Here is a 48,469-nt window from a genome sequence, read left to right as displayed (position 1 = left end):
TGCTGGTATCGCCATCGGCGTCGGTGAGGGTGTAGGTGAACGTTTCCGTGCCGTTGCCGCCGCCGTGCAAGGCTTTGAAATCGGCGTCGCTGGTGTTCAGCGTGTAGGTGTAAGTGCCGTTGGCGTTAAGCACCAGCGTGCCGTAAGTGCCGGTGAACGTACCGGCAGTGATCGGCCCGGCATCAGGGCCGGTCGGCACGCGGTCGGCGCCCTGCACGTCGTTGGTCAGGACGTTGCCGGTCAGGGTCAGCAGGCTTTCCGAGGCGGTGCCGTTGCTGTCGTTCACCGCTCTGGGCACGTCGTCGGTGATATTGACGTCGACGGTCCCGGTCGCGGTGTCGCCGTTGGTGTCACTGGCAATCACGGTGAACTGTTCACCGAGGCTGTTCGTGCCGTCACCCGCCGCATGGGTTTCGTTACCGTTGAGCGTGTAGCTGTAGCTGACCACACCGGTCGTCGGGTTGTAGCCAGTGATGGTCAGCGTATTGCCCAGTTGCGTGGTGATCGACTGCGGGAACCCGACGGCGACGCCGGCATTGATCAGATTGATACCGCCGATACTCAGGCTGGTCAGGCCGTCCGGCGCGGACACCGTGAAGGTGCCGCTCTGGGTCAGCGCGCCGTTGTTGCTGGCAGAACCGCTCGACAGGTTGGCCTCGTTGACCGTCAGCTCACCGCCCTGAACGTCAAGGCCCGTGAGGGTGACCGGATTGTTCACGGGTGGCGGTACCACCACGGGCGGAACCGTGCCATCGCCGTTGTCGATCACGGCGTTACGGCGCTCTTCGGGAAACTCGGGGATGCCGTTGAACCCGGCGGTGGGGAAACCGATGATCGGATCAACCCGGCCGCCGACTTCCGTCAGCAACACGAAACTATGGCCGCCGCCCGCCTCGCCAGGCGCACCGCCCGGTGCATTCGGGCCGGCGGCGGTGGCTTCAGCGGTCTTGCTCGGGTCATCGCCGGCGGCGATGGCTTTCTGGATTTGCTCGACGTCGGTCAGTTGCGCTTCGCTGGGGGTCAACGCTTCGGGCGCGTTCACATGGGCGGCTTGAGCGGCCAGTAACTGCCCGGTCATGGTCAGGCTGCTGTCGCGGCCGAGGGTCAGCTCCTGGCCGTTTTGCAGATGAACGGCAACGGCGCCCTCGGCCCCGGTGATCAGTTGATCGCCGGCAAACAGGCGATCCCCCTCAACCAAGGCGCGACGGCTGCCGTCAGCGCCCTGCGCAAACACCTGACCGATGACTTTAGTGACGATACCAATGAGCGTTGCCATGTGAATTCCTCCGCTGCCGACCACCGTCGGCACAGGTTCGCGAAGCAGCCCATGGCTCAATCGGGTTGTCGGGGCAACGCTCGCACCCTCGACAGTTCGTTTCGCAGGAGCCGGCCTGAGCGGAAAACTTCAGTGCTTTCAAGCACTTTCCAGCCCTGATCAATGCAGCCTTCCCACTCACGCTACGTAACGGCGGTGAATCACCCGAGTGACAAAAAAATGTCGCTCATTTGCCGCTACGCGTCCCTCCCCTTCAGCAGTACTTCGCCGTATGTCGCAAAGTGAATGGAACTTTCCTCAAGCCTTCCTGTGCTCCCTAAAGCGCATAAAACAAAGGCTTTCATGCTGAACAATGTGCTGGTTTTTACAAAGCTCATAAGTTTTTTTCGGAATAACCCTTATGAAAATTTTTTCTTAGCTACGCTCTAGGATGTTCTTAGCTCTGTTGTTACAAGAGTGAAACGCTTAGACCTAAAAATATCGTCAAATAATTGGCGACAGTAACACACCATCAGGACTCAGGGAGATGCACCCATGCGCGTTCTAACCCCCCTCTGCAGCGCGGTTTTGCTGGCCATGGCTTGCACTTCTCAAGCCCAGGCCATGAACCTCACCGAGGCCATTCAAAGCACCATCGCCACCCATCCCGAACTGGCCTCGCGCGTGGACGCGCGCCTGTCGGCTGATGAACAGGTCAAAGTCGCCAAGGGCGGCTTCTATCCGTCCGTCGATCTGAACGCCGCCTACGGCCGTGGCTACAGCGACAACACCAACACCCGGGCCTTCGGTAATCACAACACCGAAATCCTCAACTACACCCAGTCCGAGCTGCGGCTGCGGCAAATGCTGTTCGACGGTTTCAACACCGCCAACGAGGTCGAGCGCACCAAAGGCGTGTCCAATTCGCGCGCTTACTACGCGCAAGGCACCGCACAGGATCTGGCCCTGCGCACCATCGAGGTCTATCTCGAAGTGCTCAAGCGTCGCGAACTGGTGACCCTGGCACGCAACAACCTGCAAGCGCACTTGCGGGTCAACGATCAGATCGGCCTGCGCACCGAGCGCGGCGTCGGCAGCACGGCTGACTCGGATCAATCGGTCGCCCGTAAAGCACTGGCGCAGAACAACCTCGACACCGCCGAAGTCGATCTGTCTGACGCCGAAGCCAACTTCTACAGCGTCGTCGGACGCATGCCCGACGAGCTCGAAACCCCGGCTTCGACCCGTGGCGAAATGCCGACCGAGTTGCGCGAAGCCCAGCAGAGCATGGTCGACAACAACCCCTATCTGAAATCCGCCCAGGCTGACGTGCAATCGGCCGAGAGCCAGTACGAAGTCGCCAAATCGCCGTTCTACCCACGTTTCGATGCCGAAGCGGCCGTCGGCGCGAACAACAACGTGCAGGGCGACGAGGGCCACGACAACGAATGGCGCGTGGGTGTGGTGATGAACTACAACCTGTTCCGCGGTGGCAGCGACAAGGCCCGACTGGCCGCCAATGCCCACGACATCAATCAGGCGATGGACATCCGCAACAACGCCCTGCGCCAACTCAACGAGAACATTCGCCTGGCCTGGAACGCCATGGAAAACGCGAAGAAGCAGACCCCGACCGCCCGCGAATACGCTGAGACCACCAAGCGTGTGCGCGCCGCGTATCAGGACCAATTCGGCCTCGGCCAACGCACCCTGCTCGACTTGCTCGACAGTGAAAACGAGCTCTACAACGCCAATCGCCGCTACACCGAAATCCGCTACACCGAGGAATATTCGATGTACCGCGTGCTGGCGAACATGGGCCAGTTGCTGAGCAAACAACGGGTGGTGCTGCCCGCCGATGCGATTGCCGCGACCGAAGTCAAAAACGAAGCGCGCTTGCCTGAACTCAAGTAAACGGTGCAGGGGCTGACTTTGTCCTGACCTTTCCTACGCTCAGCGTGGGAATGCAGGCCGTGAGGCTCCGGGTCACCGGACGCGGAGCGTCCCCTGGAGTCATTTGCGCGCAGAGCGCGGGAACGATCATTGAAGCGGCAACAGAGGCGATCAATATGACCAGCATGGAACCCGGCAACATCGGGATTGATCCGCGGCTGAGCTTCGATGATCCGTTACTCGACGGTCTGTTGATCCTCTGCAAACTCCATGGTGCGACGGTCAGCCGTGCCAGCCTGAGTGCCGGGCTGCCGCTCGACAAACAACGCCTGAGTCTCGATCTGCTGCCTCGCGCCGCCGCTCGGGCCGGGTTGCAGGCGCGTATTCTGCGCCGCGAACTGAAAGATATTTCACCCCTCAATCTGCCAGTCTTATTGCTGCTCAACGACGGTCGCACCGCCGTGCTGCGACGCTTCGGTGACGACGGCAAAGCGCTGATCCTGCCCAGCGAAGCCGAGGGCGGCGAGCAATGGGTCAGCCGCGAAGAACTCACCGAACACTACAGCGGCCAGGCTCTGTTCGCCCGTCCGCGCCACGAACTCGAAGACCTGCGCTCACCGCTGGTACCGCGTGTGCACGCCTGGTTTCGCGACACCCTGAAGCTGTCGAAATGGCTTTATAGCGATGCCATTCTCGCCAGTTTTCTGATCAATCTTTTAGGCCTGATGGTGCCGCTGTTCGTCATGCAAACGTATGACCGTGTCGTGCCGAATCAGGCCACGTCGACCCTGTGGGTGCTGTCGATCGGCCTGCTGATCGGCACTGGTTTCGAACTGGTGTTGCGGGTGGTGCGCGCGCACTTGCTCGACACCGCCGGGAAGAAAACCGACGTGATCCTTTCCGCGACTTTGTTCGAGCGCATCACCGGCATGGCGATGAAAGCCAGGCCGGCGACCATCGGCGGTTTCGCCCAGAGCATTCACGACTTCCAGGGCCTGCGCGAATTCCTCACGGCGGTGACCCTGACCAGCCTGATCGACCTGCCCTTCGTCGTGCTGATGCTGGTGGTGATCGGCCTGCTCGGCGGCTGGCTGGTCGTGATTCCGCTGCTGGCGTTTCCGGTCACCATCGTCTTCGCCATGATCATTCAAGTGCGCCTGCGCGACACCGTGCAGAAAAGCCTGAGCCTCGGCGCCGAACGCCAGGCCGTGCTGATCGAAACCCTCGGCGGCCTGGAAACCCTCAAGGCCTGCAGCGCCGAAAGCGAACGCCAGCACAAGTGGGAAACCACCCACGGCGCCCTCACCCGCCTCGACAGTCACGCACGCAATCTGTCGGCGCTGGCCACCAACGGCACCTTGTTCATCCAGCAATTTTCGGGGATGGCGACAATTGTCGCCGGGGTCTACAGCATCATCGCCGGCAACCTCAGCGTCGGTGCGCTGGTCGCCAGTTACATGCTCGGCAGCCGTGTGCTCGCGCCGCTCGGGCAAATTGCCGGGCTGATCACCCGCTATCAACAAGCACAACTGACCATGAAAAGCACCGATGCCCTCATGGCCTTGCCGCAGGAACGCGACGGCAAACAGCGGCCGCTGGAACGCACGCAACTGCAAGGTGCGCTGGACGTCAGTGGCGTGACTTTCCACTACAACGGCCAGAACAGCCCGGCCCTGAGCAACGTCACGTTCAGCCTCAAACCCGGTGAGCGGGTCGGCATCATCGGCCGCAGCGGTTCGGGCAAAAGTACTCTGGCGCGATTGGTCATGGGCTTCTATGAACCCGAAGAAGGCCAGTTGCTGCTCGACGGCCTAGACCTGCGCCAACTCGATGTCGCCGACCTGCGCCAACAGATCGGCTATGTCGCTCACGACCTGCCGCTGCTGGCCGGCAGTCTGCGCGACAACCTCACGCTCGGCGCGCGCTACATCAGTGATTCGCGGATGCTCGAAGTCGCCGAACTGACCGGCGTCACCGAACTCGCCCGCCAGCATCCACAAGGTTTCGACCGGCCCGTCGGCGAGCGCGGGCAACTGCTCTCGGGCGGGCAACGTCAGGCCGTTTTGCTGGCGCGTTCGCTATTGCTTGATCCGCCGATCATGCTGCTCGACGAACCCACCAGCGCCATGGACAACAGCAGTGAAGACTTGCTGCGGCAGAAACTGCATGGCTGGGTGCAAGGCAAAACCTTACTGCTGGTGACCCACCGCACTTCGATGCTGAGCCTGGTGGACCGGTTGCTGGTGCTGGACAACGGCCGGGTCGTCGCCGACGGTCCGAAAGAAGCGGTCATCGATGCACTGCGCAAGGGCCGTGTCGGCTCGGCGGCGGTCTAGGAGTTGCCCCATGTCTGCTTCCTCCGATAGCAAATCGCGTGGCTACTTCGACAGCTTCGGCAAAAGCGCCGAAGCCGAGTTCATGCCGGAAACCGCCGGTGCGTCCTTGCAGGACTCACCGCGCTGGTCGCGGATCACCGTGTGGCTGACGGCAGCGTTGCTGATCACTGCAGTGGTCTGGGCCAGGTTCGCCGTGCTCGAAGAAGTGACCATGGGCGAAGGCAAGGCGATTCCGTCGAGCAAAGTGCAGGTGATCCAGAACCTTGAGGGCGGGATCGTCACCGAGATTTTTGTCCGCGAAGGCCAGATGGTGAACAAGGGCGACACCCTGTTGCGTCTGGATGACACGCGCTTTCGTTCGAACAAGGGCGAGAGCGAGGCTGACCGCTATGCGCTGACGGCGCAGGTCGAACGGCTATCGGCAGAGGCCGATGGCCGGCCGTTAAAGCTTTCCGATGAAGTGATCGCCAAGGCGCCGCAAGTCGCCGAAGACGAGCGCTCGCTGTATGAACAACGCCAGCGCCGCCTGGCCAGCGAACAACGCACGCTGAGCGAACAGTTGCGCCAGAAAACGCAGGAACTCGCCGAGTTTCGCTCCAAGCAGGGCCAGTTCAGTTCCAGCCTGGCGCTGTTGCAGCAAGAGATGAACATGTCCGAACCGCTGGTGAAAACCGGTGCGGTTTCGCCGGTTGAAATCCTGCGTTTGAAACGCAGTGCGGTGGAAATCCGAGGTTCGTTGAACGCGACAACACTGGCAATCCCTCGCGCCGAATCGGCCATTGCCGAGATTCGCAGCAAGATCGACGAGTCGGAGCAAACCTTCCGTTCCGAGGCGGCCAAGGAGCTCAACGAGAAGCGCACCGACCTGTCGAAAATCACGGCCACCAGCATTGCCATCGACGACCGCGTCACCCGCACCACCGTGACGTCGCCGGTGCACGGGGTGATCAAGCAATTGAAGGTCAACACCATTGGCGGCGTGGTGCAACCGGGCAGCGACATGGTCGAAATCGTCCCGCTGGAAGACAACCTGCTGATCGAAGCCAAGGTGCGGCCGCAGGATGTGGCGTTCCTGCATCCGGGGCAGAAAGCGATGGTCAAGTTCAGCGCCTACGACTACACGATCTACGGCGGGCTGAGTGCCAGGCTTGAGTTGATCGGTGCGGACACGATTACCGATGACAAGGGCAACAGCTTCTACCTGATCCAGGTGCGCACCGATAAAAACCATCTGGGCGGGGATCTGAAACCGCTGCTGATCATTCCGGGGATGGTAGCCACGGTGGACATTATTACCGGGGAGAAAAGTGTCCTGGATTACTTGCTCAAACCCGTGCTCAAAGCGCGGACCGAGGCGATGCGCGAGCGCTAGAGATATCCGGATTTTGTGGTGAATTGACTGGCCCCATCGCTGGCAAGCCAGCTCCCACAGTGTCCGTGTCGGCTACAAAATCTGTGAATACCTCAGAACCTGTGGGAGCGGGCTTGCTCGCGAAGACGCCCGCACAAACACCCATCATTTCGAATGATTACGCTGAAAGGTCTCCTCCCCCATCGCCGCAATCTGCCCCTCGATCAACGCCTCGAACGGCTTGAGCAACGGCTCGAATGACGCCGACGGCTCCAGCGTCTGCAACGCCTGCACAATCGCCTCAATCGTCGACAACGCCCCCGGCCCCGGTGCCTTGCGCAAGCGATAGCGCGACACGCCGCCCTCTGCCAGCGTCACCCGTGGCAACGCCGCCAGCAGCGGATTGAGGTGCAGCATCTTGCGCGCCTTGCGCCAGGTGCCGTCCGGCACCACCAGCAGCAACGGCTCATCAGACTCACCGTAAGCCTGCATCGGTTGGGCATCATCCGCCGGAAACAACAACCGCGCCTGATACCCCGGGCGATTCAACAGCGTCGGCAAATCCTCGAACACTTCACCGACAATCAGCTCGGCATTGCTCAACCCCAGCACGGCAAGACGCGCAGTGTTCAACGCGTGATTGACCTCGCTCGGATGCTGCAACAGCAGCACCCGGGTGCGGCTGTCGAGGTTCGGGATCAGCGGGCACAGGCAATGGGTCTGGGGGCGCAGGCAGCGCGGGCATTGGGGTCTGGACATACTTTTTTCCTGCAAGCTAAGCCTGATTGAGCTGGGCTTTGAGCAAATCACGGAAGGTCTGGATCAGTGGCTCGCGGCTGCGGCCACGGCGCATGATCATCGAAAACGGCGCCTGATAACCGAACGTCGCTGGCAGCAACACGCGCAAATCGCCCTTGTCGGCCCACGCCTGAGCATAGTGCTCCGGCAAGTAACCGATGTAGGCGCCGGACAGCACCAGAATCAGCTGCGCCTCCATACTTTCCACAGTCGCGGCGCTGTGCTTGAAACCGTGCCGGGCCAGTTCCGCCTGGCTCCAGTAACCGCGCCCGACCATCCGTTGCTGCGTGATGACCTGCTCGGGGATGCGCCGCTCGTTGAACAGCGGATGGCGGCTGCTGCAATACAACCAGTGCTGTTCACGGTACAGCGGCATGTAGACCAGACCGCTCATGCGTGTGGAAAACGCGCCAATGGCCAGATCGAGACGGTTGTCCTGCACGCCGAGTTGCAGTTCATAGGGGCTCATGACCGAGAGATGCAAATGCACCGCCGGGTGTTCCTGGCTGTAGGCGCCGATGGCTTCGGCGAATGGTAACGCCTTGTCACTGACGGTGGAGTCGATCACGCCGAGGTTGAGCGTGCCGCGCAGTTCGCCCTTGAGCGCGGCGGCGTACTGCTCGAAACCTTCGAGTTCGGCGAGCAGGCGCAGGGTTTCCTGGTGGAACAACTCGCCCTTGCTGGTCAGGCTGAACCCGCCGCGTCCGCGATGGCACAGCACCAGGCCGAGCGCGGCTTCGAGCTGGCTCATGTAGGTGCTGATCGCCGAGGTCGACAGATTGAGTTCCTGCTGCGCGTTGGCGAACCCCTGGTGCCGCACGACGCTGACGAAGATGCGCAACAGTTTCAGGTCGGGTAAAGCGTTGGCCATGCCTACTCCGGGCTTTAGAGATGTGTTGCCTGATAGAACCTTCCCTCACCCCAGCCCTCTCCCGGAGGGAGAGGGAGCCTACCGAGCTGTTATGAGGATTTACGCCGACCTGCGATATCGAGTCGAACTCAGGATTCGAAAGCAATAGAGATCAGCTCCCTCTCCTGGGGGAGAGGGCTGGGGTGAGGGCAACGATCTCCTGCCGATCACACGACCCGAACCCGACAAAGTCTAATCGCCCGTCGCCCATTAGTTTAGAAAAATCTGAACTAAGTTTTTGCCCGTAGCGATTCTTCCGTCGCACTACATTTCGCATCATCGGCCCCACAGCGGCGTCCGAACCCGTGCTCAACGGCGCGCCGACATAAATAAAACAAAGACGATGAGGCCCTACCCGTGGACAAGATTCTTCACCAACCACTGGGCGGCAACGAAATGCCGCGCTTCGGCGGCATCGCCACCATGCTCCGACTCCCCCATGTACCGACCGCTGCCGGCCTGGACGCTGCCTTCGTAGGCGTGCCACTGGACATCGGCACGTCGCTGCGCCCCGGCACCCGCTTCGGGCCACGCGACATCCGCACCGAATCGGTGATGATCCGCCCGTACAACATGGCCACCGGCGCGGCGCCGTTCGACTCGCTGTCGGTCGCCGACATCGGTGATGTGGCAATCAACACCTTCAACCTGCTCGACGCCGTGCGCATCATCGAAGAAGCCTACGACAACATCCTTGAGCACAACGTGATCCCGATGACCCTGGGTGGCGACCACACCATCACCCTGCCGATCCTGCGTGCGATCCATAAAAAGCACGGCAAGGTCGGTCTGGTGCACATCGATGCCCACGCTGACGTCAACGATCACATGTTTGGCGAAAAGATCGCCCACGGCACCACTTTCCGCCGCGCTGTCGAAGAAGGTCTGCTGGATTGCGACCGTGTCGTGCAGATTGGTCTGCGCGCTCAGGGTTACACCGCTGACGACTTCAACTGGAGCCGCGATCAGGGCTTCCGCGTGGTTCAGGCCGAAGAATGCTGGCACAAGTCGCTGGCACCGCTGATGGCCGAAGTGCGCGAGAAAGTCGGTGGCGGTCCGGTGTACCTCAGCTTCGACATCGACGGCATCGACCCGGCCTGGGCGCCAGGCACCGGCACCCCGGAAATCGGTGGTCTGACGACCATTCAGGCGATTGAAATCGTTCGTGGCTGCCAAGGCCTCGACCTGATCGGTTGCGATCTGGTAGAAGTCTCGCCCGCTTATGACACCACCGGCAACACCTCGCTGCTGGCCGCCAACCTGCTGTACGAAATGCTCTGCGTACTGCCTGGCGTGGTCCATCGTTGAGGATCGGGTCATGAACGAACGTGATCAGGTTTTGCAAGCGGCCGCCGAACTGGTGTCCGCCTTTGCCCGTAACGATCGCGAAGCTTACTTCGGCGCGTTCAGCGCCGATGCGAGTTTCGTCTTCTACACCCTCGACCAGCCGTTGCTGTCGCGCGATGCCTATCAGGCCTTGTGGGACAGCTGGCGCGCCGAGGATGGCTTCGAAGTGCTGTCGTGCACGTCGAGCAACGCCTTCGTCAGCCTGCAGGGTGACGTGGCGATTTTCATCCATGACGTGGCCACCGAGCTGCGCATGCAAGGGGAGCAACACTTCAGCCAGGAGCGCGAGACGATTGTTTTCAAGAAACAAGCGTCGAGCCTAGAACAACAAGGCCATTGGCTGGCCTGTCACGAACATTTGTCCGCAATGCCGGAAGGGCTGCCATCCCCTTAGCCAAGACAGGTGACGCTCACGCACGATGAGCGCGCCTTTATGATCGGAGCAGATCATGAATAACAACAACAACGACAAAAGCCTTACGCACATTGAAACCCACGGGGTCGAACAGATCCCGGACCACGAACGCACCGCAGGCCCGACGGACTTGTTCCGGATGATCTTCGGTGGTTCCAATACCTTTGCCACCGCCGTGCTCGGCAGTTTCCCGGTGCTGTTCGGTCTGTCTTTTCAGGCCGGCGTCTGGGCGATTGTGTCGGGCGTGCTGCTCGGCTCGCTGATCCTCGCACCGATGGGCCTGTTCGGCCCGCTCAACGGTACCAACAATGCCGTGTCGTCCGGTGCGCACTTCGGCGTGCACGGGCGGATCGTCGGTTCGTTCCTGTCGCTGTTGACCGCCATCGCATTTTTCTCGCTCTCGGTGTGGAGTTCAGGGGATGCGCTGATCGGTGGTGCGAAACGCCTGATCGGTCTGCCGGAAACCGACCTGACCCTGGGCCTGGCCTACGGTCTGTTCGCGATTCTGGTGCTGACCGTGTGCATCTACGGCTTCCGCTTTCTGCTGTGGGTGAACAAGATCGCGGTGTGGAGCGCCAGCCTGTTGTTCCTGCTGGGCATCTTCGCCTTCGCCGGTCCGTTCGATGTGAACTACGCCGGTACGGTGAACCTCGGTCAGCCGGGTTTCTGGGCCGCGTTCATCGGCGCCGCGCTGGTGGCGATGAGCAACCCGATTTCCTTCGGCGCGTTTCTCGGCGACTGGTCGCGCTACATCCCGCGTGAAACCTCCAAGCAACGCATCATGGCCGCCGTGGTGCTGTCGCAGATCGCCACGTTCATCCCGTTCCTGTTCGGCCTGGCCACCGCGACCATCGTCGCGATCAAAGCGCCGGACTACATCGCGGCAAACAACTATGTGGGCGGTTTGCTGGCGGTGTCGCCGAGCTGGTTCTTCCTGCCGGTGTGCCTGATTGCGGTGATCGGCGGCATGTCCACCGGCACCACCTCGCTCTATGGCACCGGGCTGGACATGTCCAGCGTGTTCCCACGGGTTCTCTCGCGGGTGAAAGCGACGCTGCTGATTGGCGTGCTGTCGATTGCCTTCATCTTCATCGGGCGCTTTGCCGCGAACCTGGTGCAGAGCGTGTCGACCTTCGCCGTGCTGATCATTACCTGCACCACGCCATGGATGGTGATCATGATCATCGGTCTGCTGGTGCGTCGCGGCTTCTACTGCCCGGATGACCTGCAAGTGTTCACTCGCGGCGAACAAGGCGGACGCTACTGGTTCAGCCACGGCTGGAACTGGCGCGGCCTCGGTGCATGGATTCCGAGCGCGGCGGTTGGCCTGTGCTTCGTGAACTTGCCGGGGCAGTTCGTCGGCCCGCTGGGTGAAATCGCCGGTGGCATCGACATCAGTTTGCCGGTGACCCTCGGCCTGGCTTCGGTGGTTTACCTGACGCTGCTGAGCCTGTTCCCGGAACCGCGCGAAGTGTTCGGCCCGAAGGATGTGCGCAGCCAGGTCATGGAAAAACCTGAACTGCGTCAGGCCGCCTGACGCAGATCCCCTGTGGGAGCGGGCTTGCTCGCGAAAGCGGTCTATCAGTCACATCACTTTTGAATGTGCCGCCGCCTTCGCGAACAAGCCCGCTCCCACACAGGGCCGCCATACAGAACCACATTTGTTTCACCATAAAAAAGACAATCGGAGACACGCCATCATGGCTTTGGATTTATTCGTCGTCCTCATCTACGCCGCAGCGATGCTGATACTCGGCTACTACGGCATGCGCAAGGCCAAAACCCACGAAGACTACCTGGTCGCGGGCCGCAACCTCGGCCCGTCGCTGTACATGGGCACCATGGCGGCAACCGTGCTCGGTGGTGCGTCCACCGTCGGCACAGTACGACTGGGCTATGTACACGGCATCTCCGGTTTCTGGCTGTGCGCGGCACTGGGTTGCGGCATCGTTGCGCTGAACCTGTTTCTCGCCAAGCCTTTACTGAAACTGAAGGTCTTCACCGTCACCCAGGTGCTCGAAAAACGCTACAACCCGATGGCGAGAACCGCGAGTGCGACCATCATGCTCGCCTATGCCCTGATGATCGGCGTGACCTCGGTTTTGGCGATCGGTACCGTTCTGCAAGTGCTGTTCGGCCTGCCGTTCTGGATTTCCGTGCTGCTGGGCGGCGGTATTGTGGTGATCTATTCGACCATCGGGGGCATGTGGTCGCTGACACTGACGGATATCGTGCAGTTCGGTATCCAGACCGTCGGACTGATGTTTCTGTTGCTGCCGATCTGCCTGTACCGCGTGGGTGGCTGGGATCAACTGGTGGCGCAGTTGCCGGCGGCCAGCTTCAACTTCACCAGCATCGGCTGGGACACGATCATCACCTACTTCATGATCTACTTCTTCGGCATCCTGATCGGTCAGGACATCTGGCAGCGCGTATTCACCGCCAAAAGCGAAAAAGTCGCGAAATACGCCGGCACCTCGGCCGGTATCTATTGCATCATCTACGGCCTGGTCTGCGCATTGATCGGGATGGCGGCACATGTGCTGATTCCGGATCTGGACAACGTCAACAACGCCTTCGCCGCCATCGTCAAAGTCTCTCTGCCGGACGGCATCCGTGGCCTGGTGATCGCCGCAGCGCTGGCGGCCATGATGTCCACCGCCAGTGCCGGCCTGCTGGCCGCGTCCACCACCCTGACCGAAGACCTGCTGCCGAAACTGCGAGGCGGAAAGCAGTCCAACGTTGCCGTCAGCCGTTTGTTTACGCTGCTCACCGGCATCGCGGTGCTGGGTATCGCCTTGGTGGTAAATGATGTGATCAGCGCCCTGACGCTGGCCTACAACCTGTTAGTGGGCGGCATGCTGGTCCCACTGATCGGGGCGATCTTCTGGAAACGCGCGACCACCGCCGGCGCCATCGCCAGCATGGGCCTGGGCTTCGCGACCGCACTGTTGTTCATGTTCAAGGACGGTCTGGATGCGAACACGCCGATCTACTACAGCCTGGCAGTGGGTCTGGTGAGTTTTGTGGTGGTCAGCCTGGCCTCCCCGCGCCCGGCCACCGTGGCGAGCGCGATCTAAGCTTGATGTAACGACTTGATGCTTTCTTCGACGGGTGTGGCGTCGGTTGCCACACCCGTTTTTTTCGTCTGGAGAAAATGGCTGATGAAGATTGTTTCGCGCGATCAATGGTTTGAAGTGCAGCACCTGAGCGATGGCATTCGGTTGATCCATGAGCCGTATATCCGCCCGTTCTACCGCTGCAACCTGTGGCACGTGCAGGGCCGCGACAAAGACCTGTTGCTGGACAGCGGTTCGGGATTGGTCAGCTTGCGTGAGCAGTTGCCGTGGCTGACTGAACGCCCGTTAGTGGCGGTGGCCAGTCATTGCCACTTCGACCACATTGCCGGCCATCATGAGTTTGCGGAACGCCTGGTGCACCCGGCCGAGGCTGACATCCTTGCGGCGCCGGATGGGGAGAATGATCTGAGCCGCGCGTTCGTCGGCGATGACATGTTCGAAGCGCACCCGGATTGCCCGTTGTGCTACGCCGAATACCGGGTCAAAGCGGCGCCGGCGACAGGTTTTGTCGAGGACGGCGACGTGCTGGATCTGGGTAATCGCACGCTGCAAGTGCTGCACACACCGGGGCATTCGCCGGGCGGTATCAGCCTGTATGAGGCGGCGACGCAAACCCTGTTCAGCGGCGACATCATTTACGACGGGCCGCTGATCGAAGACGCCTACCACTCCAATCTGGAGGATTACGCCACCAGCCTGCGGCGTTTGCAGGCGTTGCCGATCCGTACTGTGCATGGCGGTCACTTCGGCAGTTTTTCCGGTGAGCATTTACGTTCGATGATTGACGAGTGGTTGCGCGGGCACGTCTGAGGGCTGCTTCACTCAAGAGCACAACCATCGAAAAGACTGCCATGAGAAGAGCTGCCGTGCGTGCCGCCGTGCACCGGTTCATCCGCCGCTTGCTGGAAAATCGTGAATTCAACGACCACACCAGCCTGGGGCAACTGGGTCTGGAGAAAGCCGATATCGAAGATCTGATCTTCCATCTGGAAGATGAATTCGGACTGACGGCGTTCACCGCCGAGGAAGACCGCATGCTCAAGACCGCGAAGACCGCGAATGACTTGAGCCGGTTTTTGCTGGAGATCAGCCGGCATTGAAAGCAAAAGTTCGCAGACTTCGGCTGCTGCTGCACCGTTTCAGGTAGAAGCTGCCGAACGCTGCGATATTTTGATCTTTATCCGTTGATCTTCAGATCAGGGGCATTACCGGCGCCGTTGTTGACGGCGGCGTTGCTCGTCATCGGTGCGGATCGGTACAGGTTGCATGGGCGGTTCGATCAAGCCGAGGGCAACACCCAGGTCGTGCAGCCAGTTTTGAATTTTCTCTTTCATCGTCATGCCCCCTTCAGGGTGGTGCTGAGCGGCCGGAATTCTGAGGCCGCTTCGCACTGATAATAGTCCGAAGTCCTGCGCAATGCTCGGCCAAATCCGCAATGATCTGTTACTGAATTGAACAGAGCTCGCCGGCATGGGTTCAGGCTGTTTCTCGGGTTTCGATCTGAGCCGCAGGATAGACCGCTTGCTGGACCTCAACCCAGGCGTTCAGGTTCGCGCCAACCATGCCTTTGCGCCACATGAGCCACGTTGTCGCACCCGCGAACGGATCGGCCAGCGGATGCGCGGCGACGCTTTCGCGGCCCGGCAGGCTGGCGAGCATCGACTCCGCCATCAACGCCACGCCACTGCCGGCAATGACGCAGGCGAGCATGCCCTGATACGACTCGATCTCCATCGCCCGGCCCATCGCCGCGTGGTAATGCGCGTACCACGCCTCCAGGCGCATGCGGTACGAACAGCCCTGACGGAAGGTGAACACCGAACGCCCTTCGACATCCCTGGCACTGCGCACGGGCGGATGATCGGTTTCGGTAATCAGCACCAGCCGCTCTTCGCACAACGGCACACCATCCAGCCCGGCCAGTTCCAGTGGGCCATCGACCAGCGCCGCATCGAGCCGACCGGTGAGCAGACCTTCGAGCAACTCGCCGCTCGGCGCCGACTGCACTTGCAGGTTCACCGCCGGGTATTGCTTGTGATAACGCGCCAGCAACGCCGGCAGATGAATCGCCGCCGTGCTGTACATCGTCCCCAGGACAAAATCCCCCGCCGGTTGCCCGCCCATCACCGCCGCGCTGGCCTGATCACGCAATGCGAACAACTTGTCGGTGTAGTCCAACAGGACTTTTCCCGCAGGCGACAGTTGCAAACGCTGACGCTCACGGACGAATAGCTCTACGCCCAGTTGCTCTTCCAGTTGCTTGAGCCGGGTCGACAGGTTCGACGGCACGCGGTGCAAGCGCTCGGCGGCGCGGGTGATGGACCCTTCTTCGGCGACGGCCTGAAAGATCCGCAATTGGCTGAACTCCACAAGCATTCTCCACAACAGAACAAGTTACTCACTATTATTCAATTTTAAAGAAAGTCAATCAGTCCTAGCCTGACGGTCATTGATCCTTCGAAGGAATCCCGACCATGTCGCCCCTGATTCGCTTATCCGCCTGCTTCGTCGCCCTGATGATGGCCATGGGCATCGGACGTTTCGCCCTCACGCCACAAATGCCGCACCTGCTCAGCGAAGGTCAGTTCGACCTCACGGCCGCCGGTCTGATTGCGGCGGCCAACTACCTGGGCTACCTGCTCGGCGCGGTGGACGCGATGTTCGCGCACCGCCCGCAGCAGGTTCAGCGGCGCCTGCACGGTGGCTTGTGGCTGTGCGTGTTGCTGACGCTGGCGTCGTTCTGGGCCACTGGTTTCTGGTCGCACTGGGTGCTGCGCTTCGGCACCGGGGTGGCGAGCGCCTGGGTGCTGGTGATGATCACGTCTCTAAGCCAGCCACTGGCAGCGGCAGCGGGTCGTCCGCGCTTGGGCGCACTGGTCTTCGCCGGGCCCGGGTTGGGAATTTTTCTGACAGGGTCGCTGGCGCTGGTCTCACATCTGCTCAATCAGACCTCGGCGACGCTGTGGCTGATCTACGCCGCCGCAGCGCTGGTGATGATGCTCGGGATCTGGCGCATTCTGCCGCCACCGGTCAGCGGCTTACCGGTGGCGATGACTGACGCCGGCCTATCGAATCGAGGCATCGGTCGTCTGGCGATCATTTATGCCCTTTACGGAATCGGCTACATCATTCCCGCAACGTTTCTCTCGCAAATGGCCAACGCGCAGTTCCACGGTCAATGGCAGGCGGACATGTTCTGGCCGAGCTTCGGTCTGGCCGCCGCGCTCGGCGTGTTGCTGGTGAGCCTGCGTCGCCACGACCCCGCGACGACCCGGCACTGGTTGATGGCGACGTTATGGCTGCAAGCAGCCGGGGTGTTCGCCTGCCTGATAAGCAGCGGCCTCGGTCTGGCATTGGGGGTGATCCTCTGTGGCACGCCGTTCCTCGCCTGCATGCAATTGGTCATGCAACGCTCGCGGGACATCGCACCCCACGCCACACAGCGCAATGCCGGGATGCTGACCGCGTGCTTTGCCGTCGGCCAGCTCAGCGGCCCGTTGCTGGCAGCGCTGAGCAGCCATTTCAGCGGTGGCCTGCAACCGGCATTGGTGATCGCCGGCAGCGGTTTGCTGATCGCCGGTGGGCTGGCGATGCAATCGACTAGCGCTGGCCCAGCGCTTGGCGCAAACGTCTGCGCAGCCACTGCTCGGCGCTGACAAAGGTGATGCCGAGCAGCACCAGCACGGCGCCAATGACGAAGTTCACGCTCAGTGGTTCGCCCAACAGAATCACGCCAAAGGTGACGCCGAACAGCGGCGTCATGAACGAGAAGACTGCCAGGTTGGCCGCCAGATAACGGCGCAGCAGCCAGAACCAGATCAGGTAGCTGAAGAACGACACCACCAGCCCCTGGAACAGCACACTGGCCACGGCCACAGGGGTCAGGTTGACATGGGTGATCTGACCGCTGAACAAGGCGATCAACAGCAGGCCGACAAAGCCGACAATCAGTTGATAAAACAGGGTCAACGTCACCGGGGCTTCCGACAGACGCGAGGCGCGCACCACCACCGTGGTCGCGCCCCAACAGGCACCGGCCAACACGCCAAAGGCATCGCCGAGCAACATGCGCCGGTCGAGGTTGTCCCATGACACACCGCCGGCAAAGGCAATCGCGATGCCGATGAACGCCAGCAAAATCCCCAGCCACTGCAACGGCCGCAGGCGCTCACTGGCCAACAGAAAATGCACGCCCAGCGCGGTGAAAATCGGCGCAGTGTAGAGAAACACCGACATGTGCGCGGCGGTGGTGAGTTGCAGACCTTCGGCGATGAAGAAGAACTCCAGACCAAACAGCGCACCGGCCAGCAAACCACCGCGCCAGGTGTTGCCGACCTGATCCCAGCCGCCCTTCCAGCAGATCAGCAAACCGACGAGCAACGCGGATATCCCCGAACGCCCTGCCGCCTGCATCACTGGCGCGATGTCCGGCGCCGCCCACTTGATCATTACCTGCTGCACGCCCCAGATCAGGCACAGACCGATCATCACTTGCAGGGCAAAACGGTCGGCATTGCGCCGCTCGATACTCACCGCAACACCTCGAACACACACAACATGGCAGGCCATCCAATGGTCAACAAACAGTGCCGGGGATTATCAATCAGTCAGACAGAAAAAACCGTCTGGAAAAGACATTTGCTTCTTCAGTGGCGGCAGCAGTGGGTGGCTGTCGGCTCGCGAAGGACCGGCATTGCTTACCTATAGTTCGAATCAGACCTTGCCCAACCGCCTCGCCAGCAAAAAACCGACGCTACAAGCCACAGCAGTAGCAAACGTCCCCCACGCCCAATCCATCAACGACACCTGCGCCGACCAGCCGCGCAACGTCGCCCAATTGGTCAGGTCATACGTGCCGTAAGCTACCAGCCCCAACAGCGCGCCCCGCTTCGCCGCCCATTGCCACGTCACGGCCGGCAACACCACAAACACCACACAACCGAAAACATACAGGCCGTAAAAAACCGCTGCGGGCACCAGCAGCGGTTTTTCCAGCATCAGCGAACCGAGCAGTTCGCGATAGGTCGGCGCCATCAACAGGCCGAGCCAGAGGCCGTCGAGCAAAAGAAACATCACCAGCGTGGCGACGTAGGCTATCAGCGTTTTTTTCATCGAACCGACCTCATGTGTGCCCATGCAAGATGGGCCACGCAAGGCTCAGGTTAGTTCAATGCGATCGGCATGGATGACGATCTTGCCTTCTTTGTACAGCGCACCAATGGCCTTCTTGAAGTTGCCTTTGCTGACACCGAACAGGCTGCTGATCAGCGCCGGATCGCTCTTGTCGCTGACCGCCAAGGTGCCGCTGTTATCACGCAACCTGGCGAGGATCTTCGAGTTCAGGCTGCTGGCCGCTTCCTGGCCAACCGGTTGCAGGCTCAGGGCAATTTTGCCGTCGGCACGCACTTCCTTGATGTAGCCCTTCTCGATCATGCCGGCGCGCATGAACTTGAAGATTTCATTCTTGTGAATCAGCCCCCAGTGCTTGTTGTTGATGATCGCCTTGAAGCCCATATCGGTGGCTTCGGCAACCAGCAGATCAACTTCCTGGCCCTGGCTGTAGTTGGCCGGGGTTTTGTCGAGGTAGCGATCCAGACGCGCAGTGGCGGTGATGCGGCGGGTATGTTTGTCGAGGTAAACGTGAACCACGCAGTACTCGCCTGCGGTCATCTGCCGTTTTTCTTCGGAGTACGGCAGGAGCAGATCTTTCGGCAACCCCCAATCGAGGAACACGCCGATGCTGTTGACTTCAACAACTTTCAGGCTGGCAAATTCGCCGACCTGAACTTTTGGTTTTTCAGTGGTAGCGAGAAGTTTGTCTTCGCTGTCCAGATAAACAAATACGTTGAGCCAGTCTTCATCTTCGCTGGGAATATCTTTGGGGATATAACGGTTGGGCAAAAGAATCTCGCCGTCGGCACCGCCGTCCAGATATAAACCGAAGTTAGTGTGTTTAACCACTTGCAAACTGTTGTAACGCCCGACTAAAGCCATTTCCAGAACCCTCATTGCGTGGGCGGCATTCTACCCGTTTTTGCCTGCGACGTTGGGCGGTAGATCGGCGGTTGCCGGTCATTCTGCGCAAAGCCTTGATTTTCCTTGATCTGCGCCATGCCGGGTGCCGCTCGTCAGTCGGCCATGCGCCCTTCCGACCGAGTACCATACCGTCAGAATTCAGTAATGTTCTTATTTAAAACAGCAGGTTAGCCAAGTATTTCGGATATTGAATCGAGAATAATGCAGTGCCGCGACTGGTTATTCCGGGGGATATTTACCAAGCAATTGTCAAGTTATTCCTGTACGATGCCTGGCCGAGTTACTTTTCTACAGGTTAATGGCCGCCATGCGTGTAAAAGCATCCACCAGCAAAGCAAAGCCAGCTCCAGCCGTTGAAACCAGCGAATCGATCAACGATCAGATCGCAGCGTTCCTCAAGTCCGGCGGCGAGATCCAGCAAATTGCCAAAGGCGTCAGTGGCCAGACGTTCGGCCCGTCCAAGCAGATCAGCCTGGGCAAGAAGTAACACCCGGTTTTACACCCGTCCAGAGGCGCTTTGAGCTTCAAAGCGCCTGGACTGGCACCCCGCCCCTCCCCTTCTGTTTAATCAATCTTATAGAAATCGACGAACGGCCATCAGTGCCGAGTATTCGCCGGTATCCTTGCACGCGTCTAGATCAAGCGTTTCAGCAGGCCATTCGCCCTGCGCTCGCGGTTCATGGAGTGACGCATGCGCAAATCTTTCTGTTTATTGCTCGCAGGCCTGATGGCAGGCCCGGCCGTGCATGCACAGGTTTTCCAGCGTGAACTCGGCGACTTCGACCTCAAGCTCGGCACCACGCCCAGTCGCAGCATGGCCCAAGGGTTGGTCAAACCTGCCGCCGTTGGCTCGTTTCATGGCGGCCTCGACCTGAGCCACGACAGCGGCTTGTACGTCGGCCAGTACGCTCCAAGCATGGGCATCAGCCCGGGCAAGAACCTTGAGATCGACTCCTACGTCGGCTTCAAACAGCCCTTCGACCAGATCCTCGGCTACGAAGTCGGGATGATTCATTACAGCTATCCCCGCCTGGAAACCCTCGACAGTCAGGAACTGTTCGGCGGCCTGACCCTGCTCGGCAGCCGCTTCGGCATCGCCTTGAGCAACGATCCGGATAAACAGAACAACACCTTGTTTGCCGACCTGGGCGGCAATCAGCCCTTTGGCATCGGGCTCAGCATGAAATACACCACCCACCAGCTCAATACGCCGGCGGCGGTGGACGGCGGGTATGTCAGCAGTTTCACTGACTGGTCGGTGAAGTTGTCGCGGCCGTTCATGGGCGTCGACCTTGACTTGATCTACAGCGACTCCAGCCTCAGCGGCAGTGATTGCTCGGCGTACTCCGGGCACAACAGCCAGTGCGACGGCCTCGTCACCCTAAGGGCCGCACGCGCATTCTATTGATCGGCTGAACTGCCGCGCGCATCCTGCATCACATAAGAATCAGATTCCCGAAGCCAGGCTCTCGCAAGGATTTGCCCATGTCTCGCTGGTTCAAGCACATTGCCGCGCTGCTGATGTTCACCCTCGCCCTCGGCGCCTGTAGCCGCGTCGGCCTCGCCTATCGCAACCTCGACGTGATCATTCCGTGGACGCTCGGCGATTATCTGGACATGAACGGCGAGCAGAAAGGCTGGTTCAACGAACGCCTCAAGGAGCACCTGAGCTGGCATTGCACCACGCAATTGCCGGGCTATCTGGATTGGCTTGATCGCTTGCAGACCATGGTCGAAACCAATCAGGTCACCGACGCCGCGCTGCAGGCGCGCACTGCGGAAGCCAAGCAGGCGATTGCCGAAACCGCGAAGGAAATCACTCCGTCAGCCATCGAACTGTTGCAGGGTCTGGATGACAATCAGGTGGCCGAGATGAATGACGCGTTTGCCAAGGATTTGCGCAAGCGTCAGCAGGAATACGTCAAACCTGCGGTCCCTCAGCAAATTGCCGAGCGCGGCGCGCGTATGGTTAAACGCCTGAACGACTGGCTGGGTCCATTGAGCGCCACTCAGGAACAGCGGGTGATGGCCTGGTCGACCGCCCTCGGTGATCAGAACACCCAATGGATCGCCAACCGTGCGCACTGGCAGCAGCAGTTCAGTGCTGCTGTGGCCCAACGCAAAAGTCCCGAATTCCCACAACGAATCGAGACGCTTCTGGTCAATCGTGAGCGTTTATGGACAGCGGATTACCGCACGGCCTACGCCAATACCGAAGCGCAGGGACGTGCGCTGGCGGTGGACCTGATGGCCGAAAGCACGCCGCAACAGCGCCAGCGGTTGCTGAAAAAAATTGAAGGTGTGCGTAAAGACTTCAACGACCTCAAGTGCTTGAAGACCGCACAAAAAACCTGAACAAGACGAAGATCCATTTGGGAGCGAGCAGGCTCGCTCCCAAATGGGGATATCTTTGATCTCAGGCGATTTGCGCTTTTGAAGCAACCTCATCAAACGTCGCCTCGGCCAGCGCATCCTCCTGCTCATCCAGCACCTGACGCGGATGATCATTGCCGGGAATGCTGCTGTCGATCAGGCTCAACAGGCTCGAGCCACGGGGTGTCAGCACGAAATTATTGCCGGTGCTGCCCTCTTCATCCGGGCGCGGCGCAATGTAGCCGCGCAACAGCAATGTCCGCTCGTACTCGCAGGCCAGGGTTTTCAGGTGATCCAGATTCTCGATCGGCTCGCCTGAACTGGCCTTGGCCGCTGCGTAGTCTTCGGCGTAACTACGCGGGGCGAAACTGTGCCCGGCACTGTTTTGCACTTCGTGGAGCAAGCGTTCAATCAAATCCCAGTTATAAGTCGTCATCCTGATTCAACCTCCGGTGCGCAAGAGTTATGGCGCGTTCATAGGTTGTGACCGGAGTGGCTCGCCGCCGTTCAGCCGCATTTCCTGTGCCGACCGACCGACGGTCTGTCGATTTCCCACAGGGATATACGACTAGTCTGAAACAGACGGTTTCAACCCCCGCAGGAGAAATCATCATGAACCTTGAGCATCATCCGGTGGTGTCGCGCGAAGAGTGGCTCACCGCCCGTAAACACCATCTCGCCGACGAAAAAGCGTTCACCCGGGAACGCGACCGACTCAGCGCCCAACGGCGCGCATTGCCATGGGTGATGGTTGACAAGGATTACCATTTCCAAGGCCCGAACGGCGAACTGAAACTGGCCGACCTGTTCGGTCAGCACAGTCAGTTGATCGTCTACCACTTCATGTTCGCCAAAGACTGGGAGGAAGGCTGCCAGGGCTGCTCATTCCTCAGCGACCACATTGATGGCGCCAACCAGCATCTGGCGCACCACGACATCGCAGTGGTCGCGGTTTCCCATGCGCCATTCAACGAATTCCAGGAATTTAAACGGCGGATGGGCTGGAAGTTCGACTGGGTGTCGTCAGAAGGTTGCGACTTCAATTATGACTTCGGCGTTTGCGCCCGCGCCGACGATGTCGCCGCCGGAAAGGCTACGTACAACTACGAAAAAACTGACAGCGCCGAGGAAGAAATGCCGGGGCTGAGCGTGTTTTATCGCAACGCAAACGGTGACATCTTCCATACGTATTCCACGTATGCCCGTGGTCTCGACATGTTGGTCGGCGCCTACAACTATCTGGACCTCACGCCCAAAGGCAGGAATGAAGACGAGATCATGGAGTGGGTTCGGCATCATGATCGCTATGAGGGAGCGGCAAAATCCAGTGGCTGCCACGGAAACTGAGAGGCTTTGTCGGAGCAAGCCCGCTGCCAGAGTTTCTGAACTTTCCACCTGCTCAAGGCCTCAACCGGTTAACCCGCCTTAACCGGAACTGAGGCCTGCCCCGATGAAAACCCTGATCAAGCTCACCCTCGCCGCCACCCTCGCCTGCGCCCTGCCCGTCTGGGCTTGTACGCCGGAAGAAGCCACCGCCAAACGGGAACAACTGGCCAAGGAAGTCTCGAAGCTGACCGAGCAGAATCCGGCCAAGGCCAAGGAAATCAACGCCGAGTTGCAGAAAATGGACTTGGGCACGGCCAGCAAGGATCTGCCGGACAAGTGCCAGTTGATTGATCAGCGCTTGAAAGAACTCGGTAGCGCTGAGAAAAAAGCCGAAAGCTGACAACAAAAGATCGCAGCCTGCAACAGCGCCTGCACCGACCAACGCAGGGGCTGTTGCAGGCTGCAATCTTTTGTCCTTGAAAATGCACAAATGCATTTATTTATTTGCATAAACGCATATTCATGACTAGGGTTACCTCGAGCAAGGAGATCGGAACCGGTCATTGAAGATGGCAACCGTTGAACGCCGATCGCTCGGCATTACCGCACCACCCCAACAAGCTGGACGCTCGTTTTCACTCATGGAGGATTGAAAAATGTTAACCACAGCAGCAACACGATTCACTGGCGAATCACTGCCAAGGTGCCTCGCCAACCATCTGCTCGACCCGCAACTGGTCGACATCGAAGCCGCTGAACAGCTCAGCGCCCTCGCCGCCGGCAGCCTCAACTTCAACATGCAGCAACAAACCCAGACCAACTGGTGCTGGGCAGCCGTTTCCGCATCGGTCGGCAACTATTACCGCACCGGCAACTGGACCCAGTGCGGCGTCGCCAGCACTAAGCTTGATCGCAACTGCTGCAATCAGCCGGGGCCGTGCAACGTTTATGGCTATCTGGACTCGGCCCTGCAAACCACCCGCAGCTACAACGGCATGAATCAGGGTTCATTGCAGATGTCGGCCATTCGCAATCAGATCAGCATGGGCCGCCCGGTCGGCCTGCGTTGCGCCTGGTACGGCGGCGGTGCGCATTTCCTGACGATCTACGGCACCCATGGCGACTATGTGCTGGTCGCGGACTCGATCTACGGCTATTCGACCCGTGCGCTGAACGCGTTCCCCCGCGCCTACAACGGTGGCGGCAACTGGACTCACACCTACTTCACCGTAAAAAACTAGGAGGGCGACATCATGCAACTGACTTATCCGAAAGCGCCTTCCAATGGCGTCAAGACTCTGCGCCCGGCACTGCAAGCCGCGTTGCAAACCCAAGGCTTTGGCGCCAATCGCCAATTTGCCAGTGCCGCTGCAGCGAAGATCAGTCTCAGCGAGGCCTACCGCGGCTATTCGCTCAGCCTGGAAGACCTGAGCGACGGCAAGGGCCTGAAAGACGCCAGGGTCGGTGACTGGCATTATCTGGTGTTTGCCGACGGCGTGACGATGGCCGATGCGCAATTGACCGAGCTGCGTGGGCATGTCGAGTTCGCGTCGCTGAACCACGGCGAACACGCCGCTGCGACGGTGGCTGCGCTGAAACTGGCGGAACAGGCGCCACAATTGCAAGGCAAAACCGTTGAGCTGCGCGTGCTGTTTGTCTCGGCACTGCACGTTGTCGCCATCTGGCTGCACGCCGACGATGAGGATGTGCTGATCCCGATCAAGCCGACGCCGAAGGCGCTGGCGGTCACGCGGTTGTACAGCGAGGCAGCTTTGCTCGCAGCATTGAAGCCGGCGGCTGATCAGGCCAACCGGCGCTTTGACGCCGACACCAGTGGCCAGCTCGGCAACTGATGGACGAAAAAAAACCCGGGACACTGTCCCGGGTTTTTTCTGTGCGCCTGAAACGCCTTATTCAGCCGCAGGCTCTGCTGGCTTGCGACGCTTGAGCGGTGCCATGCCGTCGCTGCTCACCAACGAGTCCGGCTTCGGACGGTTGGCGCTCTTGCGTTTGGTCGGCGTCTTGGCGGCGGATTTCTTCTTGTCGCCTTTGGCGTCAGTCTTTTTCTTCTTCACGCCAACGGCTTTGCCCGAGGCCTTGACCTTCTTCGGCCCGCCGTAGGTGCCTTTGACTTCCTTGATGGTCCGGCGCTCGAAGCTCTGCTTCAGGTAGCGCTCGATGCTCGACATCAGGTTCCAGTCGCCGTGGCAGATCAGCGAGATCGCCAGGCCGTCGTTACCGGCACGGCCAGTACGACCGATGCGGTGCACGTACTCGTCGCCGCTGCGCGGCATGTCGAAATTGATCACCAGATCCAGGCCATCCACGTCCAGACCACGGGCCGCGACGTCGGTCGCCACCAGAATCTTCACACCGCCCTGCTTCAGACGGTCGATCGCCAGTTTGCGATCCTTCTGGTCTTTCTCGCCGTGCAGCACGAACGCTTTGTATTCCTGGGCCACGAGGCGACCGTAGATGCGGTCGGCCATGGCGCGGGTGTTGGTGAAAACGATGGCCTTCTGATAGGTCTCGTTGGCCAGCAGCCAGTTGACGATCTGCTCTTTGTGCTGGTTGTGGTCGGCGGTGATGATCTGCTGACGGGTGGTCGAGTTCAGCTGGCTGACCGCGTTGAGCTGCAGGTGCTCAGGGTTGTTCAGCACCTTGGCGATCATCTCGCGCAGGCCGGAACCGCCGGTGGTGGCGGAGAACAGCATGGTCTGCTGACGGTTCGGGCATTCGTCGACCAGACGCTGCACGTCCTCGGCAAAGCCCATGTCGAGCATGCGGTCGGCTTCATCGAGCACCAGCACTTCGACTTCTTTCAGGTCGAGGTTGCCGGCGTTGAGTTGCTCGATCATCCGGCCCGGGGTACCGATCAGAATGTCCGGCACTTTACGCAGCATGGCGGCCTGCACCTTGAAGTCTTCACCGCCGGTGATCAGGCCGGACTTGATGAAGGTGAACTGCGAGAAGCGTTCAACTTCCTTCAAGGTCTGCTGGGCCAGTTCGCGGGTCGGCAGCAGAATCAGGGTCTTGATGCTGACGCGAACCTTGGCCGGGCCGATCAGGCGATTGAGGATCGGCAGAACGAAAGCGGCAGTTTTACCGCTACCGGTTTGCGCAGTCACCCGCAAATCACGCCCTTGGAGCGCCAGCGGAATGGCCGCGGCTTGCACAGGCGTTGGCTCGACAAATTTCAGCTCGGCCACAGCTTTTAGCAGGCGTTCGTGCAGGGCGAATTGGGAAAACACGGGTGCTACCTCGAAGATATGCAAAAAAACAGCTGCATAGGTTACCGGTTTCGAGCGCTCAGGCCGAGTTTCTTTATGCAAACGGCCGCAATCTGTGGTTTTTTTGTTGCCTTATTTGTCTCCAACGGTAATACGCAGCGTCTTAAGTGCTCTAATCATCCGTCGCGTCTTACAGAAGAATCGTTGTATTTATGGATATCAAACAGCTCTGGCTCAACGCCCAGGACCTCTGGGGCACCCTCGAACAGCATCCGCTCTTGCAGGCGGGGCTCGCGCTGACCGTGTTATTGGTGATCGCGCTGTTGCTCGGACGAGTGGCGCGCTATCTGATCCTGCATGCCAGCCGCATGCTCGGCCGCCAGCCGGCACTGCACTGGATCAATGACTTTCGCCACAACAAGGTATTTCAGCGCCTGGCGCAGATGACGCCGTCGCTGGTGATCCAGTTCGGCCTCCATCTGGTGCCGGAACTGAGCAAAACGGCCATGACCTTCCTCGGTAATGTGGCGTTGTCGTTCACCATTCTGTTCCTGCTGCTGGCGGTCAGCGCCCTGCTCAACGCCCTGCTCGACATCTATGCACGTACCGAGCATGCCCGCACCCGCTCGATCAAAGGCTACGTGCAACTGGCGAAAATGGTCTTGTACGTGTTCGGCGCGATCATCATCGTCGCGACGCTGATCGACCGTTCACCGCTGTTGCTGCTGTCCGGTCTGGGTGCCATGTCGGCGGTGATTCTGTTGGTCTACAAGGATACGCTGCTGTCGTTCGTCGCCAGCGTGCAGTTGACCAGCAATGACATGCTGCGGGTCGGCGACTGGATCGAGATGCCGCAAGTCGGCGCCGATGGCGATGTGGTCGACATCACCCTGCACACGGTCAAGGTGCAGAATTTCGACAAGACCATCGTCTCGATCCCGACCTGGCGGCTGATGTCCGAGTCGTTCAAGAACTGGCGCGGCATGCAGCAATCGGGCGGGCGCCGAATCAAGCGCAGCCTGTTCATCGACGCCAGCGGCGTGCGCTTCATTCGCGATGACGAGGAAGAAAAACTCTCCCAGGTGCACCTGCTGACCGACTACATGAGCCGCAAGAAAGCCGAGCTCAAGGCGTGGAACGAGGCACAGGGCAATGTCGCGGCGATGTCGGCGAACCGTCGGCGCATGACCAACATCGGCACGTTCCGCGCTTATGCCTTGGCGTATCTGAAGAGTCACCCGGACATCCAGCCGAACATGACCTGCATGGTCCGCCAGATGCAGACCACCGCGCAGGGCATTCCGCTGGAGATCTACTGCTTCACTCGCACCACGGCGTGGGCGGATTACGAGCGCATTCAGGGGGATATTTTCGATTATCTGCTGGCGGTGTTACCGGAGTTTGGCTTGAGCCTGTATCAGCAGCCGAGTGGCGGGGACCTGCGCTCTGGCCTGCTGCCAGCCGTGCTCGGCTCGGCAAGCATTCCCGAGCCACAAAAGCACCTCATGTAATCCACAGATCAAAACTGTGGGAACGGGCTTGCTCGCGAAGACGCCAGATCAATCAACATAGCGTTGGATGACACACCATTTTCGCGGGCAAGCCCTCTTCCACGGGGGTTATGCGGTGGTGGGTGATGTGCGGATGCCGAGGCGGCTAATCCACACCGCAGCGAGGATGACGCTGCCTCCCAGGAACAACCGCCCCAATTCCTCATGCTGATTCCAGATCAGCAGATTCAGCAGCAATCCCACCGGCACATGCAGGTTGTTCATCACTGCCAGGGTGCCGCCGTTGACCATGCACGCGCCCTTGTTCCACCAGTACAGGCCCAGCGCGGTCGAGACCAGACCGAGGAACAGCAACACGCCCCACTGCAATGGCGCTTCCGGCAGAAAATTCGCTTTGCCGAACAGCAGGAATGCCGGCAGCACTACCGCCAATGCGCCAAGGTAGAAGAAGCCGAAACGCCGGTAATGCGGCAAATCGCTCGGGTGTCTGGCCACCAGATGTTTGTACAGGACCTGGCCGGCGGCGTAGGTGAAGTTGGCCAGTTGCAGCAACAGGAACCCCATGAAGAAGTCCGGGCTGATGCTGTCGAAGCGGATGACCGCCGCGCCGCCCACCGCCACCAGCGCCGCAATCAGTGCCCACGGATTGAAGCGGCGGTTCAGTGCGTCTTCGATCAGCGTCACGTGCAGCGGCGTGAGGATGGTGAACAGCAACACCTCCGGCACCGTCAGCACACGGAAGCTCAGGTACAGGCAGACGTAGGTCACGCCGAACTGCAGCGCACCGATCAGCAGCATGCCGCGCATGAACGCGGGTTCCACCGAGCGCCAGCGGGTCAGAGGGATGAACACCAGCCCGGCCAGCACCACGCGCACCAGCACGGCGAAGTAGCTGTCGACGTGTCCGGCCAGGTATTCGCCGATCAGACTGAAGGAAAACGCCTGGATCAGCGTGACAAAAAGTAGATAGCCCATGCTCGCCCCTATTTTGAATGGCGGCGACGATAGCGGTTTTTGTGCCGGACCGCGAACCCCGAACAATACAAATCCCTGTGGGAGCGGGCTTGCTCGCGAAAGGGGCGTGTCATTCAACATTGATCTCGCCTGACGCACCGGCTTCGCGAGCAAGCCCGCTCCCACAGGAGGTTTTGCGTCGTTCAAAAAATACAGGCAAAAAAAAGCCCGATCTCGCTAATGCGTTCAATCGGGCTACGGCACTCAGGAGCAACAAGTGCAAAGGGAGGTTCGATGCGCGTAGAGCCTTGAAGGGGTTGCGCCAGGTCACTTAAACAATCAGCGATTATCTGGCGATTAACGTGTCAGGCGACCTGGGACAGCTTGGCGTTGGCCTGATTCAGGCCCTTCTCCTGGAAGTCGCCACCGAGGTTCATGCCTTCGGCGTGGATGAAGGTCACGTCGTGGATGCCGATGAACGCCATCACCTGACGCAGGTACGGTTCCTGATGATCCGCAGGACCGCCGGCGTAGATGCCGCCGCGAGCGGTGAGCACGTAGGCACGTTTGCCGCTGAGCAGGCCTTGCGGGCCGGTTTCGGTGTACTTGAAGGTCACGCCAGCACGCAGCACGTGATCGAGCCAGGCCTTGAGGGTGCTCGGGATGGCGAAGTTGTACATCGGCGCGGCCATCACCAGCACGTCGGCGGCGAGCAATTCATCGGTCAATTCGTTGGAGCGATCCAGCGACGATTGCTCGCTGTCGCTGCGCTGATCGGCAGGCTTCATCCAGCCGCCCAACAGGTTGATGTCCAGGTGCGGGACCGGGTTCACGGCGACGTCACGCACGGTGATCTGATCGGCGGGGTGTGCAGCTTTCCACTGGTTGATGAAGGTCTGGGTCAGTTGACGGGACACCGAGTCTTGCTGGCGGGCGCTGCTTTCGATGATCAGAACGCGGGACATGTTGTGTAGCCTCCATCCGAGAATGTTGTAAGTCGATGGAGTGAAGGCTATACAGAGCCGAATCGATGAAAAAGCGCAAATAATTGCTGCAAAGCATCGAATATTTCGTTTATATGCGCTTACCCCCTGCGGAGCGGGCTTGCTCGCGACAGCGCCGCGTCATTCCAAAAAGCAGGACTGAACCGACGCCTTCGCGGGCAAGCCCGCTCCCACAAGGGACTGGCGGTGTTATTTCGGGCTGCAGGTCAGGTTGATGCGCAGCTTGATGATCTCGCGGGTGAACTTGGCCGTGGCGTTTTTATGCTTGCCCGCCGGTACGTCGATATTGCGCGTGCGTGGTGCTTCCGGACCATTCTGGAAAACCGCCTTGCAGGTCGCATCGACATCGCCGTAGTTGGCCACCCGGATCGAGCCGATGTCGTTGTCGGTATCGAAGGTCTCGTAATCGATCTTCATGCCGTTGAGGTTCTTCTGCACATCGATCGGATAAGCAAAAGCAGTCAGCGGAAGCAGCGCCAGCACCACACAACAGAATTTTTTCATTCGGCAGTCTCCATGGGGGACGGCCAGCTTAGGACAAGAGGAGCTATTGATGAAAGCGCCCCGCGTGACCCTTGATCAATGGCGAACATTGCAGGCCGTGGTCGACCACGGCGGATTCGCCCAGGCCGCCGAGGTCTTGCACCGTTCGCAATCGTCGGTGAGCTACACCGTCGCCCGTATGCAGGACCAGCTCGGCGTGCCGCTGCTGCGCATCGACGGACGCAAAGCGGTGCTCACCGAAGCCGGCGGTGTGCTGCTGCGTCGTTCGCGACAACTGGTGAAACAGGCCAGCCAGCTGGAAGACCTCGCTCACCACATGGAGCAAGGCTGGGAGGCCGAGGTGCGATTGGTGGTGGATGCCGCCTACCCGACGGCGCGCCTTGTCCGCGCGTTGACCGCGTTCATGCCGCAAAGCCGTGGCTGCCGGGTACGACTGCGCGAGGAAGTGCTGTCGGGCGTGGAAGAAGTGCTGCTCGAAGGCGTCGCCGATCTGGCGATCACCGGTTTCAGCATCCCCGGCTACCTCGGCGCAGAATTGTGTGATGTCGAGTTCGTCGCCGTCGCCCACCCTGAACACTCGCTGCATCGTCTCAATCGGGAACTGAGCTTCCAGGATCTGGAAACCCAGATGCAAGTGGTGATCCGCGACTCCGGTCGCCAGCAACCACGGGACGTCGGCTGGCTCGGTGCCGAACAACGCTGGACGGTCGGCAGCCTTGCCACCGCCGCGACCTTCGTCGGCAATGGCCTGGGCTTTGCCTGGCTGCCCCGGCACATGATCGAGCGCGAATTGAAGGAAGGCTCGCTCAAGCTGCTACCGTTGGATCAGGGCGGCAGCCGCAACCCGAGCTTCTACCTGTACTCGAACAAGGACAAACCCCTGGGCCCGGCGACGCAAATCCTCATCGAATTGCTGCGTACCTTCGACACCCTGCCGCTGGACGCGCCGTTCGCCGCCCCTGAACAAGCCTGACACGGAGTTCACCGATGGCCTATTTCGAGCATGAAGGTTGCAATCTGCACTATGAGGAATATGGCCACGGCACCCCGTTGCTGCTGGTTCACGGGTTGGGTTCAAGCACGCTGGACTGGGAACTGCAGATCCCGGCACTGGCGGCGCATTATCGGGTGATCGTCCCGGACATCCGTGGTCACGGGCGCTCCGACAAACCCCGCGAGCGCTACAGCATCGCCGGTTTCAGTGCCGATGTCGTGGCGCTGATCGAGCATTTGAACCTCGGCCCGGTGCATTACGTCGGGCTGTCGATGGGCGGCATGATCGGCTTCCAGTTGGGCGTCGATCAGCCGGATCTGCTCAAAAGCCTGACCATCGTCAACAGCGCGCCTGCGGTCAAATTGCGCAGCCGCGATGATTATTGGCAATGGTTCAAACGCTGGAGCCTGATGCGCGTGCTCAGCCTCGCCAGCATCGGCAAAGCCCTGGGTGGCAAACTGTTTCCGAAACCGGAGCAGGCCGATCTGCGGCAGAAAATGGCCGAACGCTGGGCAAAAAACGACAAACGTGCTTATCTCGCCAGCTTCGATGCAATCGTTGGCTGGGGGGTGCAGGAACGACTTTCCCGGGTGATCTGTCCAACGCTCGTCATCAGCGCCGACCGTGACTACACACCGGTCGCGGTGAAAGAAACCTATGTAAAACTGCTGCCGAATGCGCGGTTGGTGGTGATCACCGACTCCCGCCACGCCACACCGCTCGATCAACCCGAACGCTTCAATCAAACGCTGCTGGAGTTCCTCGCCACAGCCGAAAATCAATCTCAGGATCACTGACCCATGCTGAAAAAACTCGCCCTCGCCGCTGGTACCGTACTGTTCGCCGCCAACCTGATGGCAGCCACGCCGACCAAAGCACCTCACGTGCTGCTGGACACCACCAACGGTCAGATCGAAATCGAACTGGACCCGGTCAAAGCGCCGATCAGTACCAAAAACTTTCTCGAATACGTCAACAGCGGCTTCTACAACAACACGATTTTCCACCGCGTGATCCCGGGCTTCATGGCCCAGGGCGGCGGCTTCACCCAGCAAATGCAACAGAAAGAAACCAAGGCACCGATCAAGAACGAAGCCAGCAATGGCCTGCACAACGTTCGCGGCACCCTGTCGATGGCGCGCACCTCCAACCCTGATTCGGCCACCAGCCAGTTCTTCATCAACGTGGCTGACAATGCGTTCCTCGATCCGGGCCGTGACGCCGGTTACGCCGTGTTCGCCAAAGTGGTCAAGGGCATGGACGTGGTCGACATCATCGTCAATTCGCAAACCACCACTAAAAGCGGCATGCAAAACGTGCCTGTCGACCCTGTGATCATCAAATCGGCCAAAGTCATCGACTAAGTCGTACAGGGCGTATCGAGCGGCACCGGGCTGACCCCGTGCCGCTCACACTGATAAAAGGAGAGCCCGTACTCCGGGTGGTTATCTGATGCTCTATCGCCGTTTCGAACAACTGATCGACGTGTTCCGCGACGCTCCCACGGCATCCCCGCCGGATCGCGTGCTGCCCTTCTACACCTATTACCTCAAGCAGGTCTGGCCGAGTTTTGCCGCCCTGCTCACCGTCGGATTGTTCGGCGCCTTGATCGAAGTGGCATTGTTCAGCTACCTCAGTCGCATCATCGACCTCGCCCAAGGCGCGCCTGACCCGAATTTCTTTCAGGAACACGGCCTGGAGTTGGCCTGGATGGCCGTGGTCGCGCTGATCCTGCGCCCGGTGTTCGTCGGCCTGCACGACTTGCTGGTGCATCAGACCCTGAGCCCGAGCATGACCAGCCTGATTCGCTGGCAGAACCACAGCTACGTGCTCAAGCAGAGCCTGAATTTCTTCCAGAACGACTTCGCCGGACGTATTGCCCAGCGCATCATGCAGACCGGCAACTCGCTGCGTGACTCCGCCGTGCAAGCAGTGGATGCGTTGTGGCATGTGCTGATCTATGCAATCAGCTCGCTGGTGCTGTTCGCCGAAGCCGACTGGCGCCTGATGATCCCGCTGCTGACGTGGATCGCCGCCTACATCGGCGCACTCTACTATTTCGTGCCACGGGTCAAGGAACGCTCGGTGGTGTCCTCCGATGCACGCTCCAAACTGATGGGGCGGATCGTCGACGGCTACACCAACATCGCCACCCTGAAACTGTTTGCCCACACCAACTTCGAACAGCAATACGCCCGCGAAGCCATCGAAGAACAGACCGAAAAAGCCCAACTGGCGGGCCGTGTCGTGACCAGCATGGACATCGCCATCACCACCATGAACGGCTTGCTGATCGTCAGCACCACCGGTCTGGCCTTGTGGTTGTGGACGCAATCGCTGATCAGCGTCGGCGCGATTGCCCTGGCCACCGGCCTGGTGATCCGCATCGTCAACATGTCCGGCTGGATCATGTGGGTAGTCACCGGCATTTTCGAAAACATCGGCATGGTCCAGGACGGTTTGCAGACCATCGCGCAACCGGTCAGCGTCACCGATCAGGAACAGGCCAAACCGCTGGAAGTCTCCCGTGGTGAAGTGCGTTTCGAGCATGTGGATTTTCACTACGGCAAGAAGAAAGGCATCATCGGCGACCTCAACCTGAACATCAGACCGGGGGAAAAAATCGGTTTGATCGGGCCGTCCGGCGCCGGCAAATCAACCTTGGTCAACCTGCTGCTGCGCCTGTATGACGTCGAGGGCGGACGCATCCTCATCGACGGCCAGAACATCGCCGAAGTCGGCCAGGAAAGCCTGCGTGCGCGGATCGGCATGATCACTCAGGACACCTCGCTGCTGCACCGTTCGATCCGCGACAACTTGCTGTACGGCAAACCGGATGCGACCGACGCCGAGCTCTGGGATGCGGTGCACAAGGCCCGCGCGGATGAATTCATTCCGCTGCTGTCGGACGCCGAGGGCCGTACCGGTTTCGACGCGCACGTCGGTGAACGCGGGGTGAAACTGTCTGGCGGTCAGCGCCAGCGCATCGCAATTGCCCGGGTACTGCTCAAGGACGCGCCCATCCTGATCATGGACGAAGCCACCTCGGCGCTGGACTCGGAAGTCGAGGCAGCGATTCAGGAGAGCCTGGAAACCCTGATGCAGGGCAAAACCGTGATCGCCATCGCTCACCGCCTCTCGACCATCGCCCGCATGGATCGCCTGGTGGTGCTGGAAAACGGCAAGATCGCCGAGAGCGGCACCCACGCCGAACTGCTCGCCCATCGCGGCTTGTATGCACGACTGTGGGCGCACCAGACCGGAGGGTTTGTCGGAATCGACTGACACACCGCTCCCACAATGGCCATGCGACAGCCCACAACTCCGCCAGAGCCCGCTAACCACGGGCTCTGGCGGTTTTTTCTGGCCGCTGGAAATCTGCAAAAATCCTGCTGTACTCAGCCAAAGGTTCCGGCACGGAACCTGTCACAAGTCTGCAGGGATGCACTACCTGATGCAGTCTCGATAGCAGCGCTATCAAGGACTCTTCTCATGTCTCTGTTCAAACGTTCAGTCACCGAGTTGTTGGGTACGTTCTGGCTGGTGCTGGGAGGGTGTGGCAGTGCAGTGATCGCCGCGTCTTCGCCACTGGGTATCGGGGTGCTGGGAGTGGCCCTGGCGTTTGGTCTGACGGTGCTGACGATGGCGTTCGCCATCGGCCACATCAGCGGATGTCATCTCAATCCGGCCGTGTCGGTCGGTCTGTTCGTCGGCGGTCGGTTTCCGGCCAGAGAGTTGCCCGCCTACATCATCGCCCAGGTGCTTGGTGCGATCATCGCGGCGGCATTGATCGTCTACATCGGCAGCGGCAAGGAGGGCTTCGAAGTCGCCAATGGACTGGCCTCCAATGGCTACGGCGAGCATTCGCCGGGCAAGTATTCGATGGCGGCCGGGTTTGTCTGTGAAGTGGTCATGACCGCAATGTTTGTGATCATCATCCTCGGTGCCACCGACAGGCGCGCGCCACCGGGGCTGGCACCGATTGCCATTGGCCTGGGCCTGACCCTGATCCATCTGATCTCCATACCTGTCACCAACACCTCGGTCAACCCGGCGCGCAGTACGGGCCCAGCGTTGATGGTCGGCGGCTGGGCGATCGCGCAGTTGTGGATGTTCTGGGTGGCGCCGTTGATTGGCGCGGTACTCGGCGGCGGGGTTTATCGCTGGCTGGGCAAAGAAGACTAACCAAGGCAAACACAACCCCCCACAGGGATCTAGGCCTGGCGGTAAGGCAAGGCTGTTTTCGCCTCTTCGGCATAAGCGAGGACGCCGGCGCGCTCCTGCTTCAGGAAGTCCTTCACCGCCGCATTCAGCCCCGGATGGCGCAGGTAATGCCACGAATGGGTGATCACGGGTTCAAACCCGCGAATCAGCTTGTGCTCGCCTTGGGCGCCGGCGTCGAACCGCTGCAAACCCTGTGCAATCGCATAGTCCATGCCCTGATAAAAACAGGTTTCGAAGTGCAGCCGGTCAAATTCGGCCAGACATCCCCAGTAACGGCCATAGAAACTGTCGCCACCCACCAGACTGAACGCCATCGCCACCGGACGTGAGCCCTGTCGCGCCAGCACCACACGGATCGCTTGCGGCATGCGCTCGGCCAACAGGCTGAAAAATTCCCGCGTCAGATACGGCGCTTGCCGGCGCACGGCGTAGGTGTTGGCGTAGCAGGCGTAGACGAAATCCCACTGTGCCTCGTTGATTTCACGCCCCTCCAGCCACTCGAATTCAAAGCCCTGCCCCGCCACTTGCTCGCGCTCCTTGCGCATCTGTTTGCGTTTGCGCGAACTGAGTGCGTCGAGGAAATCCTGAAAGTCGCGGTAACCGCGATTCTGCCAGTGGTACTGACAGCCAATGCGTTGCAGCCAGCCCGGCTGTTCGGCCATCGCAGCGTCAGTGAAGGGGTCAGTAAAGTTGATGTGGGCGCTGGAAAGCCCTTCGATCTCCAGATAGCCCGGCAGGCTTTTGAGCAGCTCGAAACCCTCTTCGACATTCGCCGCCAACAGCCGTGGGCCGCCGACCGGACTGAAGGGCACGGCAGCCAACAGCTTGGGGTAATACTCGATGCCGGCACGGGCACAGGCGTCGGCCCAGCCATGATCGAAGACGTACTCGCCATAGGAATGCCACTTGCGATAAGCGGGCAGCGCGGCGATCAGCCGATCCTCTTCGATGTGCAGCAAATGCTCCGCTTGCCAGCCGGTGTGCGGGCCAACGCTGCCACTGTCTTCCAGCGCACTCAGAAACGCATGGCGCAGAAACGGCTGACTCTCCGGCACCAGCGCGTCCCACACCGACGGGGCAATTTCTGACAGGTTTTGCAGGCATTTCAACGGCATCAACTGGTTCTCCACATCCGGGCATCAACGCCTCGCGAGTATCCCCTATCGCCGCGCATTGCACACGACTCATCGGGCGACAGCGCTCTAGATCAATAGTTCAGGGGTTTTCTGCATCGTCATCAACCTGCCATCACTGTGCCACCGCTCTGTCATAAAGCATCGCGATACTGGCGCCTGTTTTTAGAGCGCCGGGTTCTAACCCGGACACTGTTTTCCGACCTTCAACCGTCGGTTGTGCCCAGGATGGTTCAGCCATCCCCTCTCATCTTCGGAGATTGCTATGCGTCTTGCTTCCACGAAAACTGCGGCGGCCCTGTGCGGTGGCCTGTTACTGGCCATGAGCGTTCCGGCCAGTGCTGCAGTCGACGCCAAACTGCTCGACATGCTCAAGGCTAACGGTTCGATTTCCCAGGCGCAGTACATAGAACTGCAAACTGAACTGGCCAAGGATCAGAAGGCTCAGCAAATCGCGCAGCAGGCGCAGCAAGAGACCAACGAACAAGTCGCCGCCGTTGCAAAGAAAACCAACGAGCAAAGCGTCTTCGACCAGAAACTTGCCTGGGCCGCCAAGACCCAGTTCAAGGGCGATGTCCGTATCCGCCAGGAAACCATCAAGATCGACGGCGAACCGAACAACGGCGGCCGCGACAAGGATCGCCAGCGCATCCGTGCCCGTCTGGGTGCCTACACCGAGATCAACCCGCAAGTCGATACCGGCATCCGTATCGCCACCGGCGGCGGCGACGATGCCCGTTCGACCAACCAGGACCAGGACAACTACTTCGACAAGAAGCAGATCTGGCTGGATCTGGGCTACATCGACTACCACCCTGACCAGATCAAGAACCTGCACATCATCGGCGGCAAAATGCTTCAGCCGTGGGTCAGCATGGGCGACGTGATCTGGGACGGCGACATCAACCCGGAAGGTCTGGCCGTGACCTACAAATACCCACTGGGCAGCAGCGCCGAACTGTTCGGCAGCCTGGGTAACTACAACCTCAAGGACAACGTCGACGGCGATGGCGTGCAATTTCGTCATGACCTGCGTCTGACGGCCGGCCAGTTGGGTAGCCGCTTCAACATTACCGACAACCTGAAACTGACTCTGGGCGGCAGCGTCTACGCCTATCAGAACGACGAAGACAGCCGTTGCACCGGAACTTCGACACCGTGCGCGCTGGCGGTCAACGGCAACTCGGCCAACAACGAATTCCGTCTGTATGAAGGGTTCAGCCAGGTCGACATCGGCGGTCTGCCAATGCCCCTGTCGTTCTACGGTCAGTACGTGAAGAACAACGATGCCGTGACCGATCAGGACACCGCGTGGCTGGTCGGCGCCAAGTCGAAAGTCTTCGGCCTGAACCTCGATTACAACTACCGCGACGTGCAGCGTAACGCCGTGGTCGGCGCCTTCACCGACTCCGACTTCGCCAACGGCACCACCGGTTCCCGTGGCCACAAGTTCAAGGTCGGTTACGACATCGACAAGAACTTTGCCATTGGCGCCACGTACTTCCTGACCAAGGCGGATTTCTCCAGCCGTACTCAGCGTGATGCCGACACCAACACCCTTCAACTGGACGCAGAAGCGAAGTTCTAAAACGCTTCACCCTTTAGCCCGGTGCGGGCGGGACGATCCCCATCATCCGTTCGCTCCATCCGCACCGTGCTATTCCCTTTGCAGCAGCTGTCGAGTGAAACGAGGCTGCGTCTACAAAGAGCGGTCTTCACGGCGTTGCTCGGCCAAACGCTCGGCCAGGGCGTCCACACCCTCCTCCGGTTTCTCCGGCATGGCCTTCAACGTTGCCTGCATCAGTTTCATCTGGCGCATAAACCGTCGGCAATTGGGGCAGAACATCAAGTGATGCCGCACCATCAGCTTTTCCCGAAAGCTCAACTGGCCATCGAGATAATCGCTGGAGCGCGCCACTTGCTCTTTACAGGTCAGCATTCCCCGGTCTCCTCAAAATGCTCCACGGTGGCGAAGACTTTCAGCCGCGCACGATGCAGCAGCACACGGACATTGGAGAGCGAGATCTCCAGAAGATTACAGATTTCCTCCAGCTCCAGCCCCTGACGTTCGCGCAGCAGCAAAACACTGCTTTGCAGCTCCGAGAGGCTGAGCAAGGTGTGCTCCAGGCAGTCACGCAGTTCTCCCTCGGTGAGCAACGCTTCGGGAGTGTCCTGGTGCCAGGCGAATGGTGCGATCAGCCAATGGCCATCACCGGAGGAAAAGCGGTCGTCATCGATACTGCCGTGGGGCGACGGCAGGTCATCCATCAACACTTCGCGGCGATTCTGCTTGTAGCGACTTTTCGCCGAGTTGGCGGTGATGGTCAGCAGCCAGGTCTTGAGACTGGAACGTCCCTCGAAGCTGCCGAGGTGGCGAACCACGGAAAGCCAGGCGTCCTGCACCACTTCTTCGACGTGACGCTGACCGACAATCGCATAAGCCACGGCGCGCATGGCGCTCTGGTAGGTGCTGACCAGTTCCTTGAAAGCCTTCTGCTCACCGGCCAGCAGGCGTTCGAGCAGTTGGGTGTCGTCAGTTGCGGCCATGCATTACCTCTCTGAAAGCAAAAGATCGCAGCCTGCGGCGGTGCCTGCAGGGATCAGTGCAGGCGCTGCCGAAGGCTGCGATCTTCCAGAACGCGATCAACGTTTACGCAAAATCACGCTGCCAATCGAATAACCGGCGCCGAACGAACTCAGCACGGCCAGCGAACCGGCAGCCAGATCGTCCTGGTATTTGTGGAAGGCAATCACGGAACCGGCGGAGCTGGTGTTGGCATAGGTGTCGAGAATCACCGGGGCTTCTTCTTCAGTGGCTTCGCGGCCCAGCAGCTTGCGCACGATCAGGTGGTTCATGCTCAGGTTGGCCTGATGCAGCCAGAAGCGCTTAACATCGCCAACATTCAACTGGTTCTCTTGCAGATGCTCACCGATCAGCTCGGCGACCATCGGGCAAACATCCTTGAACACCTTGCGGCCTTCCTGCACGAACAGCTTGTCGCGGGCACCAATGCCCTCTTCCGCCGCGCGGTTGAGGAAGCCGAAGTTGTTGCGGATGTTGTTGGAGAACTTGGTCAGCAGTTTGGTGCTGACCACGTCGAACTGGTGCGCGGACGTTGCCAGATCGGCGCGCTCGATGATCACTGCCGTGGCGGCATCACCGAAGATAAAGTGGCTGTCGCGGTCGCGGAAGTTCAGGTGACCGGTGCAAACTTCCGGGTTGACCATCAGGATCGCCCGGGCCTGTCCCAGTTGCACGCTGTTGGCGGCGGCCTGAATGCCGAAGGTCGCCGAGGAGCAGGCGACGTTCATGTCGAAACCGAAGCCTTGAATGCCCAGGGCTTCCTGGACTTCGATGGCGATGGCCGGGTAGGCGCGCTGCAGGTTGGAGCAGGCAACGATCACGCCGTCGATGTCGGCGGCGGTTTTGCCCGCACGCTGCAGGGCCTGTTCGGCAGCGCCGATAGCCATCTGGCAGAGTACCGACCATTCGTCGTTGGAGCGCTCCGGCAGGCGCGGTGCCATGCGTTGTGGATCGAGGATGCCGTCCTTGTCCATGACAAAGCGGCTCTTGATGCCCGAGGCTTTTTCGATGAAGGCTGCGCTGGATTCGGTCAGGGCCTGGACTTCGCCGCTGGCGATGGCGTCGGCGTTGTCCGCGTTGAACTGCGCGACATAGGTATTGAAAGACTGCACCAGCTCTTCGTTGGAGATGCTGTTGGCCGGGGTGTACAGGCCGGTGCCGCTGATGACGACGTTATGCATGGTCGTTTCTCTAATCTGTTCAGGCAGAAAGTGCTGGAACCGTCGTACCAACACACAAAGGGTCTATTCCCATCAGGGGGACGCAAACCTGGCATCGCTTTATTCCGTCGCGCGACCCGACCAAAGGCTCTGGGTCGCGAAACCGGCGTTTATGGTCGCGAAGTTTGCCATAAACGTGGACTTTTGGCGCCTTTCTAAAGAACAACACCTCCCCCTTGTGGGATTGTGTATGGCTGCAGATCAGGGCTCGACCTGACTCCACTGCTTGTTCAGGCGTTTGTCGGAAATCGGCGCTTTCGTGCCCAACTGCTGGGCGAACAGCGAAACCCGGTACTCCTCCAGCCACCAGCGATACAACTCCAGCTGCGGATCACGTTTGCCTTCCTGGGCATGTTTGGCCGCGCGCGCCTGGTATTGCGCCCAGAGCCCGGCGAGTTCGCCGCTCCAGACGCGATCCTTTTGCACCTGCGCGCCGAGTTTCTCGAATCGCTGTTCGACCGCTTTCAGGTAACGCGGCAGTTCCTTGAGCCATGGCATCGGCGTTTCCCGAACAAACCCCGGATAAACCAGATTGTTGATCTGCTGCTTGATGTCGTTCAAAGCCACGGCTTGGGCCAGATCGATCTTGCCCTTGAAGCGCTTCTGCAAACCGTGCCACAGCTTGAGAATTTCCAGGGTCAACCGCGCCACGCGTTCGGCATGCTCGGTCCAGCTGCCGCGTTTGCGCTCAGCCAGTGCCGCCAACCCGGCGCCGTCACGGGGCAACGGGTCTTCGCCTTCAAGAATGCAGCTGTCGAGACTGGCCAGCAAAATGTCTTCGACCAATGCATCGACGCGGCCCAACTCGCGATAGAGCAGGCCCAGTTCAGTCTGCCCCGGCAACTTGCTGCGCAGGAATTTGGCCGGCTCGGCCAGTTGCTGCATCAACAGCCGCTGCAACGCGCGGCGATGCTGGAACTCGGCCTCGGCCGGTGTCGAGAAGCGCCCCTCCTTGACCGTGCCGCCCTCTTCGACCAGCGCCGGATAGACCGTCATCGACAGTCCGGCGATCTTCTGTTGTGTCTTTTGTGCCACCGGCGCAAACACCTTGGCCTCCACCGGCTGCTGGCTTTTCGCACTTTGCGGCACCGCCAACGCCGCTTGACTGGCCTCGGCAAACCGCGCGGTCAGTTCGGCCAGATCGCGGCCTTCACCCAGGAATTTGCCCTGGCCGTCGACGATCTCGAGGTTCATCCGCAGATGACCTTCGACGCCCTGCTCAGCCTCCCCCCACGCCTCATCGCTGACCCGCGCACCGGTCATGCGCAGCAGCTCGCGACCCAGCGCTTGCGGCAATGAACCTTCGGCGAAGGTCATGCGTTGCAGCGCGGCTTTGATGAAGTCCGGCACCGGCACGAAGTTCTTGCGCAGCGCTTTCGGCAAGTTGCGCACAAGGGCGATGCACTTGGCCTCGATCAGCCCCGGCACCAGCCATTCCAGGCGCTCCGGCGGCAGCATCGGCAACAGCGGCGCGGGCACGCGCAGGGTCACGCCGTCGCGCGGGTGATTGGGTTCGAAGTGATAGCTCAGCGCCAGTTCCAGATCGCCGATGTGCAGGGTATCCGGGTAATCGCGCGCGGTGACTTCACTGGCCTCGCGGGCGAGCACGTCTTCTTCGCGCATGATCAACAGTTGCGGGTTCTTCTGGCTGTTGATGCGGTACCAACTGTCGAAGGTTGCGGTCTGGTGAATCTCCGCCGGCAAGCGCGCATCGTAGAACGCGTACAGGGTTTCTTCGTCGGCAAGAATGTCGCGTCGACGGGCCTTGGCTTCCAGTTCATCGAGCTGTTCGAGCAGTTGTTGGTTCGCGGTGAGGCATTTGGCTCTGGACTGAATCTCGCCGCGCACCAGAGCTTCGCGGATGAACAGCTCACGGGACACCACCGGATCAACCGGGCCGTAATGCACCGGACGGCGACCGACCACGATCAGCCCGAACAGGGTGATCTGCTCGTAAGCCACGACCTGGCCGCGCTTCTTCTCCCAGTGCGGTTCGAAGTGGTTTTTCTTGATCAGGTGCCCGGCCAGCGGTTCGATCCAGTCGGCGTCGATCTTGGCGACCATGCGCGCGTAAAGCTTGGTGGTTTCCACCAGTTCGGCGGTCATCAGCCACTGCGGACGCTTCTTGCCGATGCCCGACGACGGGTGAATCCAGAAGCGCCGCTGACGGGCGCCAAGGTAATCGCCGTCCTCGGTTTTCTGGCCGATCTGGCTGAGCAGGCCGACCAGCACTGCTTTGTGCAGTTTCGGATAATCCGCCGGCTCCTTGTTCAGGCTCAGTTGCATGTCGCGGCAGATCAGGCTCAATTGGCGATGGGAATCGCGCCACTCGCGCAGGCGCAGATAGTTGAGGAAATTCTTCCGGCACCAGTTGCGCAGCGGGCTGGCGGTCAGCGCCTGGCGCTGCTCTTCAAAGCCGCGCCACAGATTGACCAGGCCGGCGAAGTCGGAATCGACGTCCTTCCATTGCGCGTGGGCCTGATCAGCCGCTTGCTGGCGCTCCGGTGGGCGCTCGCGCGGGTCCTGAACCGACATCGCGCTGGCGACGATCAGCACCTCCTGCAAGCTGCCGAGCCTGGCCGCTTCGAGCAGCATGCGGCCCATGCGCGGGTCGACCGGCAAGCGCGCCAGTTGTCGACCGATGGGCGTCAACTGGCTATTGCGATCCACCGCCGAGAGTTCTTGCAGCAGGTTGAAACCGTCGCTGATCGCCTTGCCGTCCGGCGGCTCGATGAACGGGAATGCAGTGATCTCGCCAAGGCGCAAATGCAGCATCTGCAAGATAACGGCGGCGAGGTTGGTGCGCAGAATCTCCGGGTCGGTGAATTCCGGGCGCCCGTTAAAATCCTCTTCGCTGTACAACCGGATACAGATACCCGGCTCGACCCGGCCGCAGCGACCTTTACGCTGGTTGGCGCTGGCCTGGGAAATCGCTTCGATGGGCAGACGCTGGACCTTGGCGCGATAGCTGTAACGGCTGATGCGCGCGGTGCCGCTGTCGATCACGTAGCGGATGCCCGGCACGGTCAGCGAAGTCTCGGCGACGTTGGTCGCCAGCACCACACGGCGACCCGGGTGCGACTGGAAAATCCGCTGCTGTTCGGCCGGCGACAGGCGCGCATACAGCGGCAGGATTTCAGTGTGTTTGAGTTGGGCCTTGCGCAGCATGTCGGCAGCGTCACGAATCTCGCGCTCGCCAGGCAGGAATACCAGCACGTCTCCCGGACTGCGGCGTTCACTGCGCTCATAAGCTGCGATTTCGTCGAGGGTGGCGAGGATCGCTTGATCCACCGTCAGGTCATCCTCGACGCGGTTGCCCTCCTCGTCCTGTTCCAGGGTCAACGGGCGATACCAGGTGTCCACCGGGAAGGTGCGACCGGATACCTCGACAATCGGCGCATCATCGAAATGCCTGGAGAAACGCTCCAGATCGATGGTCGCCGAGGTGATGATGACCTTCAGGTCCGGGCGACGCGGCAGCAGGGTTTTGAGGTAGCCGAGCAGGAAGTCGATGTTGAGGCTGCGTTCGTGGGCTTCGTCGACGATGATCGTGTCGTAGCGTTCGAGGTAGCGGTCGTTCTGGGTTTCCGCCAGCAGGATGCCGTCGGTCATCAGCTTGATCAGGGTGTTGGAATCACTCTGATCCTCGAAACGTACCTGGTAGCCGACCAGCGAACCGAGCGGCGTGCCGAGTTCTTCGGCGACCCGACTGGCGACGCTGCGGGCAGCGATTCGACGCGGCTGGGTATGACCGATCAGACCGTGCTGCCCGCGACCGATTTCCAGGCAGATCTTCGGCAGCTGGGTGGTTTTACCCGAGCCGGTTTCGCCGGCAATGATCAGGACCTGGTGCTGCTCCAGCGCTTTTTTGATTTCGTCGCGCTTGGCGGCAATCGGCAAACTATCGTCGTAACGAATCACCGGCAGACTGGCTTTGCGGGCCAGCACCTGATCACAGGATGCCTGCATGCGCGCGACCCACTGGGCCATTTTGGCCTCGTCAGGTTTCTTGCGTAGCTCAAGCAACTGCCGCCGCAGCCGATGGCGGTCGGCGAGCATGGCGTGGTCGAGGTTTTTCAGCAGTTTGTCGATGGAAGGTGATTCGTCGGTCATCGGGTACGCAATTCGGTCGTCTGTTTATGCAGGGGGCCGATTGTCGCAGAAAAGCAGCTACAAGCGGCAAGCTACAAGCCGCAAGTTCAAAGCGGCTTCTCACTTGTAGCTTGCAGCTTGGTACTTTTAGCTGCAGTTATTCGTTATCCAGGCCCTTGCGCCGATACGGGAACACGTCGATGACCTTCCCCGCGCGAATCGCTTCCTGCAAACCCTTCCAGTAATCGGCGTTGTACAGCTCGCCATGCAGTTGATCGAACAGTTTGCGTTGCGCCGAATCAGCAAACAGGAACGGCGGAAACTCTTCCGGAAACACATCCAGCGGCCCGATCGAGTACCACGGTTCCGAGGCCATCTCGTCCTCCGGTGTGCGCGGTGCGGGGATATGGCGGAAGTTGGCTTCAGTCAGGAAACAGATCTCGTCGTAGTCATAGAACACCACGCGCCCGTGGCGGGTGACACCGAAATTTTTCAGCAACATGTCGCCGGGAAAAATATTCGCCGCCGCCAATTGCTTGATCGCCAGGCCGTAATCCTCCAGCGCCTCGCGCACCTGTGCGTCGTTGGCGTTTTCCAGATAGAGGTTGAGCGGAGTCATTCGCCGCTCGGTCCAGCAGTGGCGGATCAGCACCGTTTCACCCTCGACCGACACCGTCGACGGCGCCACATCGAGCAATTCTTCAAGACACGCCGGATCGAACTTGCTCAGCGGAAAACGGAAATCGGCGAACTCCTGGGTATCGGCCATGCGCCCGACCCGGTCGACACTTTTTACCAGTCGGTACTTCTCGATCACCGTCGCGCGGTCGACATTTTTCGACGGCGAAAACCGGTCCTTGATGATTTTGAATACCGTGTTGAAACCCGGCAGGGTAAACACGCTCATGACCATGCCGCGCACACCGGGGGCCATGATGAACTGGTCGTCGGTATTGGCCAGATGATTGATCAGCGCCCGGTAGAACTCGGATTTGCCGTGCTTGTAGAAGCCGATCGAGGTGTACAGCTCGGCAATGTGCTTGCCCGGCAGGATGCGCCGCAGGAAGCCGATGAACTCCGCCGGCACCGGCACGTCGACCATGAAGTACGAACGGGTGAAGGAGAAGATGATCGACACATCGGCTTCGTCGGTGATCAGCGCGTCGATCTGAATCCCGCGCCCTTCGCGGTGCAACAGCGGAATCACCAGCGGCCATTGCTCGTCACGGGTGTAGATGCGCCCGACGAGGTACGCGCCCTTGTTGCGGTAAAGCACCGAAGAAAACAGCTCGACGCTGAGTTCCGGGTCCTTGCACACCCAGTCCGGCAGGTTTTCCCGCAGTTGCGCTTCGAGGCGCAGCAGATCGCCGGGCAAATCGGCGTAATCCTCGCTGAAACGATAGTCGGCAAAAATGCTCGCGAGCATCCCCGACAATTGCCCTTGCGGCTTGTAGGTGCGGGTCTGCGCGGCCCTGGCGCGGCGCAGGCTCGGGCGCGTGGTGTGGATGAACATGCAGCCGTCGCTGATCAGGTCATGACTGAACAGCCCGCAGAAAATCGAGTTGTACCAGGTCTCGGACAGTTCATCGTCGAAGCGCAGGTCGATGACGCTGATGTACGCGCTTTTCACCAGCGGCCAGCAACTGACATTCATCAGCGTTTCGTCGTCGAAATGCTCGCGCAGGCGGGCGATGGTTTCGCCGACTTTTTCTTCATAGAGATTGATTCGCGCTGCCGAGGCGGTTTGCGTTTCCTGCCAGCGCGCCTGCTCGAAACGCTCCCGGGCACCGTCGGTGATCCGGCGGAAATGCTCGCGGTAATCGTCAAAGCCATCGAGGATCATGCGGGCGATGTCGGTGGCTGGCCATTGCTGCGGCATAGATGAGACCTCTGCGTGCATGTGGAAATCTGTGCCTGAGCTTAGTCACGGAAACGCATGCAGGTGAAGCGCAATTTCTGCCAAATCTGCGTCAGGCTTGTACGCGACACAGTTATTTGCAAAGTTTTTTTAATCGACCGTTCGGTCAGTAAACCACCTGAGAAGTCCACTCCCCAACGCCGCGCCAGCCCGCGTTTTTTCAAGGCCTGCGATCCATTCGCCGCGCCAGCGCTCTATGACGCGGATGTCACGAAATAAGCATGCCGCTGCGAGTGTCTGCTGAAACGATTCAAGATTGGTCTTACCAAAATAGTGGCACTTTGATATACAGCCCGCCATCACTCCCCTCACAACAAGATCCTCGCTCACGAGGGCGACCTCTCCCTCAAAGATCAAGGAGCACATTGATGTCTATCCGGAGCCTGCGCATCGGTTTGCGCGCCAGTTTGAGTTTTGCCGTGCTGGCCGGGTTGCTAATGGTGGTCGGCCTGTTCGGCCTGGGCCAGATGAAAACCCTGCGCGAGAGCGCCGCGGTGATTGAAGAGTCGTGGATGCCGAGTATCGAGAGCATTCACGATGCGGCGACCAATATCGCCACCATCCGCCTCGAATCCCTGCGCCTGATCACCAGTACCCAGCCGGCGGTGCGCGACAGGAGCAAAAGCATCATCAAGGCGCAGCGCGAAGAATTGCTCAAGCGTCTCGGCGACCACAAGACCCTGCTCACCAGCGATAAGGAAGCGGCGATGCTCGTCAGCCTGAATGCCGACATCGCCAGGTACATGGGCCTCCTCGAGCAGATCATCGTCCTGATCGATGCCGGGCAAAGTGAACAGGCCTATGCACGCCTGAACAACGAGCTGGCCCCCCAGGGCTCGGTGCTCGACAAGGCCCTTGAGCAAATGATCGCGCTCAACCAGCAAGGCGCCGACGCTGCCGCCAAGTCTGCGGCAGCGATGTATCAGCAGGCGCTGTGGATCGTCGGGACGATCATCGTCATCGCGCTGATCGCCACCCTGCTGCTGGCCTGGCAATTGACCCGCAGCATCACCACACCGATCAATCAGGCGCTGACCGTGGCGCGGCGAATCGCTGCCGGCGACCTCAGTGGCCAGATCGTCAGCAGTGGCAAGGATGAAGCGGCGCAGTTGCTCGACGCATTGGCCGACATGCAGGGCAATCTGCGCTCGACCATTCGCGGGATCAGTGAGTCGGCGCAGCAACTGGCCTCTGCCGCCGAAGAAATGAGTTCGGTCATGGAGCAAAGCACCCGTGGCCTGCAACAGCAGAACGACCAGATCGAACAGGCCGCTACCGCAGTCACCGAAATGAGCACGGCAGTAGACGAAGTGGCAGCCAACGCCGTCTCCAGCGCCGAGGCGTCCCAAGCGTCGAACGAAGACAGCAAGCACGGCCATGTGCAGGTCAGTGAAACCATCAGCTCGATTCAGGAACTGGTCAGCGCAGTGCTCGGTGCGTCCGAGCAAGCCGAGGGCCTGGCCACTCAGGCGCAGGACATCAGCAAAGTGCTGGAGGTGATTCGCGGGATCGCCGGGCAAACCAATCTGCTCGCGCTCAACGCGGCGATTGAAGCGGCGCGCGCCGGTGAGGCGGGACGCGGGTTTGCCGTGGTCGCCGACGAGGTGCGTTCGCTGGCACAACGCACGCAGAATTCCACCGAAGAAATCGAGCTGATGATCAACAGTATCCAGCAAGGCACCAGCGCCACCGTCGGCGCCCTGCAAAGCAGTGCCGAGCAGGCTGGACAGACCCTGCGCCGGGCCAACAGCGCCGGCCAGGCGCTGGAGAAAATCACCGCATCGATTTCGCAGATCAATCAGCGCAATCTGGTGATCGCCAGTGCCGCCGAGCAACAGGCACTGGTGGCTCGCGAGGTTGATGAGAATCTGGTGACCATTCGCGATCTGTCGACGCAAACCGCTGCCGGCGCCACCCAGACGTCGGCCGCGAGCCAGGAACTGTCACGTCTGGCGGTCGATCTCAACGGGCTGGTCACGCG

Annotated in this window: 44 protein-coding genes (1 of these 44 running past the window's edge); 25 read left to right on the top strand and 19 right to left on the bottom strand. The window is 60.2% G+C overall.

What is annotated here, in order from left to right; genetic code table 11:
* The coding region (locus tag AACY19_RS20950; protein ID WP_339453543.1) for a retention module-containing protein at nucleotides 1-1,276 on the bottom strand (1,276 nt) is incomplete at its 3' end.
* Nucleotides 1,277-1,810: 534 nt separating this feature from the next.
* Here AACY19_RS20950 and AACY19_RS20945 point away from each other — a divergent pair.
* The 3 genes from AACY19_RS20945 (at nucleotide 1,811) to AACY19_RS20935 (ending at nucleotide 6,856) form a co-directional block, all read left to right on the top strand.
* Nucleotides 1,811-3,169 (top strand): TolC family outer membrane protein, encoded by a 1,359-nt coding sequence (locus AACY19_RS20945; RefSeq protein WP_339453542.1) that lies wholly within the window; start codon nucleotides 1,811-1,813, stop codon nucleotides 3,167-3,169.
* A 155-nt stretch (nucleotides 3,170-3,324) separates the two neighbouring features.
* Nucleotides 3,325-5,484 (top strand): type I secretion system permease/ATPase, encoded by a 2,160-nt coding sequence (locus AACY19_RS20940; protein ID WP_339453541.1) that lies wholly within the window; start codon nucleotides 3,325-3,327, stop codon nucleotides 5,482-5,484.
* A 10-nt stretch (nucleotides 5,485-5,494) separates the two neighbouring features.
* Nucleotides 5,495-6,856 carry an HlyD family type I secretion periplasmic adaptor subunit gene (locus tag AACY19_RS20935; RefSeq protein WP_339453540.1) on the top strand — a complete coding sequence of 454 codons (1,362 nt, stop codon included), beginning with the start codon at nucleotides 5,495-5,497 and terminating at the stop codon, nucleotides 6,854-6,856.
* A 144-nt stretch (nucleotides 6,857-7,000) separates the two neighbouring features.
* On the opposite strand, the gene AACY19_RS20930 is transcribed toward AACY19_RS20935, so the two are convergent.
* Both AACY19_RS20930 and AACY19_RS20925 read right to left on the bottom strand, forming a co-directional pair.
* A complete protein-coding gene (locus AACY19_RS20930; protein ID WP_339453539.1) occupies nucleotides 7,001-7,594 on the bottom strand; it encodes a tRNA-uridine aminocarboxypropyltransferase in 594 nt (197 codons plus the stop codon).
* 16 nt (nucleotides 7,595-7,610) lie between these two features.
* The gene (locus AACY19_RS20925) at nucleotides 7,611-8,504 is read right to left on the bottom strand and encodes a LysR family transcriptional regulator (protein ID WP_007956593.1); all 894 of its coding nucleotides are present in this window, start codon (nucleotides 8,502-8,504) and stop codon (nucleotides 7,611-7,613) included.
* A gap of 396 nt (nucleotides 8,505-8,900) precedes the next feature.
* Between AACY19_RS20925 and speB the strand changes: the two genes are divergently transcribed.
* The 6 genes from speB (at nucleotide 8,901) to AACY19_RS20895 (ending at nucleotide 14,485) form a co-directional block, all read left to right on the top strand.
* Complete coding sequence (speB, locus tag AACY19_RS20920; RefSeq protein WP_003222717.1) at nucleotides 8,901-9,851, top strand: agmatinase; 951 nt, start codon at nucleotides 8,901-8,903, stop codon at nucleotides 9,849-9,851.
* 10 nt (nucleotides 9,852-9,861) lie between these two features.
* Nucleotides 9,862-10,284, top strand: coding sequence for a YybH family protein (locus AACY19_RS20915; RefSeq protein ID WP_339453538.1), 423 nt, complete (start codon nucleotides 9,862-9,864; stop codon nucleotides 10,282-10,284).
* Between the two features lie 55 nt (nucleotides 10,285-10,339).
* Nucleotides 10,340-11,842 carry a purine-cytosine permease family protein gene (locus AACY19_RS20910; protein WP_339453537.1) on the top strand — a complete coding sequence of 501 codons (1,503 nt, stop codon included), beginning with the start codon at nucleotides 10,340-10,342 and terminating at the stop codon, nucleotides 11,840-11,842.
* 163 nt (nucleotides 11,843-12,005) lie between these two features.
* The gene (locus AACY19_RS20905) at nucleotides 12,006-13,385 is read left to right on the top strand and encodes a sodium:solute symporter (protein ID WP_339453536.1); all 1,380 of its coding nucleotides are present in this window, start codon (nucleotides 12,006-12,008) and stop codon (nucleotides 13,383-13,385) included.
* An 84-nt stretch (nucleotides 13,386-13,469) separates the two neighbouring features.
* Nucleotides 13,470-14,195: an MBL fold metallo-hydrolase gene (locus AACY19_RS20900; protein WP_339453535.1), complete on the top strand. Its 726-nt coding sequence runs from the start codon at nucleotides 13,470-13,472 to the stop codon at nucleotides 14,193-14,195.
* Between the two features lie 41 nt (nucleotides 14,196-14,236).
* Nucleotides 14,237-14,485, top strand: a complete 249-nt coding sequence (locus tag AACY19_RS20895; protein WP_339453534.1) for an acyl carrier protein — start codon at nucleotides 14,237-14,239, stop codon at nucleotides 14,483-14,485.
* 105 nt (nucleotides 14,486-14,590) lie between these two features.
* On the opposite strand, the gene AACY19_RS20890 is transcribed toward AACY19_RS20895, so the two are convergent.
* Nucleotides 14,591-14,719, bottom strand: a complete 129-nt coding sequence (locus tag AACY19_RS20890; protein WP_257737111.1) for a PA1414 family protein — start codon at nucleotides 14,717-14,719, stop codon at nucleotides 14,591-14,593.
* A 142-nt stretch (nucleotides 14,720-14,861) separates the two neighbouring features.
* A complete protein-coding gene (ptrR, locus tag AACY19_RS20885) occupies nucleotides 14,862-15,755 on the bottom strand; it encodes a putrescine utilization regulator PtrR (RefSeq protein ID WP_339453533.1) in 894 nt (297 codons plus the stop codon).
* Between the two features lie 104 nt (nucleotides 15,756-15,859).
* On the opposite strand from ptrR, the gene AACY19_RS20880 reads away from it, so the two are divergent.
* A complete protein-coding gene (locus AACY19_RS20880) occupies nucleotides 15,860-17,041 on the top strand; it encodes an MFS transporter (RefSeq protein WP_339453531.1) in 1,182 nt (393 codons plus the stop codon).
* Here the strand turns inward: AACY19_RS20880 and AACY19_RS20875 are convergent.
* From AACY19_RS20875 to AACY19_RS20865, 3 genes are all read right to left on the bottom strand, one after another.
* Entirely contained in the window at nucleotides 16,986-17,918 is a 933-nt protein-coding gene (locus AACY19_RS20875; RefSeq protein ID WP_339453529.1) for a DMT family transporter, read from the bottom strand. The two genes, AACY19_RS20880 and AACY19_RS20875, sit on opposite strands and share 56 nt — an antisense overlap.
* 180 nt (nucleotides 17,919-18,098) lie before the next feature.
* Nucleotides 18,099-18,497, bottom strand: a complete 399-nt coding sequence (locus tag AACY19_RS20870) for a DUF2177 family protein (protein WP_339453527.1) — start codon at nucleotides 18,495-18,497, stop codon at nucleotides 18,099-18,101.
* Nucleotides 18,498-18,542: 45 nt separating this feature from the next.
* On the bottom strand, nucleotides 18,543-19,379 hold the full coding sequence (locus AACY19_RS20865) for a CvfB family protein (protein WP_339453525.1): 837 nt from the start codon (nucleotides 19,377-19,379) through the stop codon (nucleotides 18,543-18,545).
* Nucleotides 19,380-19,719: 340 nt separating this feature from the next.
* Between AACY19_RS20865 and AACY19_RS20860 the strand changes: the two genes are divergently transcribed.
* The 3 genes from AACY19_RS20860 to AACY19_RS20850 all read left to right on the top strand — a co-directional run bounded on the left by AACY19_RS20860 (nucleotide 19,720) and on the right by AACY19_RS20850 (nucleotide 21,776).
* Nucleotides 19,720-19,908 carry a hypothetical protein gene (locus tag AACY19_RS20860; protein ID WP_016985943.1) on the top strand — a complete coding sequence of 63 codons (189 nt, stop codon included), beginning with the start codon at nucleotides 19,720-19,722 and terminating at the stop codon, nucleotides 19,906-19,908.
* 204 nt (nucleotides 19,909-20,112) lie between these two features.
* Nucleotides 20,113-20,829: a TorF family putative porin gene (locus AACY19_RS20855; protein WP_339453523.1), complete on the top strand. Its 717-nt coding sequence runs from the start codon at nucleotides 20,113-20,115 to the stop codon at nucleotides 20,827-20,829.
* A 77-nt stretch (nucleotides 20,830-20,906) separates the two neighbouring features.
* A complete protein-coding gene (locus tag AACY19_RS20850) occupies nucleotides 20,907-21,776 on the top strand; it encodes a DUF6279 family lipoprotein (protein ID WP_339453521.1) in 870 nt (289 codons plus the stop codon).
* A gap of 61 nt (nucleotides 21,777-21,837) precedes the next feature.
* Here the strand turns inward: AACY19_RS20850 and AACY19_RS20845 are convergent, their stop codons facing one another.
* The gene (locus AACY19_RS20845) at nucleotides 21,838-22,230 is read right to left on the bottom strand and encodes a transcriptional regulator (RefSeq protein WP_339453519.1); all 393 of its coding nucleotides are present in this window, start codon (nucleotides 22,228-22,230) and stop codon (nucleotides 21,838-21,840) included.
* 176 nt (nucleotides 22,231-22,406) lie between these two features.
* On the opposite strand from AACY19_RS20845, the gene AACY19_RS20840 reads away from it, so the two are divergent.
* The 4 genes from AACY19_RS20840 to AACY19_RS20825 all read left to right on the top strand — a co-directional run bounded on the left by AACY19_RS20840 (nucleotide 22,407) and on the right by AACY19_RS20825 (nucleotide 24,973).
* Nucleotides 22,407-23,141 (top strand): DUF899 domain-containing protein, encoded by a 735-nt coding sequence (locus AACY19_RS20840; RefSeq protein ID WP_339453517.1) that lies wholly within the window; start codon nucleotides 22,407-22,409, stop codon nucleotides 23,139-23,141.
* Nucleotides 23,142-23,244: 103 nt separating this feature from the next.
* Nucleotides 23,245-23,520 carry a hypothetical protein gene (locus AACY19_RS20835; protein ID WP_339453515.1) on the top strand — a complete coding sequence of 92 codons (276 nt, stop codon included), beginning with the start codon at nucleotides 23,245-23,247 and terminating at the stop codon, nucleotides 23,518-23,520.
* Nucleotides 23,521-23,776: 256 nt separating this feature from the next.
* Nucleotides 23,777-24,361 (top strand): papain-like cysteine protease family protein, encoded by a 585-nt coding sequence (locus tag AACY19_RS20830; RefSeq protein ID WP_339453513.1) that lies wholly within the window; start codon nucleotides 23,777-23,779, stop codon nucleotides 24,359-24,361.
* A 12-nt stretch (nucleotides 24,362-24,373) separates the two neighbouring features.
* A complete protein-coding gene (locus tag AACY19_RS20825) occupies nucleotides 24,374-24,973 on the top strand; it encodes a hypothetical protein (RefSeq protein ID WP_339453511.1) in 600 nt (199 codons plus the stop codon).
* Nucleotides 24,974-25,030: 57 nt separating this feature from the next.
* On the opposite strand, the gene AACY19_RS20820 is transcribed toward AACY19_RS20825, so the two are convergent.
* The gene (locus tag AACY19_RS20820) at nucleotides 25,031-26,371 is read right to left on the bottom strand and encodes a DEAD/DEAH box helicase (RefSeq protein ID WP_339453510.1); all 1,341 of its coding nucleotides are present in this window, start codon (nucleotides 26,369-26,371) and stop codon (nucleotides 25,031-25,033) included.
* 191 nt (nucleotides 26,372-26,562) lie between these two features.
* Here AACY19_RS20820 and AACY19_RS20815 point away from each other — a divergent pair, with 191 nt between their 5' ends.
* Nucleotides 26,563-27,861: a mechanosensitive ion channel family protein gene (locus AACY19_RS20815; RefSeq protein ID WP_339453508.1), complete on the top strand. Its 1,299-nt coding sequence runs from the start codon at nucleotides 26,563-26,565 to the stop codon at nucleotides 27,859-27,861.
* A gap of 108 nt (nucleotides 27,862-27,969) precedes the next feature.
* Here the strand turns inward: AACY19_RS20815 and AACY19_RS20810 are convergent, their stop codons facing one another.
* The 3 genes from AACY19_RS20810 to AACY19_RS20800 all read right to left on the bottom strand — a co-directional run bounded on the left by AACY19_RS20810 (nucleotide 27,970) and on the right by AACY19_RS20800 (nucleotide 30,323).
* Complete coding sequence (locus AACY19_RS20810; protein WP_339453506.1) at nucleotides 27,970-28,836, bottom strand: carboxylate/amino acid/amine transporter; 867 nt, start codon at nucleotides 28,834-28,836, stop codon at nucleotides 27,970-27,972.
* Between the two features lie 344 nt (nucleotides 28,837-29,180).
* Nucleotides 29,181-29,780, bottom strand: coding sequence for an FMN-dependent NADH-azoreductase (locus tag AACY19_RS20805; RefSeq protein ID WP_339453504.1), 600 nt, complete (start codon nucleotides 29,778-29,780; stop codon nucleotides 29,181-29,183).
* A 228-nt stretch (nucleotides 29,781-30,008) separates the two neighbouring features.
* On the bottom strand, nucleotides 30,009-30,323 hold the full coding sequence (locus tag AACY19_RS20800; RefSeq protein WP_339453502.1) for a 3-phosphoglycerate kinase: 315 nt from the start codon (nucleotides 30,321-30,323) through the stop codon (nucleotides 30,009-30,011).
* A 49-nt stretch (nucleotides 30,324-30,372) separates the two neighbouring features.
* On the opposite strand from AACY19_RS20800, the gene AACY19_RS20795 reads away from it, so the two are divergent.
* The 5 genes from AACY19_RS20795 (at nucleotide 30,373) to aqpZ (ending at nucleotide 35,502) form a co-directional block, all read left to right on the top strand.
* A complete protein-coding gene (locus AACY19_RS20795; RefSeq protein WP_339453500.1) occupies nucleotides 30,373-31,296 on the top strand; it encodes a LysR family transcriptional regulator in 924 nt (307 codons plus the stop codon).
* A 14-nt stretch (nucleotides 31,297-31,310) separates the two neighbouring features.
* Complete coding sequence (locus AACY19_RS20790) at nucleotides 31,311-32,114, top strand: alpha/beta fold hydrolase (protein ID WP_339453499.1); 804 nt, start codon at nucleotides 31,311-31,313, stop codon at nucleotides 32,112-32,114.
* A 3-nt stretch (nucleotides 32,115-32,117) separates the two neighbouring features.
* Nucleotides 32,118-32,681, top strand: a complete 564-nt coding sequence (locus AACY19_RS20785) for a peptidylprolyl isomerase (RefSeq protein ID WP_339453497.1) — start codon at nucleotides 32,118-32,120, stop codon at nucleotides 32,679-32,681.
* Between the two features lie 88 nt (nucleotides 32,682-32,769).
* Nucleotides 32,770-34,602 carry an ABC transporter ATP-binding protein gene (locus AACY19_RS20780; protein ID WP_339453495.1) on the top strand — a complete coding sequence of 611 codons (1,833 nt, stop codon included), beginning with the start codon at nucleotides 32,770-32,772 and terminating at the stop codon, nucleotides 34,600-34,602.
* Between the two features lie 207 nt (nucleotides 34,603-34,809).
* Nucleotides 34,810-35,502: an aquaporin Z gene (gene aqpZ / locus AACY19_RS20775; RefSeq protein WP_339453493.1), complete on the top strand. Its 693-nt coding sequence runs from the start codon at nucleotides 34,810-34,812 to the stop codon at nucleotides 35,500-35,502.
* 29 nt (nucleotides 35,503-35,531) lie between these two features.
* On the opposite strand, the gene AACY19_RS20770 is transcribed toward aqpZ, so the two are convergent.
* Nucleotides 35,532-36,656 carry a GNAT family N-acetyltransferase gene (locus tag AACY19_RS20770; protein WP_339453491.1) on the bottom strand — a complete coding sequence of 375 codons (1,125 nt, stop codon included), beginning with the start codon at nucleotides 36,654-36,656 and terminating at the stop codon, nucleotides 35,532-35,534.
* A gap of 283 nt (nucleotides 36,657-36,939) precedes the next feature.
* Between AACY19_RS20770 and AACY19_RS20765 the strand changes: the two genes are divergently transcribed.
* Nucleotides 36,940-38,262, top strand: a complete 1,323-nt coding sequence (locus tag AACY19_RS20765) for a putative porin (RefSeq protein ID WP_339453489.1) — start codon at nucleotides 36,940-36,942, stop codon at nucleotides 38,260-38,262.
* 111 nt (nucleotides 38,263-38,373) lie between these two features.
* On the opposite strand, the gene AACY19_RS20760 is transcribed toward AACY19_RS20765, so the two are convergent.
* From AACY19_RS20760 to aceK, 5 genes are all read right to left on the bottom strand, one after another.
* A complete protein-coding gene (locus AACY19_RS20760; RefSeq protein ID WP_339453487.1) occupies nucleotides 38,374-38,613 on the bottom strand; it encodes an anti-sigma factor family protein in 240 nt (79 codons plus the stop codon).
* On the bottom strand, nucleotides 38,607-39,221 hold the full coding sequence (locus AACY19_RS20755; protein ID WP_339453485.1) for an RNA polymerase sigma factor: 615 nt from the start codon (nucleotides 39,219-39,221) through the stop codon (nucleotides 38,607-38,609). The genes AACY19_RS20760 and AACY19_RS20755 overlap by 7 nt, the downstream gene beginning before the upstream one ends.
* 96 nt (nucleotides 39,222-39,317) lie before the next feature.
* Nucleotides 39,318-40,439: a beta-ketoacyl-ACP synthase III gene (locus AACY19_RS20750; protein WP_339453483.1), complete on the bottom strand. Its 1,122-nt coding sequence runs from the start codon at nucleotides 40,437-40,439 to the stop codon at nucleotides 39,318-39,320.
* Nucleotides 40,440-40,679: 240 nt separating this feature from the next.
* Nucleotides 40,680-44,591 carry an ATP-dependent RNA helicase HrpA gene (hrpA, locus tag AACY19_RS20745; protein WP_339453481.1) on the bottom strand — a complete coding sequence of 1,304 codons (3,912 nt, stop codon included), beginning with the start codon at nucleotides 44,589-44,591 and terminating at the stop codon, nucleotides 40,680-40,682.
* A gap of 136 nt (nucleotides 44,592-44,727) precedes the next feature.
* Nucleotides 44,728-46,449, bottom strand: a complete 1,722-nt coding sequence (gene aceK, locus AACY19_RS20740; protein WP_339453545.1) for a bifunctional isocitrate dehydrogenase kinase/phosphatase — start codon at nucleotides 46,447-46,449, stop codon at nucleotides 44,728-44,730.
* Between the two features lie 260 nt (nucleotides 46,450-46,709).
* On the opposite strand from aceK, the gene AACY19_RS20735 reads away from it, so the two are divergent.
* Nucleotides 46,710-48,469, top strand: the 5' portion of a protein-coding gene (locus AACY19_RS20735; protein WP_445262318.1) for a methyl-accepting chemotaxis protein. The gene runs 13 nt beyond the window's last position; 1,760 of the gene's 1,773 nt are visible here — the first part of the coding sequence; it begins with the start codon at nucleotides 46,710-46,712; its stop codon lies beyond the right edge, outside the window.

This window comes from Pseudomonas sp. EA_5y_Pfl2_R50, from assembly GCF_963970475.1.
In the GTDB taxonomy this organism is placed as follows: Bacteria; Pseudomonadota; Gammaproteobacteria; order Pseudomonadales; family Pseudomonadaceae; genus Aquipseudomonas.
This window is presented reverse-complemented; position numbering and strand designations above follow the sequence as displayed.

What these genes read in the sequence shown, in the direction of transcription:
- AACY19_RS20945 (WP_339453542.1), top strand. Translation starts at nt 1,811, where the DNA reads ATGCGCGTTCTAACCCCCCTCTGCAGCGCGGTTTTGCTGGCCATGGCT.
- AACY19_RS20940 (WP_339453541.1), top strand. Translation starts at nt 3,325, where the DNA reads ATGACCAGCATGGAACCCGGCAACATCGGGATTGATCCGCGGCTGAGC.
- AACY19_RS20935 (WP_339453540.1), top strand. Translation starts at nt 5,495, where the DNA reads ATGTCTGCTTCCTCCGATAGCAAATCGCGTGGCTACTTCGACAGCTTC.
- AACY19_RS20930 (WP_339453539.1), bottom strand. Translation starts at nt 7,594, where the DNA reads ATGTCCAGACCCCAATGCCCGCGCTGCCTGCGCCCCCAGACCCATTGC.
- AACY19_RS20925 (WP_007956593.1), bottom strand. Translation starts at nt 8,504, where the DNA reads ATGGCCAACGCTTTACCCGACCTGAAACTGTTGCGCATCTTCGTCAGC.
- AACY19_RS20915 (WP_339453538.1), top strand. Translation starts at nt 9,862, where the DNA reads ATGAACGAACGTGATCAGGTTTTGCAAGCGGCCGCCGAACTGGTGTCC.
- AACY19_RS20910 (WP_339453537.1), top strand. Translation starts at nt 10,340, where the DNA reads ATGAATAACAACAACAACGACAAAAGCCTTACGCACATTGAAACCCAC.
- AACY19_RS20905 (WP_339453536.1), top strand. Translation starts at nt 12,006, where the DNA reads ATGGCTTTGGATTTATTCGTCGTCCTCATCTACGCCGCAGCGATGCTG.
- AACY19_RS20900 (WP_339453535.1), top strand. Translation starts at nt 13,470, where the DNA reads ATGAAGATTGTTTCGCGCGATCAATGGTTTGAAGTGCAGCACCTGAGC.
- AACY19_RS20895 (WP_339453534.1), top strand. Translation starts at nt 14,237, where the DNA reads ATGAGAAGAGCTGCCGTGCGTGCCGCCGTGCACCGGTTCATCCGCCGC.
- AACY19_RS20890 (WP_257737111.1), bottom strand. Translation starts at nt 14,719, where the DNA reads ATGAAAGAGAAAATTCAAAACTGGCTGCACGACCTGGGTGTTGCCCTC.
- AACY19_RS20880 (WP_339453531.1), top strand. Translation starts at nt 15,860, where the DNA reads ATGTCGCCCCTGATTCGCTTATCCGCCTGCTTCGTCGCCCTGATGATG.
- AACY19_RS20870 (WP_339453527.1), bottom strand. Translation starts at nt 18,497, where the DNA reads ATGAAAAAAACGCTGATAGCCTACGTCGCCACGCTGGTGATGTTTCTT.
- AACY19_RS20865 (WP_339453525.1), bottom strand. Translation starts at nt 19,379, where the DNA reads ATGGCTTTAGTCGGGCGTTACAACAGTTTGCAAGTGGTTAAACACACT.
- AACY19_RS20860 (WP_016985943.1), top strand. Translation starts at nt 19,720, where the DNA reads ATGGCCGCCATGCGTGTAAAAGCATCCACCAGCAAAGCAAAGCCAGCT.
- AACY19_RS20855 (WP_339453523.1), top strand. Translation starts at nt 20,113, where the DNA reads ATGCGCAAATCTTTCTGTTTATTGCTCGCAGGCCTGATGGCAGGCCCG.
- AACY19_RS20850 (WP_339453521.1), top strand. Translation starts at nt 20,907, where the DNA reads ATGTCTCGCTGGTTCAAGCACATTGCCGCGCTGCTGATGTTCACCCTC.
- AACY19_RS20845 (WP_339453519.1), bottom strand. Translation starts at nt 22,230, where the DNA reads ATGACGACTTATAACTGGGATTTGATTGAACGCTTGCTCCACGAAGTG.
- AACY19_RS20840 (WP_339453517.1), top strand. Translation starts at nt 22,407, where the DNA reads ATGAACCTTGAGCATCATCCGGTGGTGTCGCGCGAAGAGTGGCTCACC.
- AACY19_RS20835 (WP_339453515.1), top strand. Translation starts at nt 23,245, where the DNA reads ATGAAAACCCTGATCAAGCTCACCCTCGCCGCCACCCTCGCCTGCGCC.
- AACY19_RS20830 (WP_339453513.1), top strand. Translation starts at nt 23,777, where the DNA reads ATGTTAACCACAGCAGCAACACGATTCACTGGCGAATCACTGCCAAGG.
- AACY19_RS20825 (WP_339453511.1), top strand. Translation starts at nt 24,374, where the DNA reads ATGCAACTGACTTATCCGAAAGCGCCTTCCAATGGCGTCAAGACTCTG.
- AACY19_RS20815 (WP_339453508.1), top strand. Translation starts at nt 26,563, where the DNA reads ATGGATATCAAACAGCTCTGGCTCAACGCCCAGGACCTCTGGGGCACC.
- AACY19_RS20810 (WP_339453506.1), bottom strand. Translation starts at nt 28,836, where the DNA reads ATGGGCTATCTACTTTTTGTCACGCTGATCCAGGCGTTTTCCTTCAGT.
- AACY19_RS20805 (WP_339453504.1), bottom strand. Translation starts at nt 29,780, where the DNA reads ATGTCCCGCGTTCTGATCATCGAAAGCAGCGCCCGCCAGCAAGACTCG.
- AACY19_RS20800 (WP_339453502.1), bottom strand. Translation starts at nt 30,323, where the DNA reads ATGAAAAAATTCTGTTGTGTGGTGCTGGCGCTGCTTCCGCTGACTGCT.
- AACY19_RS20795 (WP_339453500.1), top strand. Translation starts at nt 30,373, where the DNA reads ATGAAAGCGCCCCGCGTGACCCTTGATCAATGGCGAACATTGCAGGCC.
- AACY19_RS20790 (WP_339453499.1), top strand. Translation starts at nt 31,311, where the DNA reads ATGGCCTATTTCGAGCATGAAGGTTGCAATCTGCACTATGAGGAATAT.
- AACY19_RS20785 (WP_339453497.1), top strand. Translation starts at nt 32,118, where the DNA reads ATGCTGAAAAAACTCGCCCTCGCCGCTGGTACCGTACTGTTCGCCGCC.
- AACY19_RS20780 (WP_339453495.1), top strand. Translation starts at nt 32,770, where the DNA reads ATGCTCTATCGCCGTTTCGAACAACTGATCGACGTGTTCCGCGACGCT.
- aqpZ (WP_339453493.1), top strand. Translation starts at nt 34,810, where the DNA reads ATGTCTCTGTTCAAACGTTCAGTCACCGAGTTGTTGGGTACGTTCTGG.
- AACY19_RS20770 (WP_339453491.1), bottom strand. Translation starts at nt 36,656, where the DNA reads ATGCCGTTGAAATGCCTGCAAAACCTGTCAGAAATTGCCCCGTCGGTG.
- AACY19_RS20765 (WP_339453489.1), top strand. Translation starts at nt 36,940, where the DNA reads ATGCGTCTTGCTTCCACGAAAACTGCGGCGGCCCTGTGCGGTGGCCTG.
- AACY19_RS20760 (WP_339453487.1), bottom strand. Translation starts at nt 38,613, where the DNA reads ATGCTGACCTGTAAAGAGCAAGTGGCGCGCTCCAGCGATTATCTCGAT.
- AACY19_RS20755 (WP_339453485.1), bottom strand. Translation starts at nt 39,221, where the DNA reads ATGGCCGCAACTGACGACACCCAACTGCTCGAACGCCTGCTGGCCGGT.
- AACY19_RS20750 (WP_339453483.1), bottom strand. Translation starts at nt 40,439, where the DNA reads ATGCATAACGTCGTCATCAGCGGCACCGGCCTGTACACCCCGGCCAAC.
- hrpA (WP_339453481.1), bottom strand. Translation starts at nt 44,591, where the DNA reads ATGACCGACGAATCACCTTCCATCGACAAACTGCTGAAAAACCTCGAC.
- aceK (WP_339453545.1), bottom strand. Translation starts at nt 46,449, where the DNA reads ATGCCGCAGCAATGGCCAGCCACCGACATCGCCCGCATGATCCTCGAT.